General features: G+C 64.5%; 61 protein-coding genes (2 of these 61 only partly in view). 34 read left to right on the top strand and 27 right to left on the bottom strand.

Translation table 11 applies throughout. The annotated features are described in order from the left end of the window. Positions 1–269: the 5' end (the start) of an NADH-ubiquinone oxidoreductase-F iron-sulfur binding region domain-containing protein gene (locus MAAFP003_RS23470; RefSeq protein WP_096290068.1), read on the bottom strand. It extends 1,033 nt beyond the left edge of the window; only the first 269 of its 1,302 coding nucleotides appear in the window; it begins with the start codon at positions 267–269; its stop codon lies off the left edge, out of view. A 36-nt stretch (positions 270–305) separates the two neighbouring features. Here MAAFP003_RS23470 and MAAFP003_RS23465 point away from each other — a divergent pair, with 36 nt between their 5' ends. After that, on the top strand, positions 306–779 hold the full coding sequence (locus MAAFP003_RS23465) for a hypothetical protein (RefSeq protein WP_096290067.1): 474 nt from the start codon (positions 306–308) through the stop codon (positions 777–779). A 5-nt stretch (positions 780–784) separates the two neighbouring features. Here MAAFP003_RS23465 and MAAFP003_RS23460 read toward each other — a convergent pair whose 3' ends face one another. The 6 genes from MAAFP003_RS23460 to MAAFP003_RS23435 form a co-directional block, all read right to left on the bottom strand. Continuing rightward, positions 785–1,651: an alpha/beta fold hydrolase gene (locus MAAFP003_RS23460; RefSeq protein WP_096290066.1), complete on the bottom strand. Its 867-nt coding sequence runs from the start codon at positions 1,649–1,651 to the stop codon at positions 785–787. A gap of 15 nt (positions 1,652–1,666) precedes the next feature. Further along, on the bottom strand, positions 1,667–2,065 hold the full coding sequence (locus MAAFP003_RS23455; protein WP_090606541.1) for a Rieske (2Fe-2S) protein: 399 nt from the start codon (positions 2,063–2,065) through the stop codon (positions 1,667–1,669). A 1-nt stretch (position 2,066) separates the two neighbouring features. After that, positions 2,067–3,212, bottom strand: a complete 1,146-nt coding sequence (locus tag MAAFP003_RS23450; protein ID WP_096290065.1) for an amidohydrolase family protein — start codon at positions 3,210–3,212, stop codon at positions 2,067–2,069. 40 nt (positions 3,213–3,252) lie between these two features. Then, entirely contained in the window at positions 3,253–4,344 is a 1,092-nt protein-coding gene (locus tag MAAFP003_RS23445) for an amidohydrolase family protein (protein ID WP_096290064.1), read from the bottom strand. Positions 4,345–4,626: 282 nt separating this feature from the next. Continuing rightward, a complete protein-coding gene (locus MAAFP003_RS23440) occupies positions 4,627–5,535 on the bottom strand; it encodes an NAD(P)-dependent oxidoreductase (RefSeq protein WP_279304555.1) in 909 nt (302 codons plus the stop codon). After that, positions 5,532–5,918: a carboxymuconolactone decarboxylase family protein gene (locus MAAFP003_RS23435; RefSeq protein WP_096290063.1), complete on the bottom strand. Its 387-nt coding sequence runs from the start codon at positions 5,916–5,918 to the stop codon at positions 5,532–5,534. Before MAAFP003_RS23435 ends, MAAFP003_RS23440 begins: the two co-directional genes overlap by 4 nt. A 187-nt stretch (positions 5,919–6,105) precedes the next feature. Between MAAFP003_RS23435 and MAAFP003_RS29735 the strand changes: the two genes are divergently transcribed. The 4 genes from MAAFP003_RS29735 to MAAFP003_RS23415 all read left to right on the top strand — a co-directional run bounded on the left by MAAFP003_RS29735 (position 6,106) and on the right by MAAFP003_RS23415 (position 9,396). Further along, positions 6,106–6,288 carry a hypothetical protein gene (locus tag MAAFP003_RS29735; protein ID WP_243394182.1) on the top strand — a complete coding sequence of 61 codons (183 nt, stop codon included), beginning with the start codon at positions 6,106–6,108 and terminating at the stop codon, positions 6,286–6,288. A 7-nt stretch (positions 6,289–6,295) separates the two neighbouring features. Beyond that, positions 6,296–7,033, top strand: coding sequence for an alpha/beta fold hydrolase (locus tag MAAFP003_RS23425; RefSeq protein WP_096290062.1), 738 nt, complete (start codon positions 6,296–6,298; stop codon positions 7,031–7,033). A 208-nt stretch (positions 7,034–7,241) separates the two neighbouring features. Beyond that, positions 7,242–8,240, top strand: coding sequence for an acyl-CoA dehydrogenase family protein (locus tag MAAFP003_RS23420; protein ID WP_096290061.1), 999 nt, complete (start codon positions 7,242–7,244; stop codon positions 8,238–8,240). Beyond that, entirely contained in the window at positions 8,224–9,396 is a 1,173-nt protein-coding gene (locus MAAFP003_RS23415; protein ID WP_096290060.1) for an acyl-CoA dehydrogenase family protein, read from the top strand. The genes MAAFP003_RS23420 and MAAFP003_RS23415 overlap by 17 nt, the downstream gene beginning before the upstream one ends. Positions 9,397–9,441: 45 nt before the next feature. Here the strand turns inward: MAAFP003_RS23415 and MAAFP003_RS23410 are convergent, their stop codons facing one another. From MAAFP003_RS23410 to MAAFP003_RS23385, 6 genes are all read right to left on the bottom strand, one after another. Continuing rightward, positions 9,442–10,014, bottom strand: coding sequence for a hypothetical protein (locus MAAFP003_RS23410; protein WP_096290059.1), 573 nt, complete (start codon positions 10,012–10,014; stop codon positions 9,442–9,444). Beyond that, positions 10,011–10,967, bottom strand: a complete 957-nt coding sequence (locus MAAFP003_RS23405) for a hypothetical protein (protein ID WP_096290058.1) — start codon at positions 10,965–10,967, stop codon at positions 10,011–10,013. The genes MAAFP003_RS23410 and MAAFP003_RS23405 overlap by 4 nt, the downstream gene beginning before the upstream one ends. Positions 10,968–11,002: 35 nt before the next feature. Next, positions 11,003–11,446 (bottom strand): hypothetical protein, encoded by a 444-nt coding sequence (locus MAAFP003_RS23400; RefSeq protein WP_096290057.1) that lies wholly within the window; start codon positions 11,444–11,446, stop codon positions 11,003–11,005. Positions 11,447–11,544: 98 nt separating this feature from the next. Continuing rightward, positions 11,545–12,909 (bottom strand): cytochrome P450, encoded by a 1,365-nt coding sequence (locus MAAFP003_RS23395; RefSeq protein ID WP_096290056.1) that lies wholly within the window; start codon positions 12,907–12,909, stop codon positions 11,545–11,547. Positions 12,910–12,923: 14 nt separating this feature from the next. Beyond that, on the bottom strand, positions 12,924–13,124 hold the full coding sequence (locus tag MAAFP003_RS23390; RefSeq protein WP_096290055.1) for a ferredoxin: 201 nt from the start codon (positions 13,122–13,124) through the stop codon (positions 12,924–12,926). Between the two features lie 61 nt (positions 13,125–13,185). After that, positions 13,186–13,887 (bottom strand): SDR family NAD(P)-dependent oxidoreductase, encoded by a 702-nt coding sequence (locus tag MAAFP003_RS23385; RefSeq protein ID WP_096290054.1) that lies wholly within the window; start codon positions 13,885–13,887, stop codon positions 13,186–13,188. Between the two features lie 277 nt (positions 13,888–14,164). On the opposite strand from MAAFP003_RS23385, the gene MAAFP003_RS23380 reads away from it, so the two are divergent. The 10 genes from MAAFP003_RS23380 to MAAFP003_RS23335 all read left to right on the top strand — a co-directional run bounded on the left by MAAFP003_RS23380 (position 14,165) and on the right by MAAFP003_RS23335 (position 25,335). After that, positions 14,165–14,350 carry a hypothetical protein gene (locus MAAFP003_RS23380; RefSeq protein ID WP_133160886.1) on the top strand — a complete coding sequence of 62 codons (186 nt, stop codon included), beginning with the start codon at positions 14,165–14,167 and terminating at the stop codon, positions 14,348–14,350. Beyond that, the gene (locus MAAFP003_RS23375) at positions 14,347–15,552 is read left to right on the top strand and encodes a CaiB/BaiF CoA transferase family protein (protein ID WP_096290052.1); all 1,206 of its coding nucleotides are present in this window, start codon (positions 14,347–14,349) and stop codon (positions 15,550–15,552) included. Before MAAFP003_RS23380 ends, MAAFP003_RS23375 begins: the two co-directional genes overlap by 4 nt. 273 nt (positions 15,553–15,825) lie before the next feature. After that, complete coding sequence (locus MAAFP003_RS23370; RefSeq protein WP_096290051.1) at positions 15,826–16,644, top strand: MlaE family ABC transporter permease; 819 nt, start codon at positions 15,826–15,828, stop codon at positions 16,642–16,644. Between the two features lie 10 nt (positions 16,645–16,654). Further along, positions 16,655–17,500, top strand: coding sequence for an ABC transporter permease (locus MAAFP003_RS23365; RefSeq protein ID WP_096290050.1), 846 nt, complete (start codon positions 16,655–16,657; stop codon positions 17,498–17,500). Positions 17,501–17,623: 123 nt separating this feature from the next. Next, positions 17,624–18,787: an MCE family protein gene (locus MAAFP003_RS23360; protein WP_243394223.1), complete on the top strand. Its 1,164-nt coding sequence runs from the start codon at positions 17,624–17,626 to the stop codon at positions 18,785–18,787. Further along, the gene (locus MAAFP003_RS23355; protein ID WP_096290049.1) at positions 18,784–19,806 is read left to right on the top strand and encodes an MCE family protein; all 1,023 of its coding nucleotides are present in this window, start codon (positions 18,784–18,786) and stop codon (positions 19,804–19,806) included. The genes MAAFP003_RS23360 and MAAFP003_RS23355 overlap by 4 nt, the downstream gene beginning before the upstream one ends. Further along, the gene (locus MAAFP003_RS23350; RefSeq protein WP_096290048.1) at positions 19,806–20,924 is read left to right on the top strand and encodes an MCE family protein; all 1,119 of its coding nucleotides are present in this window, start codon (positions 19,806–19,808) and stop codon (positions 20,922–20,924) included. The genes MAAFP003_RS23355 and MAAFP003_RS23350 overlap by 1 nt, the downstream gene beginning before the upstream one ends. After that, entirely contained in the window at positions 20,921–22,339 is a 1,419-nt protein-coding gene (locus tag MAAFP003_RS23345; protein WP_096290047.1) for an MCE family protein, read from the top strand. Before MAAFP003_RS23350 ends, MAAFP003_RS23345 begins: the two co-directional genes overlap by 4 nt. Then, complete coding sequence (locus MAAFP003_RS23340) at positions 22,336–23,595, top strand: MCE family protein (protein ID WP_096290046.1); 1,260 nt, start codon at positions 22,336–22,338, stop codon at positions 23,593–23,595. The genes MAAFP003_RS23345 and MAAFP003_RS23340 overlap by 4 nt, the downstream gene beginning before the upstream one ends. Then, a complete protein-coding gene (locus tag MAAFP003_RS23335; protein ID WP_096290045.1) occupies positions 23,596–25,335 on the top strand; it encodes an MCE family protein in 1,740 nt (579 codons plus the stop codon). Positions 25,336–25,394: 59 nt separating this feature from the next. Here the strand turns inward: MAAFP003_RS23335 and MAAFP003_RS23330 are convergent, their stop codons facing one another. The 3 genes from MAAFP003_RS23330 to MAAFP003_RS23320 form a co-directional block, all read right to left on the bottom strand. After that, the gene (locus MAAFP003_RS23330) at positions 25,395–25,916 is read right to left on the bottom strand and encodes an Rv2253/PknI dimerization domain-containing protein (RefSeq protein WP_096290044.1); all 522 of its coding nucleotides are present in this window, start codon (positions 25,914–25,916) and stop codon (positions 25,395–25,397) included. 79 nt (positions 25,917–25,995) lie between these two features. Beyond that, positions 25,996–26,601: a hypothetical protein gene (locus MAAFP003_RS23325; RefSeq protein WP_096290043.1), complete on the bottom strand. Its 606-nt coding sequence runs from the start codon at positions 26,599–26,601 to the stop codon at positions 25,996–25,998. Then, positions 26,598–27,341 (bottom strand): hypothetical protein, encoded by a 744-nt coding sequence (locus MAAFP003_RS23320; RefSeq protein WP_096290042.1) that lies wholly within the window; start codon positions 27,339–27,341, stop codon positions 26,598–26,600. Before MAAFP003_RS23320 ends, MAAFP003_RS23325 begins: the two co-directional genes overlap by 4 nt. 213 nt (positions 27,342–27,554) lie before the next feature. Here MAAFP003_RS23320 and MAAFP003_RS23315 point away from each other — a divergent pair, with 213 nt between their 5' ends. Continuing rightward, positions 27,555–27,944: a hypothetical protein gene (locus MAAFP003_RS23315; protein ID WP_096290041.1), complete on the top strand. Its 390-nt coding sequence runs from the start codon at positions 27,555–27,557 to the stop codon at positions 27,942–27,944. Between the two features lie 2 nt (positions 27,945–27,946). Here MAAFP003_RS23315 and MAAFP003_RS23310 read toward each other — a convergent pair whose 3' ends face one another. Further along, the gene (locus tag MAAFP003_RS23310) at positions 27,947–28,549 is read right to left on the bottom strand and encodes a TetR/AcrR family transcriptional regulator (protein ID WP_096290040.1); all 603 of its coding nucleotides are present in this window, start codon (positions 28,547–28,549) and stop codon (positions 27,947–27,949) included. Positions 28,550–28,654: 105 nt separating this feature from the next. Here MAAFP003_RS23310 and MAAFP003_RS23305 point away from each other — a divergent pair, with 105 nt between their 5' ends. Genes MAAFP003_RS23305 through MAAFP003_RS23290 form a run of 4 tightly spaced genes read left to right on the top strand, consistent with a single transcriptional unit; the run spans position 28,655 to position 31,132 of the window. Then, positions 28,655–29,431 carry a hypothetical protein gene (locus tag MAAFP003_RS23305; RefSeq protein WP_096290039.1) on the top strand — a complete coding sequence of 259 codons (777 nt, stop codon included), beginning with the start codon at positions 28,655–28,657 and terminating at the stop codon, positions 29,429–29,431. Then, a complete protein-coding gene (locus MAAFP003_RS23300; protein WP_096290038.1) occupies positions 29,428–30,243 on the top strand; it encodes a hypothetical protein in 816 nt (271 codons plus the stop codon). The genes MAAFP003_RS23305 and MAAFP003_RS23300 overlap by 4 nt, the downstream gene beginning before the upstream one ends. Then, on the top strand, positions 30,240–30,839 hold the full coding sequence (locus MAAFP003_RS23295; RefSeq protein ID WP_096290037.1) for a cytochrome c oxidase subunit 3: 600 nt from the start codon (positions 30,240–30,242) through the stop codon (positions 30,837–30,839). Before MAAFP003_RS23300 ends, MAAFP003_RS23295 begins: the two co-directional genes overlap by 4 nt. Then, positions 30,836–31,132, top strand: coding sequence for a cytochrome C oxidase subunit IV family protein (locus MAAFP003_RS23290; RefSeq protein ID WP_096290036.1), 297 nt, complete (start codon positions 30,836–30,838; stop codon positions 31,130–31,132). The genes MAAFP003_RS23295 and MAAFP003_RS23290 overlap by 4 nt, the downstream gene beginning before the upstream one ends. Positions 31,133–31,150: 18 nt before the next feature. Here MAAFP003_RS23290 and MAAFP003_RS23285 read toward each other — a convergent pair whose 3' ends face one another. After that, positions 31,151–32,446, bottom strand: coding sequence for a cytochrome P450 (locus MAAFP003_RS23285; protein ID WP_096290035.1), 1,296 nt, complete (start codon positions 32,444–32,446; stop codon positions 31,151–31,153). Between the two features lie 184 nt (positions 32,447–32,630). Between MAAFP003_RS23285 and MAAFP003_RS23280 the strand changes: the two genes are divergently transcribed. Next, the gene (locus MAAFP003_RS23280; protein WP_096290034.1) at positions 32,631–33,338 is read left to right on the top strand and encodes a TetR/AcrR family transcriptional regulator; all 708 of its coding nucleotides are present in this window, start codon (positions 32,631–32,633) and stop codon (positions 33,336–33,338) included. Here the strand turns inward: MAAFP003_RS23280 and MAAFP003_RS23275 are convergent. Continuing rightward, positions 33,254–33,661 (bottom strand): hypothetical protein, encoded by a 408-nt coding sequence (locus MAAFP003_RS23275; RefSeq protein ID WP_423790952.1) that lies wholly within the window; start codon positions 33,659–33,661, stop codon positions 33,254–33,256. The genes MAAFP003_RS23280 and MAAFP003_RS23275 overlap by 85 nt on opposite strands. A 38-nt stretch (positions 33,662–33,699) precedes the next feature. After that, positions 33,700–34,446 carry an enoyl-CoA hydratase/isomerase family protein gene (locus MAAFP003_RS23270; protein WP_096290033.1) on the bottom strand — a complete coding sequence of 249 codons (747 nt, stop codon included), beginning with the start codon at positions 34,444–34,446 and terminating at the stop codon, positions 33,700–33,702. A gap of 108 nt (positions 34,447–34,554) precedes the next feature. Here MAAFP003_RS23270 and MAAFP003_RS23265 point away from each other — a divergent pair, with 108 nt between their 5' ends. The 4 genes from MAAFP003_RS23265 (at position 34,555) to MAAFP003_RS23250 (ending at position 38,329) form a co-directional block, all read left to right on the top strand. Beyond that, entirely contained in the window at positions 34,555–34,977 is a 423-nt protein-coding gene (locus MAAFP003_RS23265; protein ID WP_096290032.1) for a lipoprotein LpqH, read from the top strand. A gap of 90 nt (positions 34,978–35,067) precedes the next feature. Next, a complete protein-coding gene (locus tag MAAFP003_RS23260; RefSeq protein ID WP_096290031.1) occupies positions 35,068–36,258 on the top strand; it encodes an amidohydrolase family protein in 1,191 nt (396 codons plus the stop codon). A gap of 47 nt (positions 36,259–36,305) precedes the next feature. Then, positions 36,306–37,709, top strand: a complete 1,404-nt coding sequence (locus MAAFP003_RS23255) for a FadD3 family acyl-CoA ligase (RefSeq protein ID WP_243394181.1) — start codon at positions 36,306–36,308, stop codon at positions 37,707–37,709. Next, a complete protein-coding gene (locus tag MAAFP003_RS23250; protein ID WP_096290029.1) occupies positions 37,706–38,329 on the top strand; it encodes a fatty-acid--CoA ligase in 624 nt (207 codons plus the stop codon). The genes MAAFP003_RS23255 and MAAFP003_RS23250 overlap by 4 nt, the downstream gene beginning before the upstream one ends. Positions 38,330–38,357: 28 nt before the next feature. Here the strand turns inward: MAAFP003_RS23250 and MAAFP003_RS23245 are convergent, their stop codons facing one another. After that, positions 38,358–40,073, bottom strand: coding sequence for an alpha-keto acid decarboxylase family protein (locus MAAFP003_RS23245; protein WP_243394180.1), 1,716 nt, complete (start codon positions 40,071–40,073; stop codon positions 38,358–38,360). Positions 40,074–40,137: 64 nt separating this feature from the next. Here MAAFP003_RS23245 and MAAFP003_RS23240 point away from each other — a divergent pair, with 64 nt between their 5' ends. The 4 genes from MAAFP003_RS23240 to MAAFP003_RS23225 are packed head-to-tail and all read left to right on the top strand — an operon-like array spanning position 40,138 to position 42,712. Then, positions 40,138–40,581 (top strand): SRPBCC family protein, encoded by a 444-nt coding sequence (locus MAAFP003_RS23240; protein WP_096290027.1) that lies wholly within the window; start codon positions 40,138–40,140, stop codon positions 40,579–40,581. Positions 40,582–40,586: 5 nt separating this feature from the next. Continuing rightward, the gene (locus MAAFP003_RS23235; RefSeq protein WP_096290026.1) at positions 40,587–41,720 is read left to right on the top strand and encodes a CaiB/BaiF CoA transferase family protein; all 1,134 of its coding nucleotides are present in this window, start codon (positions 40,587–40,589) and stop codon (positions 41,718–41,720) included. A 57-nt stretch (positions 41,721–41,777) separates the two neighbouring features. Beyond that, a complete protein-coding gene (locus MAAFP003_RS23230; protein WP_096290025.1) occupies positions 41,778–42,230 on the top strand; it encodes an SRPBCC family protein in 453 nt (150 codons plus the stop codon). A 29-nt stretch (positions 42,231–42,259) separates the two neighbouring features. After that, the gene (locus MAAFP003_RS23225) at positions 42,260–42,712 is read left to right on the top strand and encodes an SRPBCC family protein (RefSeq protein ID WP_096290024.1); all 453 of its coding nucleotides are present in this window, start codon (positions 42,260–42,262) and stop codon (positions 42,710–42,712) included. On the opposite strand, the gene MAAFP003_RS23220 is transcribed toward MAAFP003_RS23225, so the two are convergent. Next, positions 42,699–43,880 (bottom strand): pyridoxal phosphate-dependent aminotransferase, encoded by a 1,182-nt coding sequence (locus MAAFP003_RS23220; RefSeq protein ID WP_096291360.1) that lies wholly within the window; start codon positions 43,878–43,880, stop codon positions 42,699–42,701. The genes MAAFP003_RS23225 and MAAFP003_RS23220 overlap by 14 nt on opposite strands. 197 nt (positions 43,881–44,077) lie before the next feature. On the opposite strand from MAAFP003_RS23220, the gene MAAFP003_RS23215 reads away from it, so the two are divergent. The 3 genes from MAAFP003_RS23215 to MAAFP003_RS23205 all read left to right on the top strand — a co-directional run bounded on the left by MAAFP003_RS23215 (position 44,078) and on the right by MAAFP003_RS23205 (position 48,691). Continuing rightward, positions 44,078–45,289, top strand: coding sequence for an acetyl-CoA C-acetyltransferase (locus MAAFP003_RS23215; protein WP_096290023.1), 1,212 nt, complete (start codon positions 44,078–44,080; stop codon positions 45,287–45,289). 4 nt (positions 45,290–45,293) lie between these two features. Next, positions 45,294–47,450, top strand: coding sequence for a 3-hydroxyacyl-CoA dehydrogenase NAD-binding domain-containing protein (locus tag MAAFP003_RS23210; RefSeq protein WP_096290022.1), 2,157 nt, complete (start codon positions 45,294–45,296; stop codon positions 47,448–47,450). A gap of 257 nt (positions 47,451–47,707) precedes the next feature. Further along, entirely contained in the window at positions 47,708–48,691 is a 984-nt protein-coding gene (locus MAAFP003_RS23205) for an LLM class F420-dependent oxidoreductase (RefSeq protein WP_096290021.1), read from the top strand. Between the two features lie 5 nt (positions 48,692–48,696). On the opposite strand, the gene MAAFP003_RS23200 is transcribed toward MAAFP003_RS23205, so the two are convergent. Further along, positions 48,697–48,990 (bottom strand): putative quinol monooxygenase, encoded by a 294-nt coding sequence (locus tag MAAFP003_RS23200; RefSeq protein WP_096290020.1) that lies wholly within the window; start codon positions 48,988–48,990, stop codon positions 48,697–48,699. 18 nt (positions 48,991–49,008) lie between these two features. Further along, a complete protein-coding gene (locus tag MAAFP003_RS29280; protein WP_165796479.1) occupies positions 49,009–49,170 on the bottom strand; it encodes a hypothetical protein in 162 nt (53 codons plus the stop codon). A 113-nt stretch (positions 49,171–49,283) separates the two neighbouring features. On the opposite strand from MAAFP003_RS29280, the gene MAAFP003_RS23195 reads away from it, so the two are divergent. Continuing rightward, positions 49,284–49,697, top strand: a complete 414-nt coding sequence (locus MAAFP003_RS23195; RefSeq protein WP_096290019.1) for a Zn-ribbon domain-containing OB-fold protein — start codon at positions 49,284–49,286, stop codon at positions 49,695–49,697. Between the two features lie 16 nt (positions 49,698–49,713). Then, on the top strand, positions 49,714–50,859 hold the full coding sequence (locus MAAFP003_RS23190) for a thiolase family protein (protein ID WP_096290018.1): 1,146 nt from the start codon (positions 49,714–49,716) through the stop codon (positions 50,857–50,859). Positions 50,860–50,958: 99 nt separating this feature from the next. Here the strand turns inward: MAAFP003_RS23190 and MAAFP003_RS23185 are convergent, their stop codons facing one another. The 3 genes from MAAFP003_RS23185 to MAAFP003_RS23175 form a co-directional block, all read right to left on the bottom strand. Then, positions 50,959–52,143, bottom strand: coding sequence for an FAD-binding domain (locus MAAFP003_RS23185; protein ID WP_096290017.1), 1,185 nt, complete (start codon positions 52,141–52,143; stop codon positions 50,959–50,961). A gap of 177 nt (positions 52,144–52,320) precedes the next feature. Further along, positions 52,321–53,970 (bottom strand): DNA repair helicase XPB, encoded by a 1,650-nt coding sequence (locus tag MAAFP003_RS23180; protein ID WP_096290016.1) that lies wholly within the window; start codon positions 53,968–53,970, stop codon positions 52,321–52,323. Positions 53,971–54,062: 92 nt separating this feature from the next. Continuing rightward, on the bottom strand, positions 54,063–55,164 hold the end of the coding sequence (locus MAAFP003_RS23175) for a helicase-associated domain-containing protein (RefSeq protein WP_096290015.1). Its footprint extends 1,151 nt past the window's final position; the window shows 1,102 of its 2,253 coding nt (coding positions 1,152–2,253); its start codon lies off the right edge, out of view — the gene reads right to left on this strand; the stop codon is at positions 54,063–54,065.

The following is a 55,164-nucleotide window of genomic DNA, read 5'->3' as shown; positions in this document are numbered from 1 at the left end:
GCGATGACGACGGGCGCAGCGGTGATCAGAAGGCCGTTGTCGCGCACTGTGCGCAACTTGACCGCCAGCGGGAAGGCGGCACCGCCGCGGCCGACAAGTCCGCTGGCTTCGATTTCACCGAGCAATGCCTGGGCGTCGGCGAGCGGACGGTAGCCGCCGAGCTGTCGGTATGCAGCCAGGTCTTCCCGACCGGCTTGCGCGCTCAGCAGCCGAGGTGTGCAGCCGGGAAACGTTGCGGTAGTGATCGTGGTGGACTGGGTGGTGTTCAAAGCTGGCCTGCCATCGTCTTAGTTAGGCTTGCGCCCATGCGAACTGCGGTGGTGCGTGTCAACGTCGACCCGGAAGGTGAGCTGACGCCGGCCCAATTACGTGACGGCATGGCAGCGCTCCAGGAGCTCGTGGGTCACGCCGGTGCCGGCGTGGTCGAGAACGACCTCGCGGCCATGCCCGAAAGTCGCCGTGAAGTCGAATTGCTCATCGCGGCCGAAAACGGCGACATGGCCAAAGAGGCCGCAATCGGGTTGTGCGCCAAAGTTTTCAGCAATAAGCCCGTCCCGGGTGTGGTCACCTTTGTCAGCCGCGGAACCGATGACGACGCCCGCGGCGTACTGTCCGGGTTCGGGCTCACCGGTGACATCGTGCGCACGCCCGGCGACGAGGGATTCGACATCGTCTACGTCACGGTGCGCGAGGCGGATCTCGAACGGATTCCGGAAAGCCGGGTCCATACGGCGCTGGAAGCGTCGCTCAACTGCGAGGTCCACATTCGTACCGTGTGACGCCATTACGAGGCCAGAAATTCGAGGATCGGGGGTGCTGCCTGCACCCAGGTGTCGAACATGTTGAAGTGCTTCACCCGGCCCGCCGCGCGGTCCTCGGACGCACGCTCCCAGGCGTCCTCGGGCCACGGCGGGTCGATGAGCGTCGATCCCTTGATCAGGCAGCTGACTTCCAGCGACGTCCGCTTGGGGTGATCCATGTCGTTCTCGCCGCCACGGATGATCAGCGTGGGAACCTTTATCCGGTCGAACATTTCGTCCTCGACACCGGGAATGGTCTGCCCCGGCTTGGAGACGAACGCGTTGAGCCAGCGCAGCATCAGCTTGAGGAATTCGTCGGAGTCGAAGTCGAGGAACCGTTGCTTGTTGGCCGGGTTCTGCGCTATGCGCTCTTTCCACTCGGTCACGTTGATCACGCCATCCATGCCGGTGCCGCGCACCGCGAGGATGCTGGGGATGATGTAGAAGGAGCCGAGCACGAACGAGCCGTAGATGCCGCCGACGATGTTCCACACCACGAGCTTGGTGACCATCTCCGGATAGAGCATCGTGGTCAGCATGGAATCCCTTGCCCCGCCGGATCCTCCGGCAAGAATGCAGCGTTCGAAACCCAGTCCGGTCACCAGTTTGTGCAGGGTCTCGGCGCGCATGTGCGACTCGCTCTGGCCGTAGAACTGCACATCGGACGCCCCACAGTTGGGCCGGTCCCACAGCAGCACCCGGTAACCGCCCGCGGCGAGTGCATCCGCGAGTGGACGCAGACCTTCGATTTCCTTACTGAACCGCCCGCCGGGGGTCAGAGCAATGAGATCGCCTGAGTCACCGAGGATTTCGTAGACGACATTTCCCCCGTTGATCTCAATTGATGGCACGCGATTCTCCTGTAGTTAGGCCTGAACCAGAACGTCGTTGCCGACGACCCGCACCGGGTAGGTGCGAATACTCCACTCCGGCTTGACCGCGGTGGTGCCGGTCGCCAGCTCGAAACCCCATTGGTGCCACGGGCAGTAGATGAACTCCAGGTCGCGCACCATCACGGCGTCGCCCGGCACGGATTCGTCGACGATCGTGCGTCCCCGGGCACGTCCCGAACACAGCGGACCGCCTTCGTGCGGGCAGTAATTCGCGATCGCGTAGAAGGTGCCGTTGACGTTGTAGACACCGACACCGTGACGCCCGATCGGTACCAGCTTGTGCTTGCCCGGCGGAATCTCGTCTACGGTGGCGACGACGTGCTCGCGGCCCTGGGCGAGGCGTGGCTCAGGCCGTTTCGTTTCTTCTGACAATTCAGAGCACCCGGACCTGACCCTCGAGCACCGGAACAGTCTCCGGCAGGTGATAGGTCGCGATGCCGTTCTTGTACATGATCGCGTCGCGGGCGTGCTTGGGCAGATGCTTGACCAACCAGCGCGGGTCATCGAACGTCCAGTGCGGGTAGTCCGACGAGAACAGCAGGATCTTCTCGCACTCCATCCATTCCAGCGCACGGGTCAGCTCGGTCTTGTCTTCCGGGTAGTCCAGCGGCTGGGTGGTGAACTTGATGTGGTCCTTGACGTACTCCGACGGCTTACGCTTGATGTCCACCCACGACTTGCGCGCCTCGTAGATCGCGTCCATCCGCCACATCAGCGGCAGGATCCAGGTGAACGCGTGCTCGACGAAGACGACCCGCAGCTTCGGGAACCGGTCGAAGACGCCGTCGAAGATCAGGCTCATCACCTGGTTAGCGGCCAGCAGCGAGTAGGTCACCATGAAATCGTGGTTGTAGCTGGGGAATCCGACCGGCGGGATCGGCAATTCGTCGAACTGGCTGCGCGACAGGTGGCAACTCACGGTGATGTCGTGCTTGGTGGCGGCTGCCCAGATCGGGTCGTACTTCGGGTGGCCCCAGGACGGCCGCGGCTCGGCCTTGATCAGGATCTGCGCCATGAACGGGTGTCCGGCCCACTTCTCGATCTCGCGCGCGGACTCTTCGGGCTCCTCGATGGCGCAGCAAATCGAACCGCGCCACCGCTCGTGCCAGTTGTTGTGGCTGTCCAGCCAGTGATTGGCCTGCCAGTCGTTCAGCGCGGCCGACATCGCGTGCTGCGCTTCGGGCAGCCGCGCCGGGTAGGCGGCGGGCTCCAGGATCGCGATGTCGGAGCCGGCCTCCATGATCAGCTGGCGGAACGCCATGTCCGGGTCGCTGCAGGGGAATTCACCGTTGGGAGGGAAGGCGTCCACGCGCATCGCGTAGGAGTGGGCGTAGTCGGGGGCGTCGTAGTAGATCTGCTCACCCACGGTGCGGGTGAGGAAGTACTTGCTGCGCCAGGGCTCGGGGATGTACGGCACCAGCTCGCCGCGCTTGGGCGCCGGGTGGACATCCGAATCGACGCATCGCACGGCTATGCGCTCGGTAGCGGGAACCCGCTCCTGCGAATGGGTCAACGTCATCTGGGTCTCCTAGCCCTTTTAGGTCTGCCCGCTTCAACTTCTACTGTGCGCCTACGCCGGCGGGGATGTCTATGCCGTAGAGCTGCGCTGCGTTTCGCCAGCACAGCTTGTCGCGCTGTTCGGCGGACAGCGCGACGGGCAGCTTCTTGACATCGCCGCATTGCCAGTGCGGGTAACTCGAGCCGAACATCACCATGTCGTCCTTGCCGGTGAAGCTGAACCATTGACCGGCGAACTCGGTGTCACCGGGTCCGTCGAGGCTGCCCTGCACGAAATAGACGTGGCCGGGCAGGTAATCGCTGGGGATCCGCGGCGCCCACGGGGTTTGCTCGAGGTGCGGCCGGCCGAACGTGTCCATCCGCCAGATGAAAGGCGTGATGAAGTCCGCGGCACCGTCGCCCCAGACGAACTTGAGGCCGTCGAAGCGCTCGAACACGCCCTCGGCGATCATGTTCATCAGGTGATAGAGGTAGTTCAGCGCCATGAAGCTGACGTACTGCTCGTAGGTGCGGGTGTTCCCGGACGGCGTCGGCGGAAAGGCTATGCCCGAGCCGACCTCGATGTGCGCGGCAACGGGCAGGCCGGCGTCGACCGCGGCCTCCCACAGGGGCCAGAACTGCGGCTTGCCGTAGACCTCGCGGGATTGCAGGGGAACGCCGATCTGGACCACGCGTGGGTGCCCGCGCCATTTCTCGATCTCGCGAAGCGCGCCGGCGATATCGTCGGGGTTGACCCGGACGGTGCCGCGAAACCGCTCGCCGTACTGGCTGTTCTCCAGCCAGTTGGTCACCATCATCTCGTTGTGCGCGGCGTGCAGCGCGCTGCCCAGGTGGCGGTCCGGCATGATGCCGCGCGCCATCGGGTGCAGGACCGCGACGTCGACGCCGCGCTTCGAAAACAGCTCGTTGCCAACGAATTCTGGATCCGAACCGGGGTATTGACCGTCCGGGCCCTCGGCGTCGGGTACGTACTCGCCGCCCGGGGCGCCATACCAGTCCATCTCGTAGTCGGGGAACCCGCGGCTTTTGAACGGCTCCCGCAGGGTCTTGCGCAGCGCCTTGTTGGACGGGAAGAAGATGTGCACGCTCGCGTCGATGAGCGGTGTGCTGGTGCCGTCAGCGTGTTCGATCACGACAGCCACCCTTCGGTTCCGGTAGCCAAAGTGAGCCAAACCTGACCATAAGATAGATAATCTAACATTCTCATAGGCTGTCGATCAATGCATTTCCGGTAAGCGTCTCGGTTAACGATATGCCCTGGTAGTAGCTGGTATTTCCACTATCAGAGCAATCGTGGTTCTTCGATGCGGATAATACCATTCTCGGCACTCATTGGAAGGTGGCGTTGGAGTCGGCAAGATTGCCCCGCCGCCGCTACGCCCGCTACGCGGCCGTTACAGAGTCGGTAAACAGTGTCACGCCGTCCGGCCATCGTCGGCGCGACCGACGGTGACACCGGCGGCGTTCTCGAACGGCTTGATGACCGCCGTGAAATCCGAGTCTGCGCCCTGGTCGAGTGCGGCCCCTTCCCAGAGCCGGCAGATGGTCTCGGCGACGTCGACAGGCACGCCCAATGCCTTCGCCTCGTCGAGATAGAGCCGCACGTCCTTGACCATCAGGCCGGTGGCAAAGCCGTAGTCGAAGGTGCGCGGCAATATCGCACGCGGAAACTTGTCCCGGCTGGCGCTCGTCGCGCCCGAGCCCGCATTGAGGACCTCGATCATCACGGCCGGGTCGAGACCGGCCTTGACGCCCATCACGACGACCTCTGATGTGGCGACCAATACGTTGGCCGCCAGGATGTTGTTGGCGAGCTTCATCGTCTGCGCCGACCCCGGCTTCTCCCCGATGTAGAACGGGCGGCCGAGCGCCTCGAGGATGGGCCGGACGACCTCGAATTCGCTGCGCGGGCCGGAAGCCATCAGGGCGAGTGTTCCTTTTTCGGCGCCGCCGACACCACCACTGACCGGGCTGTCCAGAGCGGCGATGCCCCGCCCGGCCTGCAGGTCATGGATCTGCACCGAGGTGCGGCTGCCCACCGTCGACAGGTCGACGTAGCGCTTGACCCGGGAGCCCGCGATCACGCCCGCGGCCCCAGTGGCGACTTGCAGCGACACCGCCGGCGACGGGAGGCTGGCCAGCACCGTTTCCACACGGTCGGCGACATCCTTGGGCGACGAGGCGGCACGGGCACCGAGTGAGACGATGCGGTCGAGTGTCGCGCTGCTCGTGTCGAAGGCGATCACGTCGTGACCGTCGCCGATGAGGCGGTGCGCCATCGGAAAACCCATGTTGCCCAACCCGATAAAGCCGATTTCGGTCACGACCGGTCCTCGTCTAGCTTGGCGAACACTTCGCGCGCGATGCGAAAGCTGTCGACCGCGGCCGGAACGCCCGCATAGATGGCCACTTGCAGGAAGATCTCGCAAATCTCTTCGCGGGTCACGCCATTGGTCAGCGCACCCTTGATGTGAGTTCGTAATTCGTTCGGCCGGTTGAGGATTGGGATCATCGCCAGGTTGAGCATGCTGCGTGTCTTGCGGGGCAACCCGTCTCGGCCCCAGATTTCACCCCAGCAGTATTCGGTGACGAGATCTTGCAGCGGCTTCGAGAATTCGTCGGCGTCGGCGAGTGCCCGGTTGACGTATTCCTCGCCCAGCACCGCGGACCGAACCTCAAGTCCCCGTTGGTATGTTTCGCGATCCAATGATCTTCTCTCCCTTAGAGACTTTCTCGGTTCGTCGTCCCGACGGTTATCTACACGCTAATGTATATTTCCGTGGTCACCACGACCCGGCGGACGCCCGACGCAAGCCGAAGCCGAGAAGCTGCAACAAAAGCTGCGCACCGCGGCCGTCGCGACTTTCGTCCAGTACGGATATGACGGCACCAGCGTGCACGCGATCGCCATGAACGAGTCGGCGCGATTCCCGGAGTTCGCGGTCAGCGCGTACTCTCTCGAGCCTGCTGCCGCCCACTTCATCGCGGTGGTCGAACACCTACCCACGCGGCTAGAGGAGCGCCATTTGCAGCACGCCGTAGACCTGTTCCTGCTCGGCATCCTGCGTCGCGACTGAACTCGCGATGGCCTGGCCCGGGCTGGTACTGGTGCATGGGGGCGCCCATGCCGCTGATTGCTGGCAACTCACCGTTGCCGAATTGGCCAGGAAGACACCGGAATTGCCGGTGCTGGCCGTCGATCTACCCGGCCGCGGTGGCAGGCCGGCAGATCTGACGAGTGTCACGATCACCGACTGGGTGAACTCCGCGGTCGCCGATATCGACGACGCCGGCTTCAACGAAGTTGTGATCGTGGGGCATTCGATGGGCGGGCTGACGGTGCCTGGCATCGTGGCCAGGCTCGGGGCTGCGCGCGTACGGGAGATGATCCTGTTGGCCGCGTTCGTGCCACCGCAGGGATCGTCGGTGGTGGACGCGCTGCGCGGGCCGCTGGCCCCGTTGGCGCGATCGGCCGGGCGGATTCGCCGATCAGTCCCAATGCCAAGGGCGCTAGCGCTTTTCGCGTTCTGTAACGGGATGACTCGCGAGCAGCGCGCGCTGACCTTGTCGCGCCTGTGCCTGGAATCGCCCAACGTCATCTTCGAACCGGCCGACCGCAGCGACCTGCCCGGCGAGGTGTCGCGGACATGGATCATGACGCTGGCCGATCGAGCGTTGTCAGAGCGCCAGCAACTGGGTGCGATCGAATCCCTCGGCGGTGTCGACACGATGCTCTGCGTCGACGCCTGCCACGACGTGATGTTCTCTCGTCCGCGCTGGCTGGCCGCCACGCTGGCGGATCGATGCCGGGCCCATCGGTGAGCCTGCCGCTACCTACGCCTCGTTGCCGAACGTGCACTCACTGCGAGATCTCGGCCCGCATTTTCCGCAGTCAGTGCACATTCGGCGTCGTCAGCGTCTGGCAGGCGGCCGCGGCTGCAACGTGACGTCATACGCCGAAATCGAGATTATTACTTCCACAAGGGAGAATGTTATTCTCGCAACGGCGTGACGACAGGAGGCGGCCCCGATGCTGTTGGAGTTCGATGCTGATCAGCGACTGTGGCAGGACACGGTGCGCGACGCCGTCGCAAAGCAGTGCCCGCCCTCGCTGGTGCGCAGCGTGGCCGAGGACGGCGTAGACCCCAGCCCCCTGTGGAAGGCGTATGTCGACCAAGGCTGGACCGAGCTGAACGAATCGGACAGCGCCGTGGAGCTGGCCATCGTGCTCGAAGAACTAGGCCGCGCAACCGATCCCACGCCGTTTCTGGCGACGATGAGTCAGTTCGCGCCGCTCGTCGCGGACCGCTTCGATCCCCACCAGTCAGGCACCGCGGTGTGTGGCGGGGTGGTGGCGCACCGCGACGCGCAAGGGTGGGTGCTGGACGGCACCGCACGCCATGTCCTGGACGGCGATCGCGCGGACCGGCTGGCGGTCGTGACCGACGCGGGGGTCTTTCTCGTCGCCGCCAGTCAGGTCTCGGCCCGGCGCGTCTCGGTGTTCGACCCGGTGCTGCACGTCGCCGACCTGTCGTTCGCCGAGGTCCGGGTGCCCGACATCGAGCGGCTGACCGTCGACGCGGAACGCGCTCATCATCTGGCGCTGACCGGCATGGCCATCACGATGGTCGGCGCCTGTCAACGCATCCTCGACCTGGTGCTCGAGCACGTCAAAAGCCGTCAGCAATTCGGCGCGCCGATCGGCTCCTTCCAGGCCGTGCAGCACAAGGCTGCCGACATGCACGTCGCGGTGGAACGTGCTCGCGCACTTGCCTATTTCGCCGCGCTGACGATCGCGACCGACGATCCGCGCCGCCGGCTGGCGGCCGCGATGGCCAAGGCCTCGGCGGGGGAGTGCCAGTCGTTGGTATTCCGGCACGGGTTGCAGCTGCACGGCGCCATGGGTTTCACCTGGGAGAACGACCTGCAATTCGCGCTGAAACGGGCCAAAGCGGGCGAACTGATGCTCGGCGGCGCCGCCGAGCACCGGGCTCGGATCGCGGAGGAATACCGTGCAGCTGACTTTTGATTCCGAGGTTGAGGAGTTCCGCGCGCAGTTCTCGGCGTTCCTCGACGAAAATCTGCCTCCCGCAAGCGAAACGCTCGAGCGGCCACGGTCGGTCTCGCACATGCCGCAGTGGGCACGCGACTGGCAGCGGCTGCTGTTCGACAACGGCTGGTTGCTGCCCAGCCAGCCCCCTGAATTCGGTGGGCGCAATGCGAGCGTCATTCAGCAGTTCGTCTACCTGGAGGAACTCAGCCGCCGCCGGATCTACCACAGCTTCAACCCGCAGGGTGTGAATATCGTTGGGGCGTCGCTGTTGTCGTTCGGCAGTGACGAACAGAAGCGGCGCTGGGCGGTGCCGATCCTGCGGGGCGAGATCACCGCATCGCTCGGCATGAGCGAGCCCAGCGCGGGCTCCGATCTCGCGTCGTTGCGTACTCGCGCGGTGCTCGACGGCGACCACTTCGTGGTCAACGGGCAGAAGGTGTGGACCTCGGGTGCTCACGATGCCGACGTCCTGTTGACGTTTGTTCGTACCAATCCAGATGTGCCGAAGCACAAGGGAATCAGCGTGCTGATCATCCCGACCGACACCCCGGGTCTGGTGCGGCGGCCGTTCCCGTCGATCTGCGGCATCGACGATCTGGATTTCAACGAGGTGTTCTTCACCGACGTGCGGGTGCCCGCGGAGAATCTGGTCGGCGAGATCGACCAGGGATGGAAGGTGGCCAACGGGTCGCTCGGGCACGAGCGCACGATGATGTGGCTGGGTTTCGCGGATCGGCTCGACAACATGATCGACGACTTCCACCCGAGCACCGAGGTCGAGCGCGACCAGTACGCGTCCACGATCATGGACAAACAGGCACTGCGCCTATTGGGCTCGGTGGCGTTGGCCCGCGCGGCGCGCGGGGAAGACGACGTGGCCGCGATCTCGGTGCTCAAGCTGCTCGGGTCCGAGGCTGAGTTGCGTGGCATGGAGCTAGCGTTGACGTCCGCGGGATCCGACGGGCTCGTGCACCCGGCGTTGACCGGGCCGTATGCACACATGAACCTCGACCACTATTTCGCCAGCTGGTTCGAGCGCTATGCGCGAAGCTTTTCCGGCACCATCGCCGGCGGTACCTCCGAGATCCAGCGCAACATCATCGCCCAGCGCGTGCTCGGCCTACCGCGCTGAGCCGCGCGCGAGTTGTCGTTAATCGCAACGGCATTCAAGGGTGTTCTAGACCGGGTCGAACTTGGTGATCAGCCAGTTGCCGTTGACCCGGGTCAAACTCACCAGCACACTGCTGGAAGACATCGCCGGGTCGGGATTGTCCTTACTCGTGGTGCTCTGATCAACCAGCACCAGCACGACGGCCGAATCGGGATGCAACTCCTGAACCGCGGCCCCCAACACCCGGGCGTTGGTTTTCAGTGATTTCTGTTTGGCCGCCGGAGCAACGATCTGTTCGGTGAACTGGTTGTAGTACGACAGGAAGTCCCCGGACAGGTGAGACTTGGCCGCGGCGAAGTCTTTGTCGAGTGTGTCCGGTGAGTAGGACAGCAACGCGACCGTTCCGTCGGATGCCGAACTCACGACCGCGCTCGCGACGCCGGCGTCGGTTTGTTTGTCGGGCCGGTACTGCTTGAAGTACAGCCATGTCGCCCCGCCGCCGGATAGCAGCAGGAGCAAGATCAGAACGGCGGGAACGACTTTCACCCTGTGACGCGTGCGCGGCTCGCTACGTCCGCCCTGTTTGGGTTGGTCCGAAGAGTCGTCGGCAGCGTCGACGCTGTCCTCGTCCTTGCTCATGGGATGAACTCCAGTTTGGACATCTTGTATTGCCCGCCGTCTTCTGTGACGGTCACCCGCAGGCGCCACCTTCGTGGTTCGTCTTTGGCGCCCGCGGCGTTGGTGATCCGCGATGTCGCGGCGACGAGTACCAACGCGGAATTCCCGTCGATGGATTGGACGGCCGCCGCATTCACGGTTCCTTGAGTGACCACTTTGGACTGCTCAACGACGGTCGTGAAATCTTTTGAGCGCTGCTGGAAATCGTCCCTGAACTGACCGGTCGAGCTGTCGATCACCCGCTGGACGTCTTCCTTGGCCCGATTGAAGTCCAGGGAAGTCATGTTGACGACACCTTGTCTGGCCCCGGCAACGAAGTTCGCGATGCGCTGGTTGCGCTCGGTGCTTTCATGATGCTGCCACACCATGTATCCGCTCGCCCCGACGAAAACGCAGATGAGCAGAATGACGGCCGCTTTCCACGCCACCGACAGCGATAGCCACCGCAGGCGCCGCCGGGAGTCGGCCGACTCGAACTCGGACTCCGCGTCTCCGGGCGTTTCGTCGGAGGCTTCTTGCTCGGTCTCCGTCGCGTCGGTTACGTCCGAGTCGCCGGATTCGATGTCGTCGGAGTCGGCTTCCTCCTTGTCGGTCTGCGCTTCGTCGGCGCCGGTTACGGCGGTGTCAGATTCGTCGGTCTCGGTGACGGTGACGGTGTCGGCGTCGGCGTCCTCGACCTTCGCCTCGTCAGAGTCGGCCGCGTCCTCGTCGGCGTCCGCGGCTTCTTCGGCGGTTTCGGCGGTCCCGGCCTCGACGTCCCGCAATTCGCGGCGGAGCCGGGCGGCCCGGGCGCGGGCACGCGCCGCGGCGGCCAGCGCTTCGGCTTCGGCGGCTTCGGCCTCCGCTTCCGCGATCAACGCCATGGTGTCGGCTTTCGATGTGGCGTCTTGCGGCGGTTTCTTCGCCTCAGCCAAAGTGCTTGCTCCCGGTTGATGAACGTCTCACGCGGCTACCATCGCACGAGCGTGAACGGATAGGGGTTGCTGCCCCCGGGCGCGCCGTTACAGCCCGTGTTGAATGTGGAGACGACCTCACCCGTAAGCGTCACCGCGTCCCATGAGTAAACGTCATGCGACGGGAAGAACTGCACCACGCAGCGAACACCGTCGGGCACGTCAACGGTCATGGTGTAGCGGCCGTTGGACAGGTGAGCGTCTGACTTCCACGGTGCCGCTTGCCCGTTGGGTTGCGGAACCGCCTGAATGGTCAGACATCCCGGCGCTTTAGGAGTGCATGTCGCGAGGGCCCAGACCCAGAGGTGACCGGTTTCCCGGGGTGTGTCCACTCGGTAGTTGCCAATGATCATGTCCGCGTGGGCGGCCGGCGTGACGGTCAGTGCGGCCGTGGCGAGCGCAAGGCTCGCTGCGAAAGTCTTCACCGGAGGGTCTCCCATCTGTGCACACGCACTGGCCTCAAATATAAGGCGCGGTCATGCTGAAAAGGCCTACTCGGAAAAACCGCGGCAGTCAACGGCGGGTGCGCCCAGGTCTGCTAGTCGATGACGGCAACGTCCGTACGCTCGGTGACCGGCAGCGCCAGTTGTTGCTCGTCGCAGATGCGCTGCAGCTTTTCCAGCGTTTCGTCCAGGCCTGCGCCGATCTTGGAGCCTGGGGTAAAGGTCGCCGGAAGCTTCCGCATGCCCTGGATCACGCCGATGGTCTCGTAGTGCACGGTGCCTTCGGGATCGCATCGATAGTCGGGCATCCGGTCGAGAACCGCCGTCAGCATGGACTTGAATACCGTACGCGCCACGTTGGACCCTTTGCATCGGTGCAAACCGAGGCCAAAACTGAAGTGTCGATTGCCTTTACGGTCAAGGACGATCTCGTCGGGGTCGGCGAACAGTGCGGGGTCGCGATTGGCCATGGCCCACGAAATCCATAGCCGTTCACCCTCTTTGAAATGATTGCCGTCAAGTTCGACGTCGTCGGCGAAGGTCCTGCCGTCACCGGCGGCCGGGGTGAAGTAGCGCAGAAACTCCTCGGTTGCGGAGTCCAGGAGGGCGTCACGGTTCTTGGACAGCCGCTCGCGCTCGGCGGGGTTCTCCGAAAGCCATTCCAGCGTGTGGGCGGTCAGCGCCGTCGTGGTGTCGAAGCCCCCACCGATGACCAGGCCGAGATTGCCGAGGATCTCGAGATCCGGGGCGGGCTCACCGTCGATCCGCAACTGCAGCAGCCCGTTGACGATGCCGGGCCGCGGATTTTCGCGGATCTCGAGCATGCTGTTGACCATGTCGAGTCCCATTTCCCGGTGCATCGCGGTGACCTTCTCGATGTCGGGGGAGTGTTCCGGGGTGTAGACCGCCGCGTGCACCGGCTCGCTGTACAGGTTCCACTTCTTCAGCGGAATGCCCAGCATCGCCAACGTCAGCACGGCAGGCACGACGTTCGCCAGGTCGTCGACGAAATCGATGCTGCCCGTTTCGATTTTCTCGTCGAGGCACGCGCGAGTGATGTCGTGGATGAAGGGTTCCCAGCGCTTGACCGCGGCCGGCGACAGGTAGGGGTTCAATACGTTGCGGTACGTACGGTGGTCGGGCTCGTCCATCTCGAGAATGCCCCCGCGCACCGCGGCAACACGGCTCGCCGTCGGGATGGAGATGCCCTTGTAGCCCCGGCGTTCGTTATGGATGTCGTGGTCGTTGGAGACCGCTGGGCAACGGGCGAGTTCGAAGACTTCGTGGCTGCCGGCCGCGACCCAGTGCCCTCCGTAGGTCTCCGTCCACGCCATCGGGCACTTGGCGTGCATCTCCTCGGTGATCTGTTTGAACTGTGACCGGTACTCCGGGGCGTTTCGGTCAAAGTGGTACGTCGGCTTGTTCTGTTCGCCGTCGCTCTCGACATCGTCGACGCTCAAGATGCTGTCTCCCTTTAGGTTTCGTCCGTGATCATGATCGCCTGCTCCGGGCACGAGTGCGCCGCCTCGCGCACCAGGTCCTCCTGGTCGGGGGGCACCACGTCGTTGACCGCCGATGAACTGCCGTCAATGTCGCTGAGCACGAATGAATCCGGCGCAATCATCGCGCACAGGGTGTGACCCTGGCAGCGTTGTGAATCAACCCAGACCTTCACGATGTCTCCTCCTGGGGCTGCGATGGGGCTGGCGTTACGGTAGTCCGGATGACGACGTGACTCAGGTGTTTCGACCACCGTTGACGCCCAGTATCTGACCGGTGATGTAGCCGGCTTCCTCGGATATCAGGAACGCGCAGGCGGCCGCGATGTCTTCGGGCTTGCCGATCCGGCGCACCGGGGTCCGGGCGATGGTTTCGTCGATGTCCCCGAGGTAGCCGCGTTGCTCGGCGCTGCGCAGCATCGGGGTGTCGATGAAGCCGGGCGGCACCGCGTTGACCGTGATTCCGCTGGGGCCGTACTCGAGAGCCAGCGACTTGGTGAGCCCGTTGACCGCCGACTTGGCCGCGACATAGTGCGACATGTAAGGAGCGCCGGAATGTGTACTCGACGACGAGATGTTGACGATCCGTCCCCAACCCGCCTCGACCATGTCGGGCAGCACCGCCTGAGTCATGTGGAAGACCCCGTGCAGATTCACGTCGACCACGCGTTGCCAGTCCTCGAACGTGATGTTGCTGAAGCGCTTGAAACCATCCAGCCCCGCGGCGTTGACCAGAACGGCGACCGGGCCCAATTGCGCGCGGATCGCCGCCAGTGCGGCATCCACCTGGGATCGATCGGTCACGTCGGCGGTGAACGACAGCTCGGCGTCCGACGGCTTCAGATCGATGGTTGCGACGTCTAGACCGTCGGCACGCAGCTGATGAGCCACCGCCAGCCCGATCCCGGATCCGCCACCGGTGACCACTGCGGTCTTCACGCGCCGGCCCCTGGGCTCAATGCGGCCATCTCAGTCACAAAGAATCTCCTTCGCAATTATGAGAACCCTACTCTCGTAGAGAACTGGCGTGCAACACGCCGGGGAAACCTGCCACAGCCTGGGCTGAGGCTGGTTATGCGCTTCCCCTCGCTGCCTTGCAGCGCTGGTCAGTGACCTTGTCCCATTCCTATGACTTTCTTGAATTCTCGAGACTCGAATGTAAGATTCGCCCGAGACGAGAATGAAATTTTCGTGATGGCCACCACAGAGGAGCCGAATGCCAGTGCAGGTCACAGTGTCGGACGTCGTGGATACGACAAGCTCAGAGGTATCCCGCCGACTGTTGATCGATGGCCGGCCCGTCGCGGGCGACCAGGCATTCGCCTCGATCACTGCGGCCGGGCCCGAAGAGTTCTTGGAACGCAAGACCTTCGCCGGTGCTGTGCTGGGAGGCGATCGATGAGGCCGTTAGAAGGCATTCGGGTTCTCGAAGTCGCGATGTACGGGTTCGTCCCGTCGGCGGGTGCGGTGCTGGCCGAATGGGGCGCGGACGTAGTCAAGGTCGAGCACGCGGTGACGGGCGATCCGCAGCGCGGACTTCGGCAGACCGGCATGCTGCGGGTCGAAGGCGATCCGAATCCCAACATCGAGCACGCGAACCGCGGCAAGCGCAGCATCGGACTCGACATGTCGGTGCCCGAGGGCAAGGAAGTCCTCTACGAATTGGCCCGCCGCTCGGACGTGTTCTTGACGAGCTTCCTGCCCGGTGCCCGGCAGAAGTTCGGCATCGACGTCGACGACATCCGCGCCGTGAACCCGTCGATCATCTACGCGCGCGGCAGCGCGCTCGGACCACGCGGTGAAGAGGCGACCAAGGGCGGCTACGACATGACCGCCTTCTGGTGCCGGGCCGGAACGGCAGCCACCATCACCCCGACGGGGATGCCCGGCATGATCGCGCCGCCGGGACCCGCCTACGGCGACACAATCTCTGGGACGAACCTCGCCGGAGGCATTGCGGCCGCATTGCTCAAGCGCGAGCGCACCGGCGAACCGTCCGTCGTCGACGTGTCGCTGCTGGGCAGCGGGCTGTGGTCGATGGGTCACACCGTCGCGTTGACCAAGCACTTGAACCAACGACTGGAAGCGCCGCCGCCCGGTGTGCACGGCGCACCCAACAACCCGTTGGTGGGCCTGTACACGACATCGGATGGCCGCTACATCTCTTTCGTGATGATGCAGCCGACGAAATTCTGGGCCGATGTGTGCCGGCATGTTGACCTGCCTGAGCTGGCCGATGATCCAAGGTTTGCCACCATCGAGCAGATCACCGCGAATACGGCAGAAGCAGTGGAGATCTTGACCAAGGTGATCGCGACCCGCACGCTTGCCGAGTGGAGCGAACGCTTTGCCACGTTGGCCGGGCCATGGGCGCCGGTGCAAGACACGCTGCAGGCAGTCGATGACACCCAGATCCGGGCCAACGAATATGTTGTCCGGGCAGGCGAACTCGAATTGGTCGCCAACCCGGTCCAGTTCGATCTCACCGCACCGCATACCGGGCCCGCCCCCGGATTCGCCGAGCAAACCGACGAAATACTGCAGGAATTGGGACTCGACTGGGACCGCATCATCGAACTCAAAACCGCCGGCGCGGTTACCTGAGAGTGGAGCTGACTGAAATGTTTGCACGTTCGATAACGGTTATGCGTTTTTTGCTCCGCGCGGGCGTGGCATGAGTCACAATGACCGGACGCTTTCTCATGCGACGGATCGGAGGACTGGCGTGAGTGCAGGTTACGCCTGTCTCGCCGGCGCTCGAGGTCGGGATGTCGCCCCCTGGTGGGCATTTCGACGTTGCCGTTCAACCGAACTTACCTTAGTCGTTGCGCAACAACAAGACTGTCGGTCTCGTAGCGCGGGAAGGGACTGACGCGGATGGCGACCAAGGGCGCTGACCACTGGTCAACGGGATTGCCTGCGCTGAAACTCAAGTGGGACTTATCGGGTCCCATGCAGGCGGTCGGCGCGTTGTTCGCGATGTCGGCCGACGCCGTGAAGTTCGCGTTCCGCCGGCCCTTCCAGTGGCGGGAGTTCTTGGAGCAGTCGTGGTTTGTCGCGCGGGTGGCGCTGGCTCCGACCTTGCTGGTCGCGATCCCGTTTACCGTCCTCGTCAGCTTCACGCTGAACATCCTGTTGCGTGAACTCGGGGCGGCGGATCTCTCCGGTGCGGGTGCGGCGTTCGGCGCTGTCACTCAGCTCGGTCCGTTGGTCACGGTGTTGATCGTGGCGGGCGCGGGTGCCACGGCAATGTGTGCGGACCTGGGGTCGCGAACAATTCGCGAAGAAATCGACGCGATGGAAGTGCTGGGCATCAACCCGATTCAGCGTTTGGTCACCCCGCGCATGCTGGCGTCGGGGTTGGTGGCGTTTCTGCTCAACAGCCTCGTGGTCATCATCGGCGTCCTTGGCGGCTACGTGTTTTCGGTATTCGTGCAGGACGTCAATCCCGGCGCCTTCGCCGCGGGTATCACGTTGCTCACCGGCGTACCCGAGGTGGTCATCTCATGCGTCAAGGCAGCCCTTTTCGGCCTCATCGCCGGCCTGGTCGCCTGCTACCGGGGTCTGTCGATCACCGGCGGTGGCGCGAAGGCCGTTGGCAACGCGGTGAACGAAACGGTGGTCTATGCCTTCATGTCCCTGTTCGTCGTCAACGTGGTTGTCACCGCGATCGGCATCAAGATGACGGCGAAGTAGGGGCCCGCCGATGGCACTGAGGGCTGCATATCCGCGATTGGCCCGCCAATTCGAGAAGCCGGTCGCCTCGCTGAGCCGGGTCGGCGATCACACCCTGTTTTACGGGAAGGCGCTCGCCGGGGTGCCGTTCGCGGCCACCCACTACCGGCGCGAAGTCATCCGACTGATTGCCGAGATCAGCATGGGCGCGGGCACTTTGGCGATGATCGGCGGGACCGTCGTGATCGTCGGCTTCCTGACGCTGGCGGCGGGCGGCACGCTGGCCATTCAGGGGTATACGTCGCTCGGCAATATCGGCATCGAGGCACTGACCGGCTTTCTGTCCGCATTCATCAATGTGCGCATCGCCGCACCGGTGGTCGCCGGCATCGGTCTCGCGGCCACCTTCGGTGCCGGGGTGACCGCGCAGCTGGGTGCCATGCGGATCAACGAAGAAATCGATGCGTTGGAGGCCATGGCCATTCGGCCGATCGCCTATCTGGTGAGCACCCGGATCATGGCGGGCATGATGGCGATCACGCCGCTGTACAGCGTCGCCGTGATCCTGTCGTTCGTGGCCAGTCAGTTCACCACGACGTTCTTGCTCGGACAGTCGCAGGGTTTGTACCAGCACTACTTCAACACGTTCCTGAACCCGATCGACCTGTTGTGGTCGTTCCTGCAGGCCATCCTGATGGCGCTCACCATCCTGCTGATCCACACCTACTACGGCTATTTCGCTTCGGGGGGACCGGCCGGTGTCGGCAACGCGACCGGTAACGCTGTACGCACCTCGCTCATCGTCGTGGTCTCGGTAACGCTGCTGGTCTCACTGTCTATTTACGGTACGAACGGCAACTTCAACCTGTCCGGTTAGGAGGCAGACGTGACAGACACATTCGGACCCGGTCCCATAGACCGGTCTGAAGCGGCCAGTAGCGCGTCTCCCGTCGCCGCGTCGCCTGGGCGTCACTTCGGTGCCCAGTCCTACGCGCGTCCGCTGGCGGGCCTGGCCACCGTGGTCGTCGTCGCCGTCATCTTCGCCTTCGCGGTGGGTCTGTTCCGGGGCTCCTTTACCGAATCCGTACCGGTGACCGTGATTTCGCAACGCGCCGGCCTGGTCATGAATCCGGACGCCAAGGTCAAGATGCGCGGTGTGCAGGTGGGCAAGGTCGCCTCGATCGAATCGCTGCCCAACGGCCAAGCAGCTATTCACTTGGCGATGGATCCGTCGCAGTTGCACTTCATTCCGAGCAATGTGCTGGTCGACATCGCGTCGTCAACGGTGTTCGGCGCCAAGTCCGTCCTGCTGGTGGAACCTGCTCAACCTTCGACGCAGCGGCTACACAGTGGCCAGACGTTGCAGGGCCAGCACGTCATGGTCGAAATCAACACAGTGTTCCAGCAATTGGTGTCGGTGCTGTCCCAGATCGACCCGCCGAAGCTCAACGAATCACTGGGTGCGCTGGCCCAAGCATTCAGTGGCCGGGGCGCAAAGCTCGGCCAGGCCCTGAGCGATTTGGATTCATTTCTGGCGAGGCTGGAGCCGAGCCTTCCCGCGTTCCGCCATGACTTCGCGGTCTTGCCGGCGGTGTCCAACGCCTATGCCGACGCCGCACCGGACCTGGTGCGGACCGTGTCCAACACCAACCGGATCAGCAAGACGATTGTCGAGGAGCAGCGCAACCTGGATGCGCTGCTGATCAGCGCGATTGGCCTGGCCGACATCGGCAACGACGTGTTGAGTCAGAACCGCCAGCCGCTGACGGATGTGATGCATCTGCTGGTACCGACCACCGATCTGCTCAACGAGTATCACGAAGCGCTCACCTGTAGTTTCGCTGGGCTCATCCAGATTGGGCACGGTGCGCCGTTGTCGGAGCCGAGCATCAACATCTCGGCAAGTCTGACGTTGGGCGCCGAGCGTTATCGGTATCCGACGAACCTGCCGAAGGTTGCGGCGACGGGCGGCCCGCAGTGCGTGGGTCTGCCGAAGCTGCCGTTCAACACGAACCCGCCGCAGCTGATCGCCGATACCGGCGCCAACCCCGTCGGGTACGGAAACCAGCAGACGCTGCTCAACTCCGACCTGCTCAAACAGCTGTTGTACGGGCCGATCGCCGGTCCACCCCGCAACCCGGCTCAGATCGGACAACCCGGATGAGAATGCGCCCCACGCTGATCAGGTTCGGGATCTTCGCGGTCGTGATGTCGATCCTGACCGCTTTCCTGTTCTTCATCTTCGGTCAGTACCGGACCGGTTCGACGAGCGAGTATTCCGCGGTGTTCACCGACGTCTCGCGGCTCAAGCCGGGGCAGTCGGTGCGGGTTGCCGGGATCCGGGTGGGCACGGTCAATAGCGTTTCGCTGCAACCGGACAAGAAAGTTGTGGTGAAGTTCGACGCCGACCGCAACATCGCCCTCACCGAGGGCACCCGGGCGGCGGTCCGTTACCTCAACCTGGTGGGCGATCGCTACCTCGAGCTCATCGACGGTCCCGGCTCGCCCAAGCTGCTGGCCGCCGGTGGTCAGATTCCCGTCAACCGCACCCAGCCGGCGCTTGACCTCGATCTGCTGCTGGGCGGACTGAAACCCGTGACCCAAGGCCTGAATGCGCGCGACGTGAACGCGCTGACCTCAGCGCTGTTGCAGGTTTTCCAGGGCCAAGGCGCTACCCTCGAGTCGCTGTTCGCCAAGACGACATCGTTCTCAAACGCCTTGGCGGACAACGATCAAACCGTGCAGCAGCTGATCGACAACCTCAACGTCGTGGTCAGCACGGTCTCCAAGGACGGCAAACAGTTCTCTGGCGCGGTCGATCGCCTCGAGCAGCTGATCAGTGGGCTGTCGGATGACCGCAACACCATCGGATCCGCCATTGACGCCCTGGACAGGGGAACCGCCTCACTGGCCAGTCTGCTGTCCAGCGCGCGGCCGCCGCTTTCGGGCACCATCGCGGAGTTGAATCGGCTGGCTCCGATACTCGATGGCGACAAGGACCGCCTCGACGCCGCGATCCAGAAGGCGCCGAACAACTACCGCAAGCTGGTCCGACTCGGCGTAGCCGGCGCTACCATCCCGTACTACCTGTGCCAGTTAGAACTGCGCGGGACGGATCTTCAGGGCAAAACGGTGCACGCCAACGTCTTTAGGTCTGAAGCAGGAAGGTGCACGGAACCCTAATGCTGAAGTATCGCGGAGGTGGCCGGGTAAAGGCCGGATTCATCGGCGTCGTGTTAGCGGTGCTGGTGATCCTGGTGGGCCTGTCGCCCGACCGGTTCATTTCATGGGCCACGATGGTCCGCTACCAGGCGCTGTTTTCCGAAGCCGGCGGCATTGCGGTGGGCAACCCGGTCATCGTGTCGGGGATGAAAGTCGGCACGGTGTCCGATGTTTCGCTGCAGCACGGCGACGCTCTGGTGACCTTCACGACGAAGGGCGACGTCCTGCTCGGGTCGGAGACCACCGCGCATATCCGCACCGGCTCGCTGCTGGGCGAGCGAATGCTGACATTGGAGTCCGCCGGCAGCGGCACGATGCACCCGCTGACAGTCATTCCCGTCTCGCGCACGTCCTCTCCTTATTCGTTGACTGAAGCGGTCAGCGACCTGACTTCGGACACCGCGGGAACTAACACCACCGCGCTCAATCAGTCGCTGGACACGTTGTCGGCGACACTCGACCAGCTCGCACCCCAGATGGGGCCGGCCTTCGACGCACTCACGCGGCTATCGCGCACCCTGAACAGTCGCAACAAGAACCTGAGCGACCTGTTCAAGAGTGCCGCCGAAGTCACCAACGTTCTTTCCGAACGCAGCCAGCAGGTCAACAAGCTCATCCTCAACTCCGACTCGTTGCTGCAAGTCTTGGTGGCGCGCCGACAGGAGATCGTGGACCTGCTGGCCAACACGTCGGTGGTGGCCAAGCAGCTGACGGCGTTGGTGCACGACAATGAAGCGACCCTGGCGCCGACCCTCGAGAGGCTGAACAGGGTGCTCGCGATGCTGGAGAAGAACCGCGACAACATCGGCAAAGCGCTGCCGGGCTTAGCGAAATTCCAGATCACGGTCGGTGAAGGCATCGCCAGCATGTACGCCTACTCGGCGTTCGTCCCGAACTTCCTTGCGCCGCAGATCTTCCAACCGTTCTTCGACTACCTCTGGGGCTTCCGCACCTTCGACACCTCTCGCGGTCCCGGCTTCCCCTCGCCGGTACCTCGGTCGCTGGTTCCGTTCCCGTACAACGCAATTCCGATGTGCCCCGGCTGCACCTTGGGCGGACGGGTCGGTGGATCGCAATGACCATCCCGCGCAAAAGACTGGTGACCATCGCGGCGGTCGCCCTGGTCGTGCTGATCGTTGCCGGCGCCGCTGTGCTCGTCCGTAGTGTGTTCTTCGGGCAGAAGACGATCACCGCCTATTTCACCACCGCCACCGCGATCTACCCCCACGACGAGGTTCGGGTATCGGGTGTGAAAGTCGGTAACATCGAATCGATTACGCCGCAGGGCACCCAGGCGAAGATGACGCTGAAGGTCGATCGCGGCGTGTCCATTCCGGCGGACGCGAAGGCGGTCATCGTCGCCCCGAACCTGGTGGCCTCCCGCTACGTCCAGCTCACCCCGGCCTATCGCGATCGCGGGCCGGTCATGTCCGATGGCGCGGTGATACCGGTCGACCGGACAGCGGTACCGGTCGAGTGGGACGAGGTCAAGACCCAGTTGATGAGGCTGGCAACGGATTTGGGACCCAAGAGCGGCGTCTCGGGCACCTCGGTGGGCCGTTTCATCGACAGCGCCGCCAACGCGCTCGACGGTAACGGCGACAAGCTGCGGCAGACGCTCGGTCAGTTGTCCGGGGTCGCCCGGATCCTCGCCAACGGCAGCGGCAACATCGTCGACATCATCAAGAACCTGCAGACCTTTGTCGGTGCGTTGCGGGACAGCAACATCCAGATCGTGCAGTTCAACAATCGCCTGGCCACGCTCACCAGCGTGGTCAACGACAGCAAATCCGACCTGGATGCGGCGCTGACAGATCTGTCGACCGCGGTCGGTGAGGTGCAGCGATTCATCGCCGGGACCCGCAACCAGACCAGCGAGCAGATTGCCAGGCTGGCCGACGTCACACAGAACCTGGTTGATCACCACATGGCCCTGGAGAACATTTTGCACGGCGCGCCGAATTCGCTCGGCAACTTCTTCAACGACTACAACGCCGACACCGGAACCATCGTCGGCGGGTTCGGATTGATGAACTTCGCGAATCCCACCTGGGGAGGACAGCTGCTGCTGTCGGCTCCGGGCTGCGACCAGATCGGCGCTATCGAGAACGTCACCGCTGTCGAATCGGGCAAGCTGTGCGCCCTGTTCCTCGGTCCGGGATTGCGACTGCTGAACTTCAACAACTCGCCACTGCCGATCAACTTCATTCTGCAGAAGTCCATGGACCCGTCCAAGATTCTCTACACCGAACCGCGCCTGGCGCCCGGCGGCGAGGGCCCGAAACCCGGACCGCCCGAGATCCCGCCCGCGGTGTCGGCCTACACCGGCCTACCGGGTGATCCGGTGGGACCGCCGGGAGCGGTGCCACCGGAGCGGATACCGGGTGCGGCGATGCCGCTGCCGCCCCCGCCGTCGACGCCGATGCCCCCGCCGCCACCACCGGCGTCGAATCTGTCGGACATGCTGCTGCCACCCGAAGGGCCACAACCATGATCGCGCGGATTGCGGTGCGACGGGCGCTCGTCGTCGGTAGTTGTGTGGCGTTGTCGGTGTCGGGATGTGCCTTCCATGGCCTGAATTCGTTGCCGCTGCCCGGTGCGGTCGGGCGTGGGCCGGGCGCCAACATCTACCACGTCGAACTGCCGAATGTTGGCACGATGGAATCGAATTCGCCGGTGATGGTCGACGACGTGGTCGTCGGCAGTGTCGGTGAGATGCGGGTGCAGGGTTGGCATGCCGACGTCGAGATCTCGGTCAAACGCGATGTGGTGGTCCCGGCCAATGTGGTGGCCACCGTGGGGCAGACCAGCCTGCTGGGTTCGATGCATGTGGAGCTCAATACGCCGCTGGGCCAGCAGGGAAGCGGACGGCTGCAGCCCGGCGCCACGATTCCGTTGAGCCGCTCGACCGCGTATCCGTCGACCGAGCAGACGTTGTCGTCGCTGGGCGCGGTGGTCAACGGCGGCGGCCTGGGGCAGATCGGGGAGGTCATTCACAACTTCTCGGCCGCCCTGTCCGGGCACGAAGGTGCGGCGCGTGATCTGCTGACGCGTCTGGACACGTTTGTCGGGACGCTGGATCAGCAGCGCGACAACATCGTTGAGTCGATTCAGGCACTGAACCGGCTGTCGGGCACCTTCGCCGCGCAGCGCGACGTGTTGACCGAGGCGCTGCATAAGATTCCGCCCGCCCTTGATGTGTTGATCAAGGAGCGCCCGCGGCTGACGGAGGCGTTGGATCACCTGCGGGCGTTCAGCAACACGGCGTCCCGGTTGGTCAACGACGCACAGGACGATCTGGTGAAGAACCTCAAAAACCTGGAGCCGGCGATCAAAGCGCTCGCCGACGTCGGACCCGAGTTCGGCATGGCGATCGCGGCCGGTTTCGTGTTCCCGTTCACCCAGAACTTCGTCGACCGCGCCGTCCGCGGCGACTACTTCAACCTGCACGTCGACCTCGACCTGTCGATTCCGCGGCTCAAGAAGGGCTTGCTGTTGGGGACGCACTGGGGCCAGCTGGACATGCCGGTCCCACCGGAGCCCGGGGATCCGTATCGGATGAACTACACCCTCGATCCGTTGCACGACCCCGTGCGGCCGCCGTGGATCGATCCCAATGCGCTGCCGCTGCCCGCGCCGCCGCCGGGGTTCGGTCCCCTGCCCGGGCCGGCGCCGGCACAGACGCCCGATGCGAGTCTTGGTCAAACGCCGCCGCTGCCCGGCCCGGCGCCGACGGGAGGTGGCGGATAGATGCTGACGCGCTTCGTTCGGCTCCAGCTGTGGATCTTCACGATCGTCGGGACGCTCGGCGTGATCGCGATGGTCCTGTTCTACATCCAAGCGCCGACCCTGCTGGGCATCGGCCGGATGACGGTGACGCTGGAGCTGCCGGCCACCGGCGGCCTGTATCAGTTTTCGAATGTGACCTACCGCGGGGTTCAGCTCGGCAAGGTCACTTCGGTGGGTTTGACGCCGACCGGTGCGAAAGCGACGCTGTCCCTTAACACTTCACCCAAGGTCCCCGCGGACCTGACGGCGGAGGTGCTCAGCGTCTCCGCGGTGGGTGAGCAGTACGTGGACCTACGGCCGAAAACCGATTCGCCGCCGTACCTGCATGACGGCTCGGTGATCGCCGCGCGCGACACGACGATTCCGCAAGCGGTCGGCCCGATGCTCGAGCAGCTCAATGCCTTGGTCGGCAGCATCCCGAAGACCAAACTCGGCCAGTTGCTCGACGAGACCTTTCAGGGTTTCAACGGTTCGGGTTACGACCTGGGCTCACTGATCGATTCGTCGGAGACACTGTCCCGCGACTCCAACAGCGTCGTCGATCGCACCAAGGCACTCACCGAAGACACTGGGCCGCTCTTGGATACGCAGGAGCAGACCACCGATTCGATCAGGACGTGGGCACGTAGCTTCGCAGGAATCTCGGATGTGTTGGCGAACAACGATTCCCACTTCCGCACCATCCTGCGAAACGGTCCAGATGCCGCGAACGAAGCGTCCGCGCTCCTCGACCAAATCAAACCGACTCTGCCGGTGTTGCTTGCCAACCTGACCACCATCGGGCAGATCGGCGTCACCTACCATCCTTCGATCGAGCAGCTGCTGGTATTGCTGCCGTCGGCGGTTGCTATCGAACAGGCCGCTCAGGGCGAAAACCATCCCGACGGTAAAGCCATGGGTGACTTCGCCCTAACGATCGACGATCCGCCTATCTGCACGGTCGGCTTCATGCCACCCAACACCTGGCGATCCCCGGACGACCTCAGCGACATCGACACCCCGGACGGTTTGTATTGCAAGCTTCCGCAGGATTCGCCGATGGCGGTCCGCGGCGCGCGCAACTATCCCTGCATGGGTCACCCGGGTAAGCGCGCGCCCACCGTCGAAATCTGCAACAGCGACAAGCCTTTCATGCCGCTGGCGATGCGCCAGCACACGCTCGGCCCCTACCCGCTGGATCCGAATCTGCTGTCCCAGGGTGTGCCGCCCGACGACCGGATCACCGGCGACAGCAGAATTTTCGCCCCGGTGCAGGGGACGCCGCTGCCGCCGGGAGCGGTGCCGCGCGGCACACCCGCAGGCCCGCGGGGAGAAAATCCACCGTCGGGAACGGTAGGAGCGGCAGTACCTCCGGTGCCGTCGTCGGGGCCAACGCTGAGACCCATATCGCCGATGTCGGCGGACCTTCCGACTTTCGCGCCACTCGATGTTCCCGCACCGGGCGAGCTTCCGGCAGCACCGCCGCCGGCACCGGCACCACCCGCGGCCCCCGCGCCACCGGATCAGGGCGACGGTCCACAGCCGCAGGCCGCGCCAAGTGCGTTCGGAGCCAACGGATCTAAGCCCGCGCCGTCGATCGTGGTGGCAAAGTACGATCCGCGCACTGGTCGTTATGTCGGTCCGGACGGAAAGTTGTACGAGCAGTCGGATCTCGCGCCCGCGAAAGCGCCCAAGACCTGGAAGGACATGCTTCCCACCTGACGCCACCCGAGGTGGCCCGGGCTGGGAGGCGAAGTGGCAGTGGAGCTACGAGCGCCCGGTCAGGAGACTTGATCCAGGCGCAACGGCATCGCGATATCGAGCCACTGGTTCTGCCCACAGGCACCGCTTGGCCCGACCGTCTTGTCCTTGCCGGACAAGGTCCGCGATCCGATTTGAAATCCCCCGTTTTCGTTTACCGGGAAGAAAGAGAAGGTCTGCTGTCCGGGGAACGCGGTACCGTCTTCGCACCGCTCCCAATTCGGCACTTCGCGTCTCACCTTCCACATTTCCCCGTCATTGAGATAGAGGGGCGCGGTCCATCCCTGGTCGCTGCGCACCGTTCCATGGCATTCCTGGAATGTGTCGCAAGTCGAGCTGATCGTCCATGTTTGGTAGACCGTCGGCTCGCCGAAGTATTGATCGTTTCGCTGGGCCCAATCGCCGATGGACGTAACGTGATACGTCCCATTGAGGGCCACTTCTTCCTTGGTCGTTGCCTGGGCCGTGGCCGCGGTGCCCAATCCGCCAAATACAGTGGTGGCCACCAGTGTTGCGGTGGTGAGTGCTTTAGCTGAACGCATCAGGTGCTCCTAGAGCGCATAATTCTCGAGCGTTGACGTTACACCGTTTTAGCCGACCAGGTAACGGTTAGGATCGCACTCACCCGACCGGCTCGAATTTCGCGATCAGCCAGGAACCGTTGACCTTTGTCAGCGTCACCACGACAGCACTTTTGTTCTGCGCGGGATCTTTCTTTTGCATGCTGGCCGTGGTCTGGTCGACGAAAATCAGCACGACCGCAGAATCGGGATGCAGATCCGAAATCGCGGCCCGAACCACCTTGGCCGATGCCGTCAGGTGCCCCTCCTTGGCCGTCGGCCCGACGATATCGGTGGTGAATTTGCTGTAGTAGGCCAAAAACTCGCCGGTGAGATGGGATTTCGCTGCCGAGAAATCCCGATCCAAATGATCGTAGGAATACGTCAAGACCGCCACCGCGCCCTCTGACGCCGCCTGGATTGCGCGGTGTGCCGCCGCATCGTCGACCCGCTGATCCGGCCGGTACACCACGATGTACACACCGGCAGCCACCCCCACGGTGGCAACGACCAACGTTGTCGCGATTATCGAACGCCACCTCGCCATCAACCGACGGCCGATCGTTGCCAGCCGGCGCCTGGCTGCCGCTTCGCCGTCGGGCGGAATTTCTGTTTCGTCAGTCGCTGTTTCGGTGCTGCCCGGCGACGAACCATGCTCGACAGTCATGAGAGGTAGTCAATTTTCGACATCTTGAGCTGGCCGTGGTCGCGGTTCAGGGTGACGCTGAGCCGGAACAATGCCGGTGGTGGCTTTTCGTTATCCGGCCCGGTCGCATCGGTTTTCGCCGCCACGAGCACGACTCCTGAATTGTCGCTCAACGATTCGACGGCGACAGCTTCGACGGTGACCTTGCTGCCGATCTTCGAGTCCTGCGCCTTTTTGACCATGAGAACCGAGATCGCCGACAGCTGACCGTTGAGGTCGCCCGTCGTGGCATCGATCATCCGCTGGACGTCCGCCTTGGCATGATCGGGGTCAATCGACATCAGCGCCGTGATCCCTTGTCGGGCAGCACCGGCAAACTCCGCGGCGAGCTGGCGATTGTGCGCTACGGTGCGGTGCTGCCACAGCATGTAACCGCTGGCACCGGCAGATGCGCAGGCGATCAGGATGCCGACGCCAACCGCTATTGCTTTGCGTGTTGGACGGCGGGGCGACTTTGCGCGGCGCCGCTTGGCATCTGGGGATACGCCATCGGTTCCTGCTGCCTGCCGCAGCCGTGCGAGGCGTGCCTTGGCCGCCTCGGCCCGCGCTTCAGCCTCGGCAACTTCGTCTTCGGTGTCCGTTTCCGCTGCGGGCGCCGGGGCCGGAGAGTCGACGTCTGAGCGCGACTGTGGTTCATCGGGATTGGTCATATCCGCCGGGTCACCACAATCGTCGGCGTCGGGGCCGTCCGGATCGTGCACGGAGAGGCAGCTTATCACTTCGGCCGGCGCCCTTGGCCGTCATCGGTCAGCTTCAGTCATAGCTCTTACATGCGGAAATGCGCGCCCGTGAAGGAATGGCGCGCAGTAGCGTTCGGGGTCAGCGCGGGGTTGGCCGTTTCTCGTGCCGGCGATCTTCTCCAACCAGGAGAATTTTCTTTTCAGGTGTGGCAAAGTAATTGGGTGCGATTAATCGTGGCCGTATTTGCCGCGTTGCTCGGCGCTGGTGTGCTGGCGGCGCCGCCGTCCTTCGCCGGGCCCACCGTTTGCGACTACCCCGACTGCACGCCGGGCATCATGCCGCACCAGGTCCTCGGGGCGCCTTGTGACAACACCACCTATTACGCCTTTGGTGTAGCGGATGGTTACGTCTCGTTCGCCTCGCAGCCCGGCCGGCTGATGTTCTGCGGTTCGCCAAGGAGATATCAGCCGCGATGGTTCCGGTCACCTCCGATGGCGGGAGTCAAGGAGGAAGGCGCCAATTGCCAGAACTACCAGAACTACGTGGCACAGGCGCCTGATGGCCTATTCCTGATCTGCTTTGCCCACGACGGCATTATGAGCTGGGTCCGCGCCGACACATAGCCTTACTCGGCGGTTTCTCGATGCAGTCCGAGTAGCCGCCTGATCATGTCGGTAAGCCGCTCGAGCAATGTGTCATCGTCGATGTCAGCCAGCAGCGGATGCATTACCGCGGTGCTGATCGCGCCGGAGAACATGGCCGCCTCGATCCGGCCGTCCAGTCCGGCATCGCTCAGCAGTCCGTCATACAACCGTTCCATAAAGCGTTGAAACGGCTTGTGTTCGGCCAGCAGCCGGACCACGACGGGATCGAACTGCAGCGTGCGCACCAGTCGGCGGTCGCGGACCGCCATTTCAACGACGCTCTCCAGCAGCGCATCCCGCGCTTGCGGTCCGTTGCCGTGCGCCTCGGCGGCCTCCAGCGCGGGAAGCAGCCGTCCGAGCTCGCGCTCGGTCACCGCGATCACGATCTGATCCTTGGTCCGAAATTGGTGATACACAGCAGCTTTGGTGATCCCGACGGCGTCGGCGATCATCTGCAGCGACGTACCGCTGACGCCGTGCTGCGCGAACAGGTCGAGCGCCGCATCGAGTACCCGCGTTCGGGCAGGGCTGTAGTGAACAACTCTCAGCGCTTCGTCGCTGACCGGCTGCCCTGCTGTTCCCACGGGACGAGCCTAGACGACCGGCTATTGACCCGAGGCTAGCCGACCGGCTAGCTTCGGTACGGGCCGAGCGTGGCACGGGGATTTCGTGCCGAAGGGAGTCAGGCGATGACAGACATCGGCGGGGGAGATGCGGCAGGTCGGCGAGCGGCGCCGCGGCCGACTGACGGTGAGGTCATTCTGCTGTGGACATTGCCCGTCACGGTGCTGTTGTGGATCGCCGGCTTCCTGCTGTTTCCGGGCTTCAATCCGCCGATGTCACCCTCGATGCCGGCGGAACAGGTTGCCGCGTTCTACCGGGATCCGGCGCACATCCCACAGATCCGGTACAGCATGATCGTGTTCAACTGGTTCGGCGTGTGCCTCGTCCCGATCCTGGCCTTGATCGTGCTGCAGATCCGCCGCATGGCACATCGGACGCCGATCTTCTCCTACGCGATGCTGGGCTGCGTGGCCGGTGGTCCGACGTTGTTTCTCGTCGCGAACGTCTGCTGGCTGCTGGCCGCATTCCGTCCCGAGCGCAGCCCGGAGCTAACCCAGCTGCTCAACGATTTCGGCTGGATGACCTTCACCATCTTGGTCCCGTTCCTGATCGGCCAGAGCGTGATACTGGCCGTGGCAATCTATTTCGACGATCAGCCGCAACCTGTGTTTCCCCGCTGGGTAGCCCACTTCAACCTTCTCGTGGCCGCCGCGCTGGTGCCCGCGGCCTTTGTCGGAGTGTCACTGACCGGTCCGCTGGCGTGGGACGGCTTCCTGTCGTTCTGGGTGAAAAACGTTGCCATCGGGGTTTGGATCGTCGTGATGGGAGTTGCGTTGGGGCAGAACATTTATCGCGAGCGTGCCGAGAACCGCGGACGCCCAGACGAAATGGTCAACGCATGAGTGCGGTGATCACACCGCCGACCTCGCCGGCCACACCCCCTTCCGGCCCGCTGCATCACCGGCTCGCCTGGCACCTGCGCCACAACCCCAAGCGGGAACTCTGGTTGGCGTGGTGGGTGCTCGTCGTCTTTTACAACCTGTTCTTCCCGGTGTTCTTCATCATCGCGCAGGTTCAGCCGCCACCGGAACCCACCTGGGACCTCGCGACGCAGGTCCACTGGTTCTCCGAGCGCCATCTCGGCATACCCCTTGGTTTCGGCATCATCTTCGCGATCAGCGGCGCGATCGCGACAAACAATGCCCTGATCGCATATTCAATGCGGCGCATGTCGGTCAGTCGCGCGTTCGGTTACTCGTATCTGATCATCTACTCGCTCAGCGTGGTTCCCGGCATGATCCTGCTCAACATCGCGCTGCTCGTCGGGACGTTGCGACCGGAGCGCAACCCGGAATTGATCGGCTGGCTCTACGACTTCGCCTTCCTGTCGTTCGACGGAACGATGGGAGTCTTCCTGATCGGCTCGCTGATCTGGATGGTCGCGATCCTGCTCGACCGGAATCGGGTGTTCCCCAAGTGGTTCGGTTATCTCAACCTGTGCAACGCGCTGACCGAGGTCGTCGTCGCCCCCTGCTGGATCTTCCGCCGGGGTGTGTTGGCCTGGGACGGCGAGATCGCTTGGTGGCTCGACATGGTCGTGTTCGGCATCTACCAAGTCACCTTCGTCGTCATGCTGTACCGGATGATCCGGCGCGAAGACTTCGGCACCAGGCAGATGCCGGACTTCCCGCGTAAGAAGGCCGTTGTGCGATGACCGATCTCACGACCGACCTCACCGACAAGGACCAACAGGCCCAATTCGTGCCCGGTCAGCCCGACATGTGGGCATTCGTATTGTTCGAGACCCTGGTTTTCACAGGCTATTTCGGCTTCTACTTGTTCTCTCGCGCCCGTAGCGCCGAGCTTTTCATACCCGCACAGGCACACCTGGACCTGCGCATCGGAGTTTTCAACACCCTCGTCTTGCTGCTGAGTTCGTGGTCGGTTGCGCGGTGTGTTCAGTCGTCACGCGCCGGCGAGTACCGGGCGGCGCGGCGAGATGTCTTCATCACCGCTGCATTGGCCGCGGTGTTCCTCTTCGTCAAGGTGTGTGAATGGGCGAGGCTGGTCAATAGCGGAAACGGGTTGGACAGCAACGACTTCTTCACCTACTATTTCTTCCTCACCGGAATTCACTTCGTCCATCTGCTGATCGGCTTCGTCGTCTTGGGCGTCATCGTTTACCAACTCCGAAGTGCGGCAACAAGACCGCGGGAATCCCAGGAAATCGTCGAGACGTGCGCGACCTACTGGCACACGGTCGATTTCCTGTGGGTACTCATCTTCGCGCTGCTGTACGTGGTGAGGTGAGCGTGAAATTCAACAAGCGGTTACTGATCGTGTGGGTGATCCTGGCGTTGCTCACGCTCGGCTACCTGTGGATAGACCGCTCGGCAGCGGGGCAGGCCGGGTCGCTGAAGTCCAGCGCGGTGGTGACAGTGAGCGTCATCGTGATAGCACTCATCAAGGTGCGCATCATCTTTCGTGAGTTCATGGAGGTGCGAAGCGCACCGGTCCTGCTGTGCCGACTGACCGACGCCTGGATCATGCTGATGGCCGTCGCGATGCTCAGCTGCTATTTCGTCGGAATGCGGCTCGCGTAGTACCCGCGAAAAAGTGCGTCAGGCCACGGGTGCGACCGCGTCCGCGGTTGTGAACGACAGGTGCAGTTCGCTCAAGCCCCGCAGGATGTACGTCGGCTCGTAGCTGTAACGACGCTCGGCGGCCGGCCCGTGATGGGCTTCATCGATCTCGATGTGCGGCATCCGGTCCAGGATGCGTTCGATCGAGACCCTGCCCTCCACGCGGGCGAGTGGTCCGCCCGGGCAGGAGTGCACGCCGCGGGCAAACGCCATGTGCTCGCGAACGTTCTTGCGGCGCAAGTCGAACTGGTGCGGGTTCTCGAACCGCCGCGGATCGCGATTGGCCGCGCCCGGCAGGATCATCACCACGGTGCCGGCCGGAATGTCGACACCACCGATGTTGGTGTCGCGGACGGCAAGTCGAGAGTCGCTCTTGACGGGGCTTTCCATGCGCAACGATTCCTCGATGAACGCGGGGATCAGACTGCGGTCTTCTCGAATCTGTTGCTGGATGTCGGGCCGGTCGCCCAGGGCTTGCAGGGCGGCACTGAGTAGCTTGGCCGTGGTCTCCTGGCCGGCGGCGAAAAGGAAGGTGGCCGAACGGACCACCTCGATCACCGGCGGGGTCGAGCCGTCCGGGTACTTCGCCTCCGCCAGGAAGGTCAGCACGTCGCCGCGCGGTTCGCGCCGCCGGTCCTCGATGTAGCTGCAGAACTTGTCGTCGAGCCACTCCAGCGGGTTAATGCCCACCGACTCGTGGTCGAGGGCGCCGACGCGCGCCTCGGGACGGTCGGCGCCGAGCACGGCGCGGAACTCCTTGTGGTCGTCCTCGGGCACGCCGAGCAGATCGGCGATCACCAACGTGGCGAACGGCTTTGAGTATTCGGCGATGAATTCGCATTCGCCGTTGTGCAGGAACTCGTCGAGCTGCCGATCGGCCAGGCGCCACATGAACTCCTCGTTCTGCTTCAGCCGGCTCGGCGTCAGCAGCTTGGCCAGCACTGAGCGAGCCTTGGTGTGGTCCGGTGGGTCCATCGTGACCATGTGCTCGTGCATCGGAAAGTAGCTGCGGTGCTCGTCGATCAGGGGCCTGATGTCGCCGCCCTCGGGGGTGAAGGGCAGCGGGGGGAACGGTCCGCCGAGCGCGACGATGTTGGAGAACGTTTCCGGGGTTTTGTAAATCTCGGTGGCTTCCGCGTAACCGGTGACCGCGACGACTCCATGGTGTGGCAACCGCAGCACGGGGTTTTCGCTGCGCAGGTAGTCGAAGTAGGGGTGCGGATCCGGGACCAGAGACTGATCGGTGAAGAAGTCGATCGACTCGTAGTTGCTCATAGATGGCGTCTTTCTGGGCTGGGGTCTACCGGTGGTTCGGCGGCATGCAGCACCGCCCCCGCTTTCGGAATTCTGCTGAGCACCTGCTTAGCACGGCAGTAATGTCGTGGTCAAGGACACAACGCCGCGTCGCGCTACGATTCCCCTGTTCGGCAGGTGAGCGTGGACAGGACGGAGCAGCGGCATGAGCACGGCCCCCAGTCAGGCCCGCAGGATCGGGGCGCCGGACGCCAAGAACCGCGGCCTGCTGCTCGACGCGGCCGAACAATTGATGATCGAAGAGGGTTACGCCGCCGTCACCTCGCGGCGCCTCGCGAACAAAGCCGGGCTGAAACCGCAGCTGGTGCACTATTACTTCCGCACCATGGAGGAGCTGTTCCTCCAGGTCTTCCGGCGCCGTGGTGAGGAAGCGCTCGAGGCGCACGCAAAGCTGATGCAGTCACCGCAGCCGCTGTGGGCGGTGTGGCGGTTCGGCACCGACCCCGCATTCACCCGCATTTCAATGGAATTCATGGCGCTGGCCAATCATCGCAAGGAGATGCGGGCCGAAATCGCTTACTACGCCGAACGTTTCCGCGAAGAGCAACGGCAAGCGGTGACCGCTGCGCTGCAGAAGTACGGCGTGGATGAGATGCCGCCGGTGGTGGTTGCCGTGCTCATGTCCAGCTTGTCCAGATTCCTGGTGCTCGAAAACGCGGTGGGCATTTCCGCCGGTCACGCCGAAACCGTGGAATTAGTCGAAAGCCATCTGCGTCGGCTCGAAGGCGAGCCGCAGCCGATTCCGGGAATACCCGAGGCCTGGGTGGTTCACCAATTGCGCAGCGAGCAGAGCACGCCCTTGAGGCCGTCCTTGGATACGACGACAACGCCATCCACCGCCAGAACACAGTGAAGCCCCGGCGTGCCGGGCTCCGTGCCCGTGCTGGCCACCACCATCGCGTACGCGTCGGGGTTGGTCATGTCCAGATCGTAGGTCCACGGCGGCTTGCCCGGGCCGAGATCGACATCGACGTGCGGCGTGAACGAGTAAGGGTTGTGGCTGTAATCGGAGAATCTGTCCGGCTGGTGGTCCAGGTAATAGATGTCCGTGTAGATCGGATTCTCAGCGGTGACGGCGTACTTGACGTGATGCATGACCGGGCCGGCGGTCGGATCGGCGTGGGCGCGCGGAGCGTTCGCGGCCAGACCGACCACCGACAACACTGCCATGGTCATCGCCGAACCGATGCTCAGCGGTCTGTTGACGCTGGTACTCATATCGTTCCTCCGGCGGCCGGTCGTGGCTTGGCGTTTCGGTTCACTACCCGCTCTGCGGCCTGCCAGTGCGCGTCGGCAACCCACAAATGTGCAAAAGATGCTATCGCCTCATCGGGCGAAACACCGCTGATTACCCGTTTTATCTCGGTGGCCGGCTGATTGGCCAGGGAGGCAGCAATCGCACGCCAGCCTTCCTCGAACGAGGCGCGCGGCAACACCGCGTCCACCAACCCGATGCGCTCGGCCTCGGCGGCGTCGACCGTCTTTCCGCTGCCCGCCAGAAGCAGGGCCCTGCTCTTTCCGACGAGGGCGGCCAGCCGCTCGGCGCCGCCCCAGGCCGGCATGATTTCCAGCGTCACCTGATTGAACGCGATCTTGACATCGCTTGCGGCAACCCGGATGTCGGCGGCGACGGCTACTTCGGCGCCGCCACCGAAGGCGTGCCCGTTGAGTGCGGCGATCACCGGTGCCGGGAAGCTCGCCAGCTGGTCGCAGATGGACCGCATCCGCTTTGCCATCGCGGTGGCTTCCGCAATGGTGCGCAGCGCGCTGAGCTCCTTGAGGTCACCGCCGGACACGAAAGCCTTGTCGCCGGCGCCCCTGATCACCAGCGCCCGAGCACCGGCCGCGGCATCGAGCGCCTTCTCCAGCTGGTCCATGGTGTCGAGCGCGATCGCGTTGCGTGCGTGAGGGCGGTCGATGGTGAGCACCGCAAGCCCGTTGTCGAGCTCCAAGTCCAGCATGCGTTAGTTGCTCCTCGGAAGAGGGTCGATATTGGCATTCTCGTTCGGCGAGAATAACATCATCGCTGCAGGCCGAAGGGGTTTGTACATCGAGGATAGAGGTGGCCCGTGCAGGACAGAATCGTCGTGACGGCCGTCGCGGTGCTCGCTGTGGCCGGCCTCGGGGCGTGCACGTCGCGACCGGCCACCCAAATCTCTAGCTCGGCGTCGGTGACCGTCAACGGTGATGACGCGAATTTTCACGTCGTGCAATGCGGTCAAGTGCAATGGACCCGGACGATCGACATCGGCGGCAAGTTCGCCGGAGCCAAGATCATCATCGACGAGGGGGCGCAACCGCCGTCTGCCGAGTCGGTACGCATCCAAAATCTGGGCGGGTTCACCGGGATGTACGCCCGGGGCGACGGCCCCCGCGCCGACATGAGCATGTCGGGAGACAAGTTCACGATTACCGGCACCGCCAACGGCTTCAAGACCGACAAACCGAACGAAGCAACGTCGGCGACTTTCAAGATCATCGTGTCCTGCTGACACCGCGCGTGGCGATCACCACTGGGGTGCACGTTTGCGATGCGGGCCCAGTAGAGAATAGTATTCTCACAAATCGCGAAGGAGGATCTCATGGGCCAGTTGTCGCACAAGGTGGACGTTCCGTTTCCGATCTTTGACGCGGATAACCATCTCTACGAGCCGCCGGAGGCGCTGACCAAGTTCCTGCCCAAGGAGTACAAGGACTACGTCCAGTACGTGCAGATCAACGGTCGCACCAAGATCGCCATCCGCGGCCAGATCAGCAATTACATTCCCAACCCGACCTTCGAGGTCGTCGCCCGGCCGGGCGCCTGGGAGGAGTACTTCAAGTACGGCAACCCGGAGGGCAAGAGCAAGCGCGAGCTGTTCGGCGAGCCGATGCGCGCGATCCCGGCGTTCTTCGAACCCGGCCCACGGCTCGAGACGATGAACGAGCTGGGCCTGGACAAGACGCTGATGTTCCCGACCTTGGCCAGCCTGCTGGAGGAGCGGCTGCGCGACGATCCGCTCGCTATCCACGTGCTGGTCCATGCGCTGAACGAGTGGCTGGACGAGGTCTGGGGCTTCAACTACCAGAATCGCATCTTCACCACACCGGTCATCACCCTGCCGATCGTCGAGAAGGCGATCGAGGAACTGGAGTGGGCGGTCAAGCGCGGCGCCCGCGCCATCCTGGTTCGCCCGGCGCCGGTCCCCGGCTTCCGTGGTCCGCGGTCATTCGCGGTGCCCGAGTTCGACCCGTTCTGGGAGCGGGTCGTCGAGCACGACGTGCTGGTGGGCATGCACTCTTCCGACAGCGGCTACTCCCGGTACACCTCGGAGTGGGACGGCGCCGACCAGGAGATGCTGCCATTCCAGACCAACGCGATGGGCATCCTCAACGAGTGGCGGCCGATCCAGGATTCGGTGGGCTCGTGGGTGATTCACGGCGCGCTCTACCGCCACCCCAAGCTGAAGGTCGCGATCGTCGAGGCCGGCTCGAAGTGGATGACCCCGCTGCTGGACGGCCTGGCGGAGGTCTTCCGCAAGGCCCCGGAGGCTTTCCCGAGTGACCCGGTCGAGATGGTCAAGAGCCGGATCCACGTCAGCCCGTTCTTCGAGGATGGCATCGACGATCTGGTCAAACTGGTCGGTGTGGACCAGGTGCTCTACGGTTCGGACTGGCCGCACCCGGAAGGCCTGGCGGAGCCGACCTATTACATCGAGGCGCTGTCGCACCTGAAGCCGGAGGATCAGGCGAAGATCATGGGCGGCAACCTCGGTCGGCTCGTCACGGTGTGACGTCCCGCCGCCGGCCAATCGGGCCTGAGTGGCAGACAATCCCCGAGATGGTCTTGAGCGCGGCGGACCGCTTCGGCGATGCGGAAGCAGTTGTCGACGGTCCGCTGCGCTTCGCCTTCACCGAAATTGTCGACCGAATCCGTTGCGCCGCCGGCGCATTCGCAGAACTCGGTGTTGACAAGGGTGACCGCGTCGCCGTCTGGGCGCCCAACTCGGCCGAGTGGATCATCGCCGCGTTCGGGTTGCTCACCGCGGGCGGGGTGCTGGTGCCGGTCAACACGCGATTCAAGGCCGAAGAGGCGGGTGACATCATCGCCCGCAGTGAAGTCAAGGCCGTCCTGGTGCAGAAGGGGTTCCTGGGCCAGGACTACACCGCCCCCGCGGGGACGCCGGTCATCGATGTGAAGTCCGACTTCCTTTCCAGCGGTTCGCCGTTCGAGCGGGCGGTGAGCGGCAGCGACATCTCGGACATCATCTTCACGTCGGGCACGACCGGCCGTCCGAAGGGCGCGATGATGAACCATCGCCAGACGCTGCGCATGTACGAGGAGTGGGCGACACTGGCGGATCTGCGCGAGGGCGACCGTTACCTACAGATCAATCCGTACTTCCACACGTTCGGCCTCAAGGCGGGGCTTGTCACGTCCTTCCTGCGCGGCGCGACGATGCTTCCGGTCGCCGTATTCGACGTCGATACCGTGGTGGATCTCATTGCGCGCGAACACATCACGATGCTGCCCGGCCCGCCGACGTTGTATCACTCGCTGCTGACGGTGCAGGACAAGTCCAAGTTGTCGACGTTGCGGGCAGGCGTGACCGGCGCCGCGGACATCCCGGTCGAGCTGGTCCGTCGCATCCACGACGAACTGCCGTTCGAAACGCTGATGACCGGCTACGGACTGACCGAGGCCGGCAACGTCACCCTGTCGCTGCCGGGCGATTCCTTCGAGGACGTCGCCACCACCGCCGGTGTGCCCTGCGCCGACGTCGAGGTGCGCATCGCCGACGACGGCGAGGTGCTGGTTCGCGGCTACGGCGTCATGCAGGGCTACCTCGACGATCCCGCGGCCACCGCGCAGGCGATCGACGAAGACGGCTGGCTGCACACCGGCGATCTCGGCAACCTCGACCCGGCCGGTCGGCTGCGCATCGTCGGCCGCAAGAAGGACATGTTCATCGTCGGCGGGTTCAACGCCTACCCGGCCGAGATCGAAGGCTTCCTGCTGAGTCACCCCGCCGTCGCGCAGGCCGCGGTCATCGGCGTGCCCGACGAGCGACTCGGACAGGTGGGTAAGGCGTTCGTGGTGCTCGACGGTGCCGTGGGCGCCGACGAATTGATCAGTTGGTGTCGCGACCGCATGGCGGGCTTCAAAGTCCCACGCGCGGTACAGTTCCTTGATTCACTCCCACTCAATGCAACCGGCAAAGTGATGAAGGACCAACTTCGTTGACCGACGGCGATATCCACTCGATGGTGATTGCGTCGGATTATCGCGTTCCGGATCCCAGCCGGGTGTGGCCGCTACTCGAGCGAAACAAGTCGGCCCTCTCCGAGATCGGCGCACACCACGTGCTCGTCTACACATCAACGCACGACTACGGTCGCGTGCTCGTGATGATCGGGGTGCACAGCCGTGAGCCGATCGTGGAACTGCTCCGATCGCGGGTGTTCTTCAACTGGTTCGACGAGGCCGGTGTTGAAGACATCCCCGCGGTCTTCGCCGGAGAGATCATCGACAGGTTCATCCCGGCACCATCGTCGAGCTCGGCGGTGCCCGGGGTCGTGGTGGCCGCCATCGCATCGGTCGACGATGTGCCGGCGCTGACGGCCGGCGTCAACTCGGCGCTAGACCGGTTCGCCGCGGCCGGTATCCGAAAGACTTGGATATTCCAGGCTTTCGACGACAATCACGAGGTGTTGATCCTGCAGGAATTTCCCGACGAATCCAGCGCGCGGCAGTGGATCGAGCATCCGGACGCCGCCGCCCAGTGGATGTCGGGCGCGGGAGTCGGTCCGTACCCGCCGCTGTTCGTCGGCCAGTTTGCCAACATCATGCGCATCGAGGGCTAGCGAGCAGTCCGCTCGATGTCGCCACCTTTCAGCGGCGCCTACTGCCGTCCGGCGACATCGGCTGCACGAGTTCGACCAGCAGCGGGGGAATTTCCATGCGGGGCAACACCACTTCGACAAGCACCATGCGGTCCTGATGCCCTGCCGCCGCGGTCAGCGCGTCGTCGAGTTCGCCGTAGGTTTGCGCGCGGAACGCGAGGTGGTTGGCCACGCCGAGCGCGTTGGGGATGTCGGTCCAACTCCAGCTGGCGATGTCGTTGTAGGGCGCCGTCTCTCCGTGGATCGCCCGTTCGACCGTATAGCCGTCGTTGTTGACCACGACGATGACGGGCGACAGCCCTTCGCGAAAGAACGTGCCGAGTTCCTGCACGGTCAGTTGCGCGGCGCCGTCACCGATCAACAACACCGACCTTCGGTCCGGGTGCGCTACGGCCGCGCCGAGCGCCGCGGGCAACGTGTAACCAATTGAGCCCCAAAGGGGTTGGCCGATGAATGTGACCCCCTTGGGTAGCCTGTGGTCGGCCATCCCATAGAAGGAGGTGCCCTGATCGGCGAGCACCACGTTGCCCGGTGTGAGCGCGTTGCACAGCCGGTCCCACACCATCTCCTGGGTCAGTGCCTGATCGCGCCCAGGCGCGGGGGCCGAGGCCGCGGGCTGGTGGCCCGCTGCCGGCGTGACGGGTGGTGAACTGGTTGCGCGCCCCGTCAGGATCTCGGCCAGCGCCCCGAGCGCGGCGCCCATTTCCAGCGGCGCGAACACCTCACCGGCCACACTGCTCTGATACTGCCCGACGTCGATGGTCCGGGTGGAGTCGATGTGTTGGCTGAAGAAGCCGCTCACCATGTCGGTGAACACCACCCCGGCGGTGACCAACGCTGGTGCGTCCTCGATCGCGGCACGCACGGCGGGCGCGCTGGCCGCGCCGGCGTAGATGCCGAGGTAGTTGGGTGCGCTCTCGTCGAGAAGGCTCTTGCCCCACATCAGCGTGGCGTAGGGCACCACGTCGGCGTTCAGTAGCGCCTCGAGTTCCTTGACCGCCTGTAGCCGATGCACCAGCAGGTCGGCCAGCACGGTCAGCCGGTTGTCGCCGATGAGTTCGCGGGCCGCGTCGATGAACATCGACAGCGCGCGCGGACTGGTCCCGCCGGTGTAGCGGGGCAGCGGCGCCGCAGGCGGTTCGGTGGGGAAGCGTGCCACATCGGTGGACAGCAGGATGTAGCCCGGCCGCTTCTGCTCGCGCACCTCGCACAGCACCCGGTCAATCTCCCGGCATGCCGTCGCCGGCATGAGATTGGCTTGAGCACAGGTGATTTCACGGCTGATGCGGAAGAAGTGCTCGAAGTCGCCGTCACCGAGCGAATGGTGCAACGCCCGCCTGGTGCCCTGGGCGTCCTTGGAGGGGCCACCGACGATGTGCACCACCGGGACATGCTCGGCGTAGCTGCCGGCGATCGCATTGGTCGCCGAAAGCTCCCCCACGCCGAATGTCGTTACCACAGCGGCCATTCCGCGCAGCCGGCCATAACCGTCGGCGGCGTAGCCGGCGTTCAGCTCGTTGGCGTTGCCCACCCACCGAATCCGTGGATGCGCGACGATGTGATCGAGGAATTCCAGGTTGTAGTCGCCGGGGACGCCGAAGATCTCCGAGACGCCAAGCTCGGCGAGACGGTCCAACAGGTAGTCGCCGATGGTGTAGACAGGATCCGCGGGCCCGGCCGCCGCGTCTGGCGTGGTAGCAGTCACGAAGTCGACGTTACGCTGGTCGAAAGCGCTCCCCGCCGGGCGTGGTTTCGCTATCGTGCGGGCCATGGCGATCAACGAAACCCGCGAAGTTGTCATCGAAGCCAGCCCCGAAGAGATCCTCGACGTCATCGCCGATCTCGACTCGGTGACCGAATGGTCGCCGCCCCACCAGAGCGTCGAAATCCTGGAGCGTGACGCCGACGGGCGCCCCACCAAGGTCAAGATGAAAGTCAAAGCCGCGGGCATCACCGACGAGCAGGTGGTCGAGTACTCGTGGGGCGACAACGAGGTGAGCTGGACGCTGATCAGCTCCGGTCAGCAGCGCTCCCAGGATGCCTCCTACAAACTGACGCCGAAGGGCGACGCCACCCTGGTCAAGTTCGAGCTCAGCGTCGATCCCGTGGTGCCGTTGCCGGGCTTCGTGTTGAAGCGCGCCATCAAAGGCACCGTCGATACCGGGACCGAGGGCTTGCGCAAGCGGGTGCTGCAGGTGAAGAAGGGTAAGTAGCCGCCGTGACCGGCGCGGGACCCCTGGCCGGGATCAAAGTCATCGAACTCGGCGGCATCGGACCCGGGCCCCACGCGGGCATGATGCTCGCCGACCTGGGTGCCGACGTGGTGCGGGTGCGCCGCCCCGGCGGCGCGGCGATCGCAAGCGCGGCGAAGCCGGGCGAGGCGGGTCGCCGGCAGGCAGTCCCGACGATGCCGGCCGAGGACCGCGACCTGTTGCACCGGGGCAAGCGGATCGTCGACCTCGACGTCAAGACTGACCCGGGCGCATTGCTCGAGCTCGCCGCCAAGGCCGACGTGTTGTTGGACTGCTTTCGGCCTGGCACCTGCGAGCGACTCGGGATTGGACCCGGCGACTGCGCGGCGGTCAATCCGCGACTGATCTACGCGCGGATCACCGGCTGGGGCCAGGAGGGGCCGTTGGCGTCGACGGCGGGGCACGACATCAACTACCTGTCGCAGACCGGAGCGCTCTCGGCGCTGGGCTACGCCGACCGGCCGCCGATGCCGCCGCTGAACCTGGTCGCCGATTTCGGCGGCGGGTCGATGCTGGTGCTCATCGGTATCGCCGTCGCGCTGTACGAACGCGAGCGGTCGGGCCGCGGGCAGATCGTCGACGCCGCGATGGTCGACGGCGTCAGCGTGCTTGCCCAAATGATGTGGACCATGAAGGCAATTGGCAGCCTGCGCGATAAGCGCGAATCGTTTCTGCTCGACGGCGGCTCGCCGTTCTACCGTTGCTATGAAACCTCCGACGGCAAGTACATGGCCGTCGGCGCGATCGAGCCGCAGTTCTTCGCGGCGTTGCTCAACGGGCTCGGTCTGTCACCCGGCGAGGTGCCGGGGCAGCTTGAAAGCGGTTCGTATCAGCAGATGTACGACGTGTTCGCGCAGCGCTTCGCCAGCCGGACGCGAGAGGAGTGGACTCAGGTTTTCGCCGGCACCGACGCGTGTGTCACGCCGGTGCTGACGTGGAACGAGGCCGCCTGCAACGAACATTTGAACGCGCGGTCGACGCTGATCACCGCCCACGGTGTCGAGCAGGCCGCGCCCGCTCCGCGTTTCTCGCGAACGCCGGCCGGGCCCGTCGGACCACCGCCGGCCGCCACCACGCCGATCGACGAAATCAACTGGTAGCAAATTACTTACCCGAATACGTTCCGTGCCTCGAACCGGATTGCTAGGTTGAGCTCAGTGGCTGTAAAGGCATCACGTGAATTCATAGTTGATGCGCCGCTCGACGTGGTCATGGGGGCGCTCGAGGATGTCAGCGTGCTGGAATCCTGGTCGCCGCTGCATAAAAAAATTGAAGTCGTCGACCGTTATCCGGACGGCCGTGCGCACCACGTGAAAACCACCATCAGAATTATGGGCCTGCGTGACAAAGAGGTGCTGGAATACCACTGGGGCCCGGACTGGGTGGTGTACGACGTCAAGGGGACGGCCCAACAACACGGCCAGCACGTCGAATACAACCTCAAGCCCGAGGGCGTCGACAAGACGCGGGTGCGGTTCGACATCACCGTCGAACCGGCAGGGCCCATTCCCGGATTCGTCGTTCGGCGCGCGATGGAACACGTTCTCGACGCGTCGATCAAGGGGCTGCGCGATCTGGTCGCGCGGGGTGGTCCGGATAAGGCAACGTAATTCGATCTCCATTGCTAATTTGTTAGGCAGTGGCCATACGCGCATCGTCGGAAATTGTCATCGGGGCGCCCCCGGACGTGATCATGGAGGCGCTGGCCGACATGGACGCCGTGCCCTCGTGGTCTCCGTTGCACAAGCGGGTCGAAGTCGTCGACCGATATCCCGACGGCATGCCGCACCACGTGCGCATGACGATCAGGGTGAGCGGCATCGCCGACACCGAAATGGTGGAATATCACTGGGGTCCCGACTGGATGGTGTGGGATGCGCAGAAGACCTCGCAGCAACACGCTCAACATGGCGAATACAACTTGGAGCGCGAGGGCGACGACAAGACCCGGGTCCGATTCAGTCTCACGATCGAGCTGAGGGCACCACTGCCCGGGTTCTGGGTGCGCTCGGCGGGCAACAAAATCCTCTACGCCGCTCTGGAAGGCCTGCGTAAGCGCGTGATGGGCGACGAGGATGCTAAGCAGTCTTGAGTGCGGACAGTCGCCTGATCGCCTCGTCGAGGGTGTCGTCGCTCTTGCAGAAGGTGAAGCGCACCAAGTGATTCCACAGATCGGCATGCGGCGCGGTCGGGTCGCAGAACGCCGACATCGGAATAGCCGCCACACCAACCTTTTCCGGTAGTGCCGCGCAGAACGTCGTGCTGTCGTCGTATCCGAGTGGCCGAGGGTCGGCGCACAGGAAGTAACTGCCGTTACTCTCGTGCACCGCGAAACCGATGTCGGCCAGGCCGGCGGCCAGCCGGTCGCGCCGGGCTTGCAGCGAGCGCCGCAGGTCGTCCACCCAGGCGTCCTCGGTGTCGAGCGCCAGCGCGACCGCGGGCTGGAACGGCGCCCCGCCGACATAGCTAAGGTACTGTTTGGCCGCGCGCACACCGGCGATGAGTTGTGCTGGACCGCAAGCCCATCCGATCTTCCAGCCGGTGCAGTTGAACATCTTGGCCGCGCTGGAGATGGTGATGGTGCGCTGCGCCATGCCGTCGAAACCGGCCAGCGGCAGATGACGATGGCCGTGGGGCGAAGAATACACCAGGTGCTCATACACCTCGTCGGTGATCACCAAAAGGTCTGCGGCCACCGCGATTTCGGCGATCGCCTCCAGTTCGGCTGCGCTCAGCACGGCGCCGGTCGGGTTGTGCGGCGAGTTGACGATGAGGGCCCGGGTCTTTGGTGTCACCGCCCGCCGCAGCGCGTCGGTGTCCAGCGCGAAGCCGCGGCCGTCGGAAACCAGCGGTACGGCGGCGCGGTGTGCGCCGGCCATCGCGACCACCGGCGAGTAGGAGTCGTAGAAAGGCTCGATCAGCAGTACCTCCGAGCCCGGCTCGACCAGGCCGATGACCGCCGACGCGATGGCCTCGGTGGCCCCGACCGTCACCAGCACCTCGGTGTCGGGGTCGTAGTCGATGCCGAAATGCCGCTTGCGCTGCGCCGCGACGGCCTGGCGCAGCGGCGCGATGCCGATCCCGGGCGGGTACTGGTTGGCGCCGTCGGCGATCGCGTCTTGTGCGGCCTTCAACATCGCCGGGGGTCCATCCTCGTCGGGAAAGCCCTGACCCAGGTTCACCGCGCCGATGCGCGCGGCCAACGCCGACATTTCGGCGAACACCGTGGTCGCGTAGGGCCGCAATCGCGACACCGTCATGGTCGTCGAGCTTAGGCGGACGTCGGCCGGGTGTGCGGCCAGCCGCACCTTCGACATCGAGTGTGCGGCCGGACGCACACTCGTCCCGGCGGTTACCAGACCGGGGCCGACTTGCCCAACCAACAGGTTGGCCGGGCGCCCCTGTTAGGGTGCACCTAGACGGACCCGAAACCCCATTTTGCGAACAGGAAGTCGACATGTCCGAAGAAGCCTTCATCTATGAGGCCATCCGCACACCCCGCGGGAAGCAACGCAACGGATCGCTCAACGAGGTAAAGCCGCTGAACCTGGTCGTCGGCCTGGTCGACGAGCTGCGCCGGCGTAATCCCGACCTGGACGAGAACCTGATCAGTGACATGATCCTGGGCGTGGTGTCCCCGGTCGGTGACCAGGGTGGCGACATCGCCCGCACCGCGGTGCTGGCCGCCGGGCTGCCCGAGACCACCGGCGGTGTGCAGCTGAACCGGTTCTGTGCCTCGGGTCTCGAGGCCGTCAACACCGCCGCGCAGAAGGTGCGTTCCGGCTGGGACGACCTGGTCCTGGCCGGTGGTGTCGAGTCGATGAGCCGTGTCCCGATGGGCTCGGACGGCGGCGCCTGGGCGACCGACCCCGAGACCAACTACCAGATCGGCTTCGTGCCGCAGGGTATCGGCGCCGACCTGATCGCGACCATCGAGGGCTTTAGCCGTGAGGACGTCGACGCTTATGCGTTGCGCTCGCAGGAGAAGGCCGCCGAAGCCTGGTCGGGAGGCTATTTCGCCAAGTCGGTCGTGCCGGTGCGTGACCAGAACGGTCTGGTCATCCTCGACCACGACGAGCACATGCGCCCCGACACCACGATGGAGGGCCTGGCCAAGCTGAAGACCGCGTTCGACGGCATCGGCGAGATGGGCGGCTTCGACGACGTGGCGCTGACGAAGTACCACTATGTCGAGAAGATCAACCACGTGCACACCGGCGGCAACAGCTCCGGCATCGTCGACGGCGCCGCGCTGGTGCTGGTCGGCTCGGAAGCCGCGGGCAAGTCCCAGGGCCTGACCCCGCGGGCGCGCATCGTGGCCACGGCCACCAGCGGTGCGGACCCGGTCATCATGCTCACCGGCCCGACGCCGGCCACCCGCAAGGTGCTCGACCGTGCCGGCCTGACGATCGACGACATCGACCTGTTCGAGCTCAACGAGGCATTCGCGTCGGTGGTGCTGAAGTTCCAGAAAGACCTCAACATCCCGGACGAGAAGCTCAACGTCAACGGTGGTGCCATCGCGATGGGCCACCCGCTGGGCGCCACCGGCGCCATGATCACCGGAACCATGGTCGACGAGCTCGAGCGCCGCAACGCGCGTCGCGCGCTGATCACGCTGTGCATCGGTGGCGGCATGGGTGTCGCGACCATCATTGAGAGGGTTTAAGGCAATGCCAGAGACCAAGCTAGAGAACACCATCCAGTGGGGCAAGGACGCCGACGGCATCGTCACGCTGACGCTTGACGACCCCACCGGGTCGGCCAATGTGATGAACGAGCACTACAGCGCGTCCATGCACAATACGGTCGAACGTCTTGCGGCAGAGAAGGATTCGATCACCGGTGTGGTTATCACCAGTGCGAAGAAGACCTTCTTCGCCGGTGGCGACCTCAAGGCCATGATCAACCTCGGTCCGGAGAATGCCGGTGAGGCGTTCGACACCGTCGAGTCGGTCAAGCGGGACCTGCGCGCCCTGGAGACCCTGGGCAAGCCGGTGGTGGCTGCCATCAACGGTGCCGCGCTCGGCGGTGGCCTGGAGATCGCGCTGGCGTGTCATCACCGAATCGCGGCCGATGTCAAGGGGAGTCAACTCGGGCTGCCCGAGGTAACGCTGGGCCTGCTGCCCGGCGGCGGCGGGGTGACCCGCACCGTGCGGATGTTCGGCATCCAGAATGCGTTCATGAACATCCTGTCGCAGGGCACCCGCTTCAAGCCGGCGAAGGCCAAGGAGATCGGACTGGTCGACGAGCTGGTCGGCTCGGTCGACGAACTCGTCCCCGCCGCCAAGGCGTGGATCAAGGCCAACCCCGACTCGCACGAACAGCCTTGGGACAAAAAGGGTTACAAGATGCCCGGCGGCACCCCGTCCAGCCCCGCGCTGGCCGGCATCCTGCCGTCCTTCCCGGCGCTGCTCAAGAAGCAGCTCAAGGGTGCGCCGATGCCGGCGCCGCGAGCAATTCTGGACGCGGCCGTCGAGGGCGCGCAGGTGGACTTCGACACCGCCAGCCGCATCGAGAGCCGCTACTTCACCCAGCTGGTCACGGGTCAGGTCGCGAAGAACATGATCCAGGCGTTCTTCTTCGATCTGCAGTACATCAACTCCGGTGGATCGCGTCCCGACGGGATCGAGCCGGTGAAGATCAACAAGATCGGTGTGCTGGGCGCGGGCATGATGGGCGCCGGTATCGCCTACGTTTCGGCCAAGGCTGGTTACGACGTGGTGCTCAAGGACGTCAGCATCGAGGCCGCCGAGAAGGGCAAGAACTACTCGGAAAAGCTTGAGGCCAAAGCACTTGAGCGTGGCAAGACCACCGAGGAGAAGAGCAAGGCGCTGCTGGGCCGCATCACGCCGTCGGCCGACCCCGCCGACTTCAAGGGTGTCGACTTCGTGATCGAGGCCGTGTTCGAGAACCAGGACCTCAAGCACAAAGTGTTCCAGGAGATCGAGGACATCGTCGAGCCCAACGCACTGCTGGGATCGAACACCTCGACGCTGCCGATCACCGGTCTGGCGACCGGCGTGAAGCGCCAAGAGGACTTCATCGGGATCCACTTCTTCTCACCGGTCGACAAGATGCCACTGGTCGAAATCATCAAGGGCGAGAAGACTTCTGACGAAGCGCTGGCTCGGGTGTTCGACTACACGCTGGCGATCGGCAAGACCCCGATCGTCGTCAACGACAGTCGCGGCTTCTTCACCAGCCGCGTGATCGGCACGTTCGTGAACGAGGCGCTGGCGATGCTGGGCGAGGGTGTGGAGCCCGCCAGTGTCGAGCATGCTGGTTCGCAGGCCGGCTACCCGGCGCCGCCGCTGCAGCTGTCCGACGAGCTCAACCTGGAGCTGATGCACAAGATCGCCACCGCCACCCGCAAGGGTGTCGAGGACGCGGGCGGCACCTACGAGCCGCACCCGGCCGAGGCCGTCGTCGAGAAGATGATCGAGCTCGGCCGTCCGTCTCGGTTGAAGGGCGCGGGCTTCTACGAGTACGTCGACGGCAAGCGGACCCGCCTGTGGCCGGGCCTGCGGGAGACGTTCAAGTCGGGCAGCGCGGAGATTCCGTTGCAGGACATGATCGATCGGATGCTGTTCGCCGAGGCGCTGGAAACCCAAAAGTGCCTCGACGAGAACGTGTTGACGTCGACTGCCGACGCCAACATCGGATCGATCATGGGTATCGGGTTCCCGCCGTACACCGGTGGTAGCGCGCAGTTCATCGTCGGCTACTCCGGTGCGGGCGGTACGGGCAAGGAAGCCTTCGTGGCGCGGGCCCGTGAGCTGGCCGCCAAGTATGGCGACCGCTTCCTGCCGCCGGATTCGCTGGCCTGAGTTCCGTTCGAGCATTTCGCGAAAGCCCTCGAAACAGCGTGGTTTCGGGGGCTTTTCGCGGTGGCTCATTGTGTCGAACGTCCGCGTATTCCTTGTGCTCCATCAGTCGTACATCACTCGTATCGCCCTTGTTTGCAACGCATTCATTGAGCGCTGTCCTGCCGACACCGGCGGGGCGCTGGTAGGGATCTGCTGTGAGCGAACGTGGCATCCCAACCCATTCCGGCTCGCCCCGACGAGAGCTAGAGTCGCTAACCATGCGCTTTGGTTTCTTCATTCCGCAGGGCTGGCGGATGGATCTGGTAGGCATCGACCCGGCGAAACACTGGGCGGTGATGCGGGACTTGGCCTCCTACGCCGACGGCAGCGCCTGGGACTCGGTGTGGGTCTACGACCACTTCCACACCGTCCCGATGCCGAGCGCCGAAGCGACGCACGAGGCTTGGTCGTTGATGTCGGCCTACGCCGCGACCACGTCACGGGTCAAGCTCGGCCAAATGTGCACGGCCATGAGCTACCGCAATCCGGTCTACCTCGCCAAGGTGGCGGCCACCGCCGACATCATCTCCGGCGGTCGCATCCAGATGGGCATCGGCGGCGGCTGGTACGAACACGAGTGGCGCGCTTACGGTTACGGGTTCCCATCGGCCGGCGTGCGATTGGGCCGCCTCGACGAAGGCGTGCAGATCATGCGCGACGCCTGGCGTGATGGCAAAGTCAGCTTCGACGGCAAGCACTACCAGGTCGACGGTGCGATCGTCGAGCCGAAGCCGTTGCAGGACAATGGTATTCCGCTGTGGATCGCCGGTGGGGGCGAGAAGGTGACGCTGCGCATCGCGGCGCAGTACGCGCAGTACACCAACTTCACGGCGGAGCCCGAGGCGTTTGCCCAGAAGTCGGAGGTGCTCGCCGGGCATTGCCGCGACGTGGGCACCGACTTCGACGCGATCGTGCGTTCGGCCAACTTCACCGCCATCGTCGGCACCTCCGAGTCCGAGGTCAAAGACCGCCAGCAGCGGGTGCGCGACCGGCTGGTCGACTATGTGCCTGAGTCCCTGGCGGATTCGATGACCGGTAGCCTTCCCGACTCGGCGATGGGCACCACGGAACAGGTGATCGAGCGGCTGGCCAAGGTCCGCGATCTCGGCTGCGAATACGCGATCGTCTATTTCCCCGAGGCCGCCTACGACCGATCCGGCATCGAGTTGTTCGAGCGGGAAGTCATTCCCGCCCTGGGCTAGCCCGCTCAGACGTCGCTGGTGGTGTACCTCGTCTTGACCGGAGGTGCGGCCAGCAGCGGCGGCAGCTGGGTCACCTTGCCTTCGCCGGCGCGAAACGCGCGGTAGGCCTCGTCGGCGTCGACCGACTCCCACTCTTCGTAGATGATCCAGTGGGCTTCGTCGGCCTCATCGACCCAGACGTCAGTGCGGAGATTTCCCTCGAACGCCCGAGTGGTTTCCAGCGTGCGCCCCATCAGTTCACGCCCGGCACCGACCTCGTCGGGCTTGAACTTCAGTTCCAGCAGCACTATTACCGTCATCGTCGTCTCCTCGCATCGTCACTGTGTGCCGCTCGCCGCGAGCACACCGTTGAACCTACGGTCGACCCACTTGCCGAAGTCGGGCGCCTCCGGAATCTGGTCGGAGGCCGCGAAAAGATCGGCCAGGCGTTGTTCGGCGGCCACCACCTTGTCGTCGAGGGGGACGGGCAGTCGCCCCACCCTCGCCGCCGCATCATATGAGAATGAGGTTTCCACTTTTCGGAAGGCTGTTATACGGTTCAGTCAGAATTGTTCTTTTGGTGCACCCGCGCACGTTCCTGGAGGACCCCTCAATGCAGAAGGCACTCGCTCCCGAGATCTCGACCTGGCCCGACGAGAACCCGCAGCTGATCGGCAGTCGATGCGGTGATTGCAGTGCCACCACCTTCCCGGTGCAGCAGCGGTGCCCGCGCTGCAGCGGCGGCTCGATGAGCGACGTGCTGTTGCCGCGGACCGGAACCGTGGTCGCCTGGACGACCCAGGGTTTCCCGCCCGGGGCCCCCTACGCCGGTCCGACCGGCAAGGACTTCGTGCCGTTCGGCGTCGGTCTGGTGCAGCTCGGCGACGTGATCCGGGTCGAGGGGCGGCTGACCGAGAACGACCCGGCCAAACTGCAGTTCGGCCAGGAGGTCGAGCTCACGATGGTGCCGTTCACCACCGACGCCGACGGCAACGAGATCATCACGTTCGCCTTCCAGCCGGTCTAGATCAGGAGAATCCGAGATGACTAACGACGTCGCCATCATCGGCGTGGGCTTGCACCCCTTCGGCCGGTTCGAGAAGACCGCAATGCAGATGGGCGCCGAGGCCATCCAAGCCGCGCTCACCGACGCGGGTGTGGGGTGGAAGGACATCCAGTTCGGATTCGGCGGCAGCCACGAGGTGTCCAACCCCGACGCGGTGACCCGCCTGGTCGGGCTGACCGGCATCACCTTCACCAATGTCTTCAACGCGTGTGCCACCGCGGCCAGCGCCATCCAGCAGACCGCCGACACCATTCGGCTGGGCAAGTACGACATCGGCATCGCCATCGGCTTGGACAAGCACCCGCGCGGGGCGTTCACCGACGACCCGGCGAAGCTGGCGCTGCCGCAGTGGTACGCGCAGAACGGACAGTTCGTCACCACCAAGTTCTTCGGCATGAAGGCCAACAAGTACCTGCACGACCACAACATCTCGCAGGAAACCCTGGCGCGGGTGGCCAACAAGAACTTCCGCAATGGCGCCTTGAATCCGAATGCCTTTCGGCGCAAGGAGATCTCGGTCGACGAGATCCTCAACTCGAACGTGCTCAACTACCCGTTGACCCAGTACATGTTCTGCGCGCCCGACGAGGGGGCGGCGGCGGTCATCATGTGTCGCGCCGACATCGCACACAAGTACACCGACAAGCCGGTATACGTACGTGCCTGCGAAATCCGCACCCGCACGTTCGGTGCTTACGAGGTGCACGCCACGTTCGCGCCCTTGGATGAGGACGTCTCGCCGACGGTGTACGCGTCCAAGGCGGCCTACGAAGCCGCGGGCGTCGGGCCCGAGGACGTCGACGTCGCCCAGCTTCAGGACACCGATGCCGGCAACGAGGTCATCCACATGGCCGAGACGGGCTTGTGCGCCGACGGTGAGCAGGAGAAGCTGCTGGCCGACGGTGCCACCGAAATTCACGGCTCGATGCCGGTGAACACCGATGGCGGGCTGATCGCCAACGGCGAGCCGATCGGTGCGTCGGGGCTGCGGCAGGTGCATGAGCTGGTGCGTCAGCTGCGCGGCGAGGCCGGCGACCGTCAGGTGCCGGGCAACCCCCGGGTCGGCCTGGCGCAGGTGTACGGCGCTCCCGGAACCGCGTCAGCGACGATCCTGTCGCTCTAATATCCTTCGCCGAGCGTGCAGCCACTGCGAGAAATCGCCGAAAATCGCGCAGTCAGAGCACGTTCGGCGCCAGGGACGACGACCAAATCGCAGCTCCGGCTAGCCAACATATTCAGGTAGTGCGATGCTGTCGCGGAATTCGCTTCGAACCACCCACTCGGCCAGCCGCGGAATGTTGAGCAGTCTGGACGCCAGATTGCGGGTCCACACACCCAGCGCCGTCTTTGGTGCGAAGGTCGTGGCGAATCCGCGCGCCGACCGCTGTCTGGCCTCGACGATCGGGCGCAGCTGCCTTTCATAGCTGCGAAACGCATCCTGGTGATCGACCCCCGCGCGATTCAGTTCGCCCGCCAAGATGTAGGCCTGCACCATCGCCAGACCGGCTCCCTCACCCGCTAACAGGGAGACGGCGGCCGCGGCGTCGCCGATAAGCGCGACCCGTCCGTGCGACCAGCGATCCATGATGATTTGGCTGACCCGGTCGAAGTACACCTCGGAGGCTTCGTCGAGCTTGCGCAGGATCTCCGGGCACTCCCAGCCCGCGTCGCCGAAAACCTGGTGCAGGGTTGTCTTCGCCTGTGACACATCCTGCGGGTCCGGGCCGCTCATGCGATCGGTCGTGAAGACGAATAAAAACATCGTCTTCTCGCCGCGCATCGCGAATCGAGCGACCATGCGCCCGGGCATGGTGTAGGCGAGGTAGACGAGTTCGTCACGCGGCTGATAGCCCTCGACTTCGAATGCCGCGACTCGGTAGCCGAGATCGGTCGCAAATCTCGCCTCCGGCCCAAACACCAAGTGCCGCACCGGTGAATGGACGCCACCCGCGCCGATGAGCAGTTCGAACTGCCGGGATCCGCCCCGCTCGAGTGTGACCCGTACGCCCGAGTCATGTTGCACGATGGCCGAGATGCTTTCACCGAAAAGGGTTTCGGTGCGGTGGTCGATAGAGCGGTAGATCATGGTCGCCAGATCACCACGGGGAATGGTGACGAACCTGCCGTCGAGGTTTTGCCGGAACAGCTCGGCCGAAAATCCCCCCACGCGTCGCGAATTTTGGTCCACGAGCCGCATTTCGCGCACCGCATAACCGGCGGCATGCAATTCGGCGGTGAGCCCCATGCGCTCGGCAACGGCGTATCCGCCGCCCCAGAAGTCGACGGCATAGCCACCGGTGCGCAGTCGCGGAGCCTTCTCGATAAGGGTTGGTTCGTGGCCGTAACGCGACAGCCAGTACGCGAGCGTTGGGCCGGCGATGCCGGCACCGACAACGGCGATCTTCATGCGCCCACCTCGGTAGCGGATGAGTAGTAGTGTCTACTATAGCACTATGCAATAGTTGCATACAGATACAAATTGGAGCGCGAACACGTTTTTCCGCCGAGCGTGCAGCCACTGCGAAAAATCGCCGAAAATCGCACAGTCAGAACACGTTCGGCGCCAAGGGCGCTGAAGTCGCCGTCAGATCGCCGGTCCCAGAAGGTCATCCGCGTCGCGGATGATGTAACCGTAGCCCTGCTCGGCCAGGAAACGCTGCCGGTGCGCGGCGTATTCGGCGTCCAGGCTGTCGCGGGCGACCACGGAGTAGAAGATGGCGCCGCCGCCGTCGGCCTTGGGGCGCAGTAGCCGGCCCAGCCGTTGGGCCTCCTCCTGTCGCGAGCCGAACGTTCCCGAAACCTGTACCGCCACTGAGGCTTCCGGTAGGTCAATAGAGAAGTTGGCCACCTTGGACACCACTAGCGTCGAAATTTCGCCGGTGCGAAAGGCGTCGAACAACGCCTCGCGCTCCTTGGTCTTGGTGGAGCCCTGGATCACCGGGGCGTTCAGCTCGGCGCCGAGCTCGTCGAGTTGGTCGAGGTAGGCGCCGATCACCAGTGTCTGCTCGTTGGGGTGTTTCGCCAGAATCGACTTGACCACAGCGATTTTGGTGTGCACCGTCGAGCACAACTTGTAACGCTCTTCGGGTTCGGCGGTGGCATAGTTCATGCGCTCGCTGTCGGTCATCGTGACCCGGACTTCGACGCACTCCGCCGGCGCGATCCAGCCCTGCGCCTCGATGTCCTTCCACGGGGCGTCGTAGCGCTTCGGGCCGATCAGCGAGAACACGTCACCCTCGCGGCCGTCTTCGCGGATCAGCGTGGCCGTCAGGCCGAGGCGTCGTTTGGACTGCAGGTCGGCGGTCATCCGGAACACGGGCGCGGGCAACAGGTGGACCTCGTCGTAGACGATCAGTCCCCAGTCGCGGCTGTCGAAGAGTTCCAGATGCGTGTATTCGCCTTTACTGCGGCGGGTGATCATCTGGTAGGTCGAGATGGTGACCGGCCGGATTTCCTTGCGCTCGCCCGAGTATTCGCCGATCTCGTCCTCGGTGAGCGAGGTGCGCGCGATGAGTTCGCGTTTCCATTGCCGGGCCGCGACGATGTTGGTGACCAGGATCAGCGTCGTCGCACTGGCCTTGGCCATCGCGGCCGCGCCGACCAGCGTCTTGCCGGCGCCGCACGGAAGCACCACCACCCCGGAGCCGCCGGCCCAGAACGAGTCCGTGGCCAGCCGCTGGTAATCGCGTAGCTCCCAGCCCTCCTGGTCCAGGGTGATCGGATGTGCCTCGCCGTCGACATACCCGGCCAGGTCCTCTGCGGGCCAACCGATCTTGAGCAGCATCTGCTTGACCCGGCCGCGTTCGCTGCCGTGGACGATGACGGTGTCGTCGTCGATGCGGGCACCCAGCATCGGCGCGATCTTCTTGTTGCGCAGCACCTCTTCGAGCACCGCGCGGTCCAGGCTCACCAGGGTCAGCCCATGCGCCGGGTTCTTGACCAGTTGCAGCCGGCCGTAGCGGGCCATCGTGTCGACGATGTCGACCAGCAGCGGCTGCGGCACCGCGTAGCGCGAGAAACTGACCAGCGCGTCGACGACCTGCTCGGCGTCATGCCCAGCGGCGCGGGCGTTCCACAGCGCCAGGGGCGTGATGCGATAGGTGTGCACGTGTTCGGGGGCGCGCTCGAGCTCGGCGAACGGCGCGATGGCGGCACGCGCCGCGTCGGCCAGCTCGTGGTCCACTTCCAGCAGCACCGTCTTGTCGGACTGCACGATCAATGGTCCGTCAGTCAATGGCGCCGCTCCTCCTCGTCGCGCTCCGGGTCCCTGGCCGCCGCGCGGCAGGGGGTGCTCCGCGCCCGTTGTCGGTGCGGGTCATCTGTCCATTATCCGTTGTCCGCCGACACCACCGACGTGATGCGGTGGATCGCGAAGTCGCGCAACCTTCCCAACGCCGAATCGAACGCCACCAGCTGCCCGCCCCGGACGGCGATCGGCGACACCATCCGCTGGCTGGCCACGCCCGCGGCATCGAGGTAGCCGATCACCAGCGTGTCCTGATTCTTCGCCGCATCCGCCAGCAGCGAAATCGCGGCTGCCGGGTCGACGCGGCTGCTGCCGAACGGCGCGGTGGTCACCTTACGCAGCACCGAGACCACCGCGTTCAGCGTCTCGGTGTTCGGCCGCGGTGCCGGGCGGTAGGGCCGGCGCTGCTGCGGCGTGGGCACCCGTGCCCGCAGCGGACGGACGTCGACGATGGCACCGGTGGAATCTTCGGCGGCCGGCGCGAATCCGGCGGCCCGCAAGGTGGCCAGCATCTCGGCGATCGGCGCGGGAGAGACGGCCACCGTCGGGGCCAGTGCCCGCAGTTGCAGGTCCTCGCCCGCCGCGACCGCCTGGGCCAGCAGCGCTGGGTCTTCGCAACGCACGAACGAGGCGGCCATGCCGATGCGAAGCTGGCCGTGGCGCCGCGCAACGTCATCGATGAGATACGTAAGTCCTTGCGGTACCGGTGTTTTAGAGTGTTCGGCGAAAAATGCGTGCATCCAGTCGCGGGTCTTGCCGACGTCGAGCGCATGGCGGATCGACTGCTCGCTGATGCGGTACACCATCGCCGCCCCGGCCGATTCGACGTTGGCCACGGTCGCCAGTTCCTCGGCGAGGTCGCGTTGCAGCGGCCCGGGCACCACGACGGTCAGGTCGGCCTGCATCAGGAAGTGGTCGATCGGTTTGGGCAGGGCACGCGCCATCGCGTCGACCGTGGCGGAGAAGTCGATGGTTTCGGCCAGCAGCGCGCGGCCGGGTGTGCTGATCGCCCCGCGGCCCACCAGGCCCAGCGCGTGGCTCTCGGCCAGCAGATCGGCCAGCGGCCCGGGCTGCAGCCGCCGGGTCCAGCGTGGGCGCCGCCAGATCAGCGACGCCGACGCCGTGGACGCATCGACGCCGGCGCCCGCGGGCAGGTCGGCGAGCATGCCCAGCAGCAGCCGC

This window comes from Mycobacterium ahvazicum (assembly GCF_900176255.2).
GTDB classification, from domain to species: domain Bacteria; phylum Actinomycetota; class Actinomycetes; order Mycobacteriales; family Mycobacteriaceae; genus Mycobacterium; species Mycobacterium ahvazicum.
Note: the sequence above shows the minus strand (reverse complement) of the source record. Positions and strands in the feature narration are given on the sequence as shown.

Bases quoted from the DNA above. Each gene is read 5' to 3' on its own strand.
- MAAFP003_RS23355 (WP_096290049.1), top strand. From the start codon at position 18,784: ATGAGAATGCGCCCCACGCTGATCAGGTTCGGGATCTTCGCGGTCGTG.
- MAAFP003_RS23190 (WP_096290018.1), top strand. From the start codon at position 49,714: ATGACTAACGACGTCGCCATCATCGGCGTGGGCTTGCACCCCTTCGGC.
- MAAFP003_RS23200 (WP_096290020.1), bottom strand. From the start codon at position 48,990: ATGACGGTAATAGTGCTGCTGGAACTGAAGTTCAAGCCCGACGAGGTC.
- MAAFP003_RS23195 (WP_096290019.1), top strand. From the start codon at position 49,284: ATGCAGAAGGCACTCGCTCCCGAGATCTCGACCTGGCCCGACGAGAAC.
- MAAFP003_RS23185 (WP_096290017.1), bottom strand. From the start codon at position 52,143: ATGAAGATCGCCGTTGTCGGTGCCGGCATCGCCGGCCCAACGCTCGCG.
- MAAFP003_RS23345 (WP_096290047.1), top strand. From the start codon at position 20,921: ATGACCATCCCGCGCAAAAGACTGGTGACCATCGCGGCGGTCGCCCTG.
- MAAFP003_RS23410 (WP_096290059.1), bottom strand. From the start codon at position 10,014: ATGAGCAAGGACGAGGACAGCGTCGACGCTGCCGACGACTCTTCGGAC.
- MAAFP003_RS23335 (WP_096290045.1), top strand. From the start codon at position 23,596: ATGCTGACGCGCTTCGTTCGGCTCCAGCTGTGGATCTTCACGATCGTC.
- MAAFP003_RS23330 (WP_096290044.1), bottom strand. From the start codon at position 25,916: ATGCGTTCAGCTAAAGCACTCACCACCGCAACACTGGTGGCCACCACT.
- MAAFP003_RS23305 (WP_096290039.1), top strand. From the start codon at position 28,655: ATGACAGACATCGGCGGGGGAGATGCGGCAGGTCGGCGAGCGGCGCCG.
- MAAFP003_RS23375 (WP_096290052.1), top strand. From the start codon at position 14,347: ATGAGGCCGTTAGAAGGCATTCGGGTTCTCGAAGTCGCGATGTACGGG.
- MAAFP003_RS23215 (WP_096290023.1), top strand. From the start codon at position 44,078: ATGTCCGAAGAAGCCTTCATCTATGAGGCCATCCGCACACCCCGCGGG.
- MAAFP003_RS23220 (WP_096291360.1), bottom strand. From the start codon at position 43,880: ATGACGGTGTCGCGATTGCGGCCCTACGCGACCACGGTGTTCGCCGAA.
- MAAFP003_RS23380 (WP_133160886.1), top strand. From the start codon at position 14,165: ATGCCAGTGCAGGTCACAGTGTCGGACGTCGTGGATACGACAAGCTCA.
- MAAFP003_RS23350 (WP_096290048.1), top strand. From the start codon at position 19,806: ATGCTGAAGTATCGCGGAGGTGGCCGGGTAAAGGCCGGATTCATCGGC.
- MAAFP003_RS23280 (WP_096290034.1), top strand. From the start codon at position 32,631: ATGAGCACGGCCCCCAGTCAGGCCCGCAGGATCGGGGCGCCGGACGCC.
- MAAFP003_RS23340 (WP_096290046.1), top strand. From the start codon at position 22,336: ATGATCGCGCGGATTGCGGTGCGACGGGCGCTCGTCGTCGGTAGTTGT.
- MAAFP003_RS23210 (WP_096290022.1), top strand. From the start codon at position 45,294: ATGCCAGAGACCAAGCTAGAGAACACCATCCAGTGGGGCAAGGACGCC.
- MAAFP003_RS23465 (WP_096290067.1), top strand. From the start codon at position 306: ATGCGAACTGCGGTGGTGCGTGTCAACGTCGACCCGGAAGGTGAGCTG.
- MAAFP003_RS23275 (WP_423790952.1), bottom strand. From the start codon at position 33,661: ATGACCATGGCAGTGTTGTCGGTGGTCGGTCTGGCCGCGAACGCTCCG.
- MAAFP003_RS23400 (WP_096290057.1), bottom strand. From the start codon at position 11,446: ATGGGAGACCCTCCGGTGAAGACTTTCGCAGCGAGCCTTGCGCTCGCC.
- MAAFP003_RS23425 (WP_096290062.1), top strand. From the start codon at position 6,296: ATGGCCTGGCCCGGGCTGGTACTGGTGCATGGGGGCGCCCATGCCGCT.
- MAAFP003_RS23240 (WP_096290027.1), top strand. From the start codon at position 40,138: ATGGCGATCAACGAAACCCGCGAAGTTGTCATCGAAGCCAGCCCCGAA.
- MAAFP003_RS23300 (WP_096290038.1), top strand. From the start codon at position 29,428: ATGAGTGCGGTGATCACACCGCCGACCTCGCCGGCCACACCCCCTTCC.
- MAAFP003_RS23255 (WP_243394181.1), top strand. From the start codon at position 36,306: ATGGTCTTGAGCGCGGCGGACCGCTTCGGCGATGCGGAAGCAGTTGTC.
- MAAFP003_RS23450 (WP_096290065.1), bottom strand. From the start codon at position 3,212: ATGACGTTGACCCATTCGCAGGAGCGGGTTCCCGCTACCGAGCGCATA.
- MAAFP003_RS23270 (WP_096290033.1), bottom strand. From the start codon at position 34,446: ATGCTGGACTTGGAGCTCGACAACGGGCTTGCGGTGCTCACCATCGAC.
- MAAFP003_RS23325 (WP_096290043.1), bottom strand. From the start codon at position 26,601: ATGACTGTCGAGCATGGTTCGTCGCCGGGCAGCACCGAAACAGCGACT.
- MAAFP003_RS23420 (WP_096290061.1), top strand. From the start codon at position 7,242: ATGCTGTTGGAGTTCGATGCTGATCAGCGACTGTGGCAGGACACGGTG.
- MAAFP003_RS23295 (WP_096290037.1), top strand. From the start codon at position 30,240: ATGACCGATCTCACGACCGACCTCACCGACAAGGACCAACAGGCCCAA.
- MAAFP003_RS23370 (WP_096290051.1), top strand. From the start codon at position 15,826: ATGGCGACCAAGGGCGCTGACCACTGGTCAACGGGATTGCCTGCGCTG.
- MAAFP003_RS23365 (WP_096290050.1), top strand. From the start codon at position 16,655: ATGGCACTGAGGGCTGCATATCCGCGATTGGCCCGCCAATTCGAGAAG.
- MAAFP003_RS23260 (WP_096290031.1), top strand. From the start codon at position 35,068: ATGGGCCAGTTGTCGCACAAGGTGGACGTTCCGTTTCCGATCTTTGAC.
- MAAFP003_RS23285 (WP_096290035.1), bottom strand. From the start codon at position 32,446: ATGAGCAACTACGAGTCGATCGACTTCTTCACCGATCAGTCTCTGGTC.
- MAAFP003_RS23205 (WP_096290021.1), top strand. From the start codon at position 47,708: ATGCGCTTTGGTTTCTTCATTCCGCAGGGCTGGCGGATGGATCTGGTA.